We start from the raw sequence: 56,125 nt of genomic DNA on the forward strand, positions 1-56,125 counted from the left end.
TGCCGCATCACGGCAGCAGGACATCGTCTAGCCCTGTTTTCATCGCGGCAATCAAACCGCAACTGGCGATCGTTTCGGCCGGTTGGCGCAACCGCTTTGGCCATCCGCGAGCCGAAGTCCTGCAGCGTTACGCCCAAGCCGGTGTGCCGGTGCTGAATACCGCACTGGATGGTGCCATTCAGGTTGATTTTCCTGCTGGCGAGCCGTCGTTCGTGGCCGCCCGCTGGCGATTGCTGGAGCACCGTTACTGGCGGGAATGAGCGGAGCGCCACGCTGCCCCTTGCCACGCAACGAGCTCGGATCCGTTCGGACGTCTTGCCGGATGCGTGGAACAGGTCAGAGCATCCCCGGGCGACGCTGCTATCATGGCCGCTTCACGCAGACGGCAGGGCCGGGAGTTTGTTGTGGGTGATTTGGGTCAGATTCTGATGGCTGGCGGTTGGGCGATGGCGCCCATCCTGATCTGCTCGGCGATAGCGCTGGCGATTGTGCTGGAGCGATGCTGGACCTTGCGTCGCAGTTCGGTGCTGCCGCCCGGACTCTCGCAGGAAGTGCGCGAATGGGCACGCTCCGATCAGCTCGATCCGGAGCATCTGGAAAAACTTTCCACCGGCTCGCCGCTGGGCGAATTGCTGGCCGCCGCACTGGCCGTGCGCAATCGTCCGCGCGAGCTGATCAAGGAACGTATCGAAGATACCGGGCGCCACGTGGTGCATCGCATGGAGCGCTACTTGAATACGCTCGGCACAATCGCCTTGATCGGCCCGCTGCTCGGCCTGTTCGGCACGGTGATCGGCCTGATCCGCATGTTCATGCAGGTGATGGTTGGCGGCATGGCCGACCCGACCAAGATGGCCGGCGGCATCGGCGAAGCGCTGATCTGCACGGCGGCCGGCCTTACCGTGGCGATTCCGGCATATGTGCTGCATCGCTATTTCCGTTCCAAGGTGGCGGGCTACTGCGTGGACATGGAAAAGCAGGCGACCCTGCTGCTGGACGACCTTACCTTTTCGGCACCGGCGTCCGCTCCGCGTCCGCGCCGCGCTCCTGCCGCGCCCGGCGCTTCGGTCTGACCCATGCGTATCGGTAACGACCGCCGCGGCGACGATTTCGAGATCAACGTTGTCTCGTTGATCGACGTGCTGTTGACCTTGTTGATGTTTTTCGTGCTCACCACGACTTTCGTGCAGCATTCGCGCCTGAAAGTGAACCTGCCGCAGGCCAGCGCCGAAGACCGCGACATGCAGCCGCCGGCGATCACCGTGATGGTGGATCGCGAAGGCCATTTCTACGTGGGCAGCGACGAAGTGCTGGGGCAGGGCGTTGAGCCGCTCAAGCAGGCGATTGCCCGCGTGGCCGGCGACGATCGCAACCAGACCGTGACCATTCGCGCAGATGCCATGACGGCGCACCAGAACGTGGTCACGGCCATGGATGCGCTGGGTCAGCTTGGCTTCACCCATCTTTCCATCGCTACCACGCCGACGCAGTCGGAAGCGGGCCAATGAGCGAAGGCAAAAAGAAGGTTTCGCTGTGGGATGAGGAAAGCCGCCGCACCTACAAACGGCTGCTGGCCTATACCGCGCGCTATTGGCCGGTGGTGTTGGTTACCATCGTCGGCTTTGCGGTGGATGGCGGCTGCCTGGCCTTCTTCACCAACAAGCTGAAGCCGATCATCGACGATCTGTTTGCGAAGAAAGATCCCTATCTGATCTTCTGGATGCCGATCTGGATCATCGCCATCTTCACAGTGCGCGGCATCGCCACTTTCGTCAGCAACTACGGCATCGGATACGTCGGACGCAACGTGGTGCAGGCGATGCAACGAGACGTGTTCTCGGCCTATCTGCGGCTGCCGGCGACCTTCTTCGGCAGCGAGCACTCGGGGCATCAGATCTCGCGCATTACCTACACCAGCGAGCAGATTGCCGGTGCATCCACCGACGCGCTCAAGGTGGCCGTAACCGAAAGCGTCACCGTGGTCGGCATGTTCTACGTGATGCTGAGCAATAGCGCCTATCTCACCATCGCACTATTGTTGCTGATTCCGGCGATCGTGCTGATTGCCACCCTGGTCAGCAAGCGCTATCGCGTCATCAGCCGGCGTATCCAGAGCATGATGGGGTCGGTCACGGGAACGGTGGCCGAGGCCGTCGAGGCGCACCGCGAAGTGCGCATCTATGGTGGGCAGGAAGAGGCGGCAGAACGCTTCAAGCAGGTTTCCGATCACGCGCGTTATCTCAACCTGAAGATCATCGCGACTGCCGCGACTTCCAGCGCGTCCATCCAGACGGTAGCCGCTCTTGCGCTGGCGGGCTTGGTATTCCTGGGCTCGCGGCCGGGGGTGATCGATAGTATTTCCGCTGGCGTGTTCGTGACGGTGTTGACTGCGATGGGGGGCATGATGCCGTCGCTCAAGCGCCTGACCAATGTGCAGGCCACCATGCAGACCGGTATTTCCGCTGCGGAAAATCTGTTCGCGGTGATGGATCTGCCGCCCGAGGTGGATCACGGGACCAAGGTGCTGGAACGCACCAGGGGCGATCTGCGTTTCGAGGACGTGCGTCTGGTGTATCCGCGCAATGACTTCGAAGCGCTGGCCGGCGTCAATCTGCATTGCGCTCCCGGTACGGTCACCGCACTGGTCGGCCGTTCCGGCAGCGGCAAGAGCAGCCTGGTGAGCCTGCTGCCGCGCTTCAATGCGCCCACCGGCGGGCGCATTCTGCTGGACGGCGAGAACTACGAGTCCTACACGCTGCCGTCGCTGCGCAAGCAGATCGCGTGGGTGGGGCAGAGCGTGGTGCTGCTCGATGGCACGGTGGCCGAAAATATTGCCTACGGCGAGCTGGCCGGCGCTAGCGAGCAAGCCATCATTGCGGCGGCTGAGGCTGCCAATGCGATGGAGTTTATCCAGCGCCTGCCAAAAGGCATTCACAGCAATATCGGCGAAGGCGGCAATATGCTGTCCGGCGGGCAACGCCAGCGCATCGCCATCGCGCGCGCCATCCTCAAGAACGCGCCGATCCTGGTCTTGGACGAGGCGACCAGTGCGCTGGATACCGAATCGGAGCGCTTGATCCAACAAGCGCTGCAGCGTTTGATGCGCGATCGAACCACGCTGGTCATTGCGCATCGCCTGTCCACCATCGAGCACGCCGACCAGATCGCCGTGATGGAGCACGGGCGCATCATCGAGCGTGGCACGCACGTCGAACTGATCGCCATGGGCGGCCATTACGCGGCGCTGCATCGCATGCAGTTCAACGAACCTTCCGTTGCCGTGGTTGCCGATTGATTCGATGAGCCTGGACGAGACGCTCCAGAACGGCTGGTATGGCAAGGGGCGTCTACCCTGGTGGTGCCATCCGTTGGCCGGGCTTTACGGATGCGTGGTCGCCTTGCGGCGGACCTTGTACAGGTCGGGATGGTTGCAGACCGTGCGTCTACGTCGGCCGGTGATCGTGGTGGGCAACCTGACGGCCGGCGGCACGGGCAAGACGCCACTGACTTTGGCTTTGATCGACGCGTTGCGCGAGCGTGGCTATCGGCCTGGCGTCGTGAGCCGTGGCTATGGCGGCACGCTACGCGGCCCCGCATTGCTCGACGAACTGCCCAATCCCGCCGAAGTAGGGGACGAGCCGGCATTGATCCGAGCCGTTGGCGTGCCCGTGGCGATTGGCCGGGATCGGCCGGTTGCCGCCAAGCTGCTGGTGGATGCCGGCTGCAACGTGCTGATTGCCGACGACGGGTTGCAGCACTATCGGTTGGCGCGCGACATCGAGATTTGCGTGATCGATGGGGAGCGCCGCTTCGGTAACGGAAAATTGCTGCCGTTGGGGCCGCTGCGCGAGCCATTGAGTCGTTTGGGTCGCGTGGATTTTCGTGTTTGCAACGGCGGCGATGCGCAAGCCGGCGAAGTGCCGATGCGTTTGCGTGGCGACGTGGTGCGTGCTTTGCTCGATGGGCGCGAGCAGCCGCTAAGCGACTTTTCCAAAACGCGTGTCCACGCGGTTGCCGCCATCGGCCATCCGCAGCGGTTCTTTGCCAGCCTCGCGGCGCGAGGGGTGGAGGTCATCCCGCACGCGTTTCCCGATCATCATGCTTTTGTGCCTGCCGATATCGCTTTCGGTGACGGCCTGCCGGTACTGATGACAGACAAGGATGCGGTGAAATGCCGGGCTTTTGCCCAGGCGGACTGGTGGAGCGTTCCGGTCAAGGCTGAGCTCCCGGACGAATTTTTCGACGCGATCTGCCGGCGGTTGAGCGCCAAGGCATAAACCCCGCGCCGAGGCGGTATCATGGGCGCCGTTTCCGGCCGCAGGCCGGCCTTCTTCCGTTCGAGGTTTTCATGAGCCTGATCCAGGTACCGGTGTCCTTCGGCGAACTGATCGACAAAATCACCATCTTGGAGATCAAGTCGCGCCACATCGTCGATCCGGCCAAGCTGGCCAATGTGCACAACGAGCTCAACCTGCTCAATGCCACCTGGGCCAACCACCACGCCTCGCAGACCGACATCGGCAAAGAACGCGAGCGCCTGCTCGCCGTCAACGAAACCCTGTGGGATATCGAGGACCGCATCCGCCTGAAGGAAAAGGCCCAGGCGTTCGATGCCGAATTCATCGAGCTGGCGCGCTCGGTGTATTTCCAGAACGACGAGCGCGCAGCGGTGAAGCGCGAAATCAATCTGAAACTGGGTTCGCAACTGGTCGAAGAGAAGTCCTACCAGGACTACCGCCAAAAGAGCTAACCGATGCCCATGGCGCCGGCTGCGGCTTCGAAGCGTTCGACGACGTCGTCCACTTCGATCAGCTCCATCACGCCTGGGTGTTCGATCTTGCTGCCCCAGGGAATCTCGCTGGCCGGCTTGCCAAGATATTTGCGCGCAGCGTCGTCGTATTTGTCGACACACCAGCGCCGATCGGAATAAGGCCCCGAGCGCGCCGGATTGCTCGCCGCATGCAGGCCCAGCACTTTCGTGCCCGCGGCATTGGCCACGTGCATGGGGCCGGAGTCCGGGGTGAGCAACAACTGCGCGCGGCTGCACATTGCCAGCATCTTCTTGAGCGTGTCTTTGCCGGTCAGGTCGAGCGGATCTTCGCGGCAAGCGGCAAGCACGGCATCGGCCATGGCTCGCTCGCCGGATGAGGGGCCGCCAATCAGCACCACGCGCCAGCCGCGGGCTGCGGCATGATCCATCACCGCTGCATAGCGTCCAGGCAGCCAGTTGCGCAGGGCGTGGCTGGATGTCGGGCTGACCAGCAAGGTCGGCCGATCGTCCGGCCATTGCTCGGCCGCCCAGGCGCGATCTTCCTCGGAGACCGGAATGTCCCAGCGCACTTCGGTCTGTTTGAGTCCCAATGGCTCGCAAAAACTGCCGATGGCCTGCAGCACGTGCTCGCCGGTGCGGGCGGGGATGCGCTCGTTGATCACCAGGCCGTGCAAGTCTTTGGCGCGCGCGCGGTCGTAGCCGATTCGGCGCTTCGCTTTGATGCCCAGGCTCAGCAGATTCGAGCGTAGCGCCACCTGCATGTGGAGGAGGGCATCGAATTGCCGGCCTTGCAGGGCGGCCGCAACGTCGCGCATGCCGGCCCATCCTGCGCTCTTGTCGAAGGTGACGAATTCCACCCCGGGCAGGTCGCTTACCAGCTTGCGTTCCAGCTTGCCGACGATCCACGTCAGCGAGGTCTGTGGCCATGCGCGTTGCAAGGTACGCACGAGCGGCACGACGTGGGTGACGTCGCCGATCGCGGAGGTGCGCAACAGGCAGATGGACGAGGGAGCGGACATGTAGAATCGCCTGACATTGAGCCAATACGGAGCCGCGGCAGCACCGATGCACGAGCAACTGCGCCAAGACGCCGAAGGTGCGATTTTGTTCGACGCCAGCGTGTCGCCACAAGTCGGCCGCGATTGGTTCGATCCCGGCTACTGGCAGGCGCGCGGGGCATTGAGCCGCCAGGCCGGCGGCCGCGGCGGCGTGGCCATGATCGCCACCCCGGCCGGCGAGTGTGTGCTGCGCCATTACCGGCGCGGCGGCATGGTGGCGGCATGGATGGGGGATCGCTATCTGTGGACGGGGGCGGACCGCACCCGCAGCTTCGCCGAGTTTCGCCTGCTGCTGGACATGCAGCGACAGGGGCTGCCGGTACCCAAAGCCGTTGCGGCAGGGTATCGGAAGGTCGGTTTGCACTATCGCGCGGATCTGATCACCTTGCGCATTCCCGATACCCGGACCTTGGCCGAATGCCTGGCCGAAAATCGATTGGATACCGAACTGGCCCAGGAAGCGGGGGCACTGGTGGCGCGCTTTCACCGCGCGGGCGTCTGGCATGCCGATCTCAATGCGCACAACGTGCTGGTTGCGCCAACGGCGCTTTACCTGATCGACTTTGACCGCGGATGCAAGCGCGCGCCGGCTGAATCCTGGCGCATGGCCAATCTGCAGCGCTTGCGCCGTTCGTTGTTGAAACTGGGCGCGGGGCAAGCTGGCGAAGAAGCTTTCGACCGCGAAATCTGGACACCTTTGCTAAACGGTTACGAGCGTACCTTCAGCGCATGAATGACTGGCATTTGCACTTTCTGGGCACGGGCGCGGCGCATGCGGTCGAGTTGGGTTCGTCATCCGCGGTACTGGAGCGCGACGGCAGGCCCATGCTGCTGATCGATTGCGGCCCCGACACGCTGGATCGTTACCTGGCCGCCTACGGCGAACCGCCGCGCGACATCTTCGTCACCCATACGCACCTGGATCACGTTGGCGGGCTGGAGCGGCTGTTCACGCGCTTGTGGTTCGACGAAGCACTGCGTGGCCGCACGCGCGTTTTTACGCACGCTGCGCTGGTGCCGTGGTTGCAGACGCGCGTGGCCGACTACCCGGGCGCGCTGGCCGAAGGCGGCGTGAACTACTGGGAAGCATTCCGCTTGGTACCCTGTTCGCGCGGGTTCTGGCTGGACGGCTGGTGGTTCGATGTCTTTGCGACTAGGCATCACCGTCCCGGTACGTCATTCGGATTGTCCCTGCGCGGATGCTTTGCATTTACCGGCGATACCCGGCCCATTCCCGAGGTGCTGGCGCAGCATGCCGAACAGCCGACCTTGATTGCCCACGATTGCGGCCTGGTCGGCAATCCGTCGCATACCGGGATCGACGATATCGAGCGCGAATACGACGCGGCCTGGCGCCCTCGTCTCGTGCTGTACCACTACGGCAGCGTTGCCGACGGCGCGACGTTGGCCGCACGCGGTTATCGGGTGGCTGGTGCGGGGGAGCGCATCCCGCTGCCTGCGCCGGGCGCACCTGGAGCGGACGCTGGTTGAATCGCTCTCTTGTCTGAGATCCAACCAGACGCTATGCTTCCGCTTCTTTGCCAGCCCCGCGCCGGCAAACAGAGTTACCCAGTGCGGAGAGATGTCCGAGTGGTTGAAGGAGCACGCCTGGAAAGTGTGTATACGGCTTATCCCCGTATCGAGGGTTCGAATCCCTCTCTCTCCGCCAGTTATTGAAAGACGCGACGGCATGGCCGCCGGCGCGAAGTTAGGAAATTCACGGATAAGAGAGAGGGTGAGAACCCTCGCGGTTCGACAAATTCGTCTGGAACGAATTTGGACAGCCGAAGGCTGGTCCCTCGCGATAGCGAGGGATGAGGCTTATGGACGGGCCGAACAATCCCTCTCTCTCCGCCAAATTGCAGTGATTCCGGCAACGGATTTCGATCCATCGCCAGAATCGGGCTTCGATGCCCACCCTATGGTGGCCCCGTCGGTCCCCCCGCGACGATAGTTCGCAAACCCCGCCAGGTCCGGAAGGAAGCAACGGTAGCGGATGATTCGGGTGCCGGGGTGTGGCTGGCGGGGCCGCCGCCTTTTTGCGGCGGCAAGCGGCACCACGTGACTTGCCAAGAGCGACTTGGCACAATCGGGTTCTGGCCCAACTGCCTCTGAGCATCCCCAACGCATGTCCTATCAGGTACTCGCGCGTAAGTGGCGCCCCCGCAAGTTCGCCGAACTGGTCGGCCAGGAGCACGTCGTACGCGCCTTGACCAACGCGCTGGACAGCGGGCGCATGCATCACGCCTATCTGTTCACCGGTACGCGTGGCGTCGGCAAGACGACCATCGCGCGCATCTTCGCCAAGTCGCTCAACTGCGAGCGCGGCGAATCGGCCGATCCCTGCGGAGAATGCTCGGTCTGCATGGCGGTCGATGCCGGCCGCTTCGTGGACCTGCTGGAAATCGACGCGGCCAGCAACACGGGCGTGGACGATGTGCGCGAAGTGATCGAGAACGCGCAGTACGCACCCGCGCGCGGACGTTTCAAGGTGTACCTGGTGGACGAGGTGCACATGCTTTCCAAGCCGGCCTTCAACGCCTTGCTGAAGACGCTGGAAGAACCGCCTCCGCACGTGAAATTCCTGCTCGCGACCACCGATCCGCAAAAGCTGCCGGTGACCGTGTTGTCGCGTTGCCTGCGTTTCAATCTGAAGCGCTTGCTGCCCGATCAGATTGCCGGCCAGATGCGCCACATCCTGGGCGCCGAACACATCGAATACGACGATGGCGCCATTGCCGAACTGGCGCGCGGCGCTGATGGTTCGATGCGCGACGGCCTGTCTTTGCTGGACCAGGCCATTGCCTATGGCGGCGGCGCGCTGAAGGCCGACGAAGTAAGAGCCATGTTGGGCAGTGTCGAGCGCGGGCAGGTACTTGGCCTGCTCGACACGCTGGCTGCCGGCGATGGACAGGCGTTGCTGGCGGAGTGCTCGCGCATTGCGTCGTTCTCGCCGGACTTCGGCAGCGTGCTGGACGATCTCGCCGCCGCCCTGCATCGCATCCAGCTCATCCAGCTGGTGCCGGGTTATCGGTTGGACAGTGAGGGTGAAGCAAGCACGTTCGCCACGCTGGCCGAGCGGATGACGGCCGAAGACGTGCAGCTTTACTACCAGATTGCCACCACCGGCCGTCGCGACCTGGCCCTTGCGCCTGACGCCCGCACCGGATTCGAAATGGCCATGCTGCGCATGCTGGCGTTTCGTCCGACGGATGAGGCAGGCCCGGTTGCCGGATCGGGCGGGCAGCGCCATGCGCCCGCGCCCCCGCAGCGTCCGACGGGTGCTTCATCCGCACCTGCGTCTGCACCCGTGCAACAAAATGTTCGCCCGGCGACGGCTGTCGCCCCTCATCCCGAAACGTCGCGGGAGCCGGTTGCGCCCGCAGTGCCCGTGCAGCGCATCGCGGACACTGGAGGCCTTCCCGATTGGGAAACTCTGATCCAGCGTGCCGACCTGCGCGGCCCCTTGGGGCAGCTCGCTCAGAATTGCGCGCTGCGCAGCAGGGAGGGCAGCACCCTGGTGCTCGCACTGCAACCTACCTACGTGCATCTTGCGGTCGAGCCGATGGTCAGCCAGATCGCCGATCGCCTCAGCGAGGTGATGGGGGAGCCGATCAAATTGCGCTTCCTGAGCGACAGCCAAGGCGCCGCACATACGCCGGCTGCGCGTGCGGCAGTAGCTCGCAGCGAGGCGCAATCGGCCGCCGAAGCGTCGATCGACGGCGACCCGCTGGTGCAGGCGCTCAAACGCGAATTCGGCGCGCGGGTCGTGCCGCAATCCGTCAAACCATTCGAATCCTGATATTTCGGAGTACACGTTTATGAGAGGACAACTTGGCCAGCTGATGCAGCAGGCGCAGCGCATGCAGGAAGACATGAAGCGCGCCCAGGAAGAAATCGCCAAGCTCGAAGTGACCGGCAGTTCCGGTGGCGGCCTGGTCAGCGTCGTGATGAGCGGCTCGCACGAAGTGCGCCGCGTGCAGATCGACCGCAAGCTGTTTGCCGACGATCCGGAGATGGCCGAAGACCTGGTGGCTGCCGCGATCAACGACGCGGTGAACAAAGTTGCCGAGGCGAGCAAGGACAAACTCGGCGGCGTCACTTCGGGCATGAATCTGCCGCCCGGCTTCAAGATGCCGTTCTGATGAAGAGCGGGGAACAGGGAACAGGGAAAGGGAAACGTGAAGCGGCACGGCGATACCCGTACCTGAGCCAGGCATGCTGCTCGTTCGCAGCGAGCGAAGTGTGGCCGGTCCCCCTTGCGCGAACTGCACGTTCCCCGCTTTTATGAGCTCATCTCCTCTTCTCAGCGAACTCATCGAAGCCCTGCGCTGCCTGCCCGGCGTGGGCGGGAAAAGTGCGCAACGCATGGCGTTTCATTTGCTGGAGCGCGAACGCGAGCGCGGTTTGAAATTGGCCGCGGTGTTGCAACAGGCGATGCAGCAGATCGGGCACTGCTCGCGCTGCCGTAATTTCAGCGAAACGCCGACGTGTGCGATTTGTGCAAATCCCGGCCGCGATCGCCACGTGTTGTGCGTGGTCGAATCGCCGACTGATCTGGCTGCCATCGAGCAGGCGACCGGCTATCGCGGTCAATACTTCGTTCTGATGGGGCGGCTTTCTCCGCTGGACGGGCTCGGGCCGGAAGAGCTGGGGTTGGACCTGTTGAGCGAGCGGCTGGCGGAGGACGACGTGCAAGAGCTGATTCTTGCCACCAATCCCACCGTTGAAGGCGAAGCGACGGCGCACTATTTGGCGCAATTGGCGCGTGCTGCGGGGATCCGTCCGACTCGGCTGGCGCACGGCGTGCCGCTCGGCGGCGAACTGGAATACGTCGATCGCGGCACGCTGGCGCATGCGTTCGGCAGTCGGCAATCGGTGGACTAACCGGCTCAACACAAAGGAATACGCTCATGGGTGACACCATCTTCGGCAAGATCGTCCGGCGCGAAATCCCTGCCGACATCGTCTATGAGAACGACGACGTGCTGGCTTTTCGCGATCTCAATCCGCAGGCGCCGGTGCACGTGCTGTTCGTGCCCAAGCGCGCGATCGCGACCTTGAACGACGCCACGGCCGCCGACGCGGAGCTGCTTGGCAAATTGCTGCTCGCCGCGGCGAGCTACGCCAAACAGATCGGCGTGGACAAGGAGGGATACCGCACCGTCATCAACTGCAACGAGCAGGGTGGCCAGACGGTTTTCCATCTGCACGTACATTTGTTGGCCGGTCGCCGCATGACCTGGCCGCCGGGTTGATCGGCAGCGTGGGATGAAGCACAAAAAAACGCCGGCGGAAGCCGGCGTTTTTCGTTGCAGGTCGATGCGGATCAGCGATGGCGAACCACGATGACCGGCGGCGCATACCAACCGCCCCAGCCACCCCAGCCCCAACCGGGACCCCAGTACGGACCCGGGCCCCAGAAGGGGTCGTACCAGCCCGGCCCGTAATACGGATAGCCGACCATGACGGGGCGCTTCGGCCACAAATAGACCACGCTGGCTTCGAGACGCGGATAGGCGTAGTCGTAATCGCCAACCTTACGCGTCATCGTGCCCTGGACCGTGCCGGTGAAGGTTATTTCGCGGCCAGGCTTGAACACTTCAGGATCGTAGAAGCCCGAATGACAGGCGACGAAGCGGCCCTGGGTGTCGTTGTTGCCGCCGACGGGGCGAGCCTGGCTGTCGAGCGGATGCGCCAAGACATAGAAGCAGGTCGACTGCTGGCCAGGCTCGGTGCTGATGATGTTGCCGCCCCACCTGACCTGCGTGCCATTGGCACTGCTGCCTTGTTGGGCGTTCATGGAGGTGACGTTGGCAAAGTTGCCTTGCAGCGGCTGCGGCACGGTGGCGCAGGCGGCCATCAGGGCGCATACCGCACTGATGCTGAGAATTCGGTAGAGGGGAGACATGGTGTTTTTCTCCATCGTGGGCGGTTGCATGCTACATCGTTGCGCTCGGATTAGACCACGCGACGCGGTTGGAAATTCCGTACGGCGCGTTGAAAGGCGCGCAAGGACTCAGGGAGTGGTTCGGCGGTGGCGTAACGCAGGTCGATATAGCACCTCATCAAATGGTCCAGTTCGATGCGTTGCCCGGGCAACGCTCGGATAGCGCGGCGGAGGTAATGTCGCGGTCCCTCGCTGCGTCCGCGGGCAACCCCGGCTCGGGCAAGCTTGCGCTCCAGCGCACGCATGGCCGCGAGGGCAGGGTCGCCCTCCGGTCGACGCCACAGCGCCCACGTCAGTCCGGCAGCACCGAATAGCGCGATGCTCACGGCCAGCAGCTTTTCCAGCATGCCGGTGTCGACTTCGCGGATGCCGAAGGGAGTCAGCAGGCCGCGTTGGCGCAATGCGTCGAAACCGATAACGCCTTCGTTCCACCATCGGTTGACGATGTCCCAGTGATTTCGTGCAGATTCCATGAATCCGGATTCGTACCAGGGCAGCAGGGCGTTACCATCGGCTGCCGGGGCGCCCAGGTCGATGCGCTGCGGGCTTACCGCCGCGGTCGGATCGATGCGCACCCAGCCGCGGCCGTCCAGCCATACCTCGCTCCAGGCATGGGCATCGGAGTTGCGCACCAGCAGATAGTGCGCCATGGCATTCCAGAATCCACCCTGGTAACCGGTGACGACGCGGGCCGGAATGCCCGCCGCGCGCATCAGCACCGTAAAAGAGGATGCGTAGTGCTCGCAAAAACCTTCGCGCGTATGGAATAGAAAGTCGTCGACGGCGTCGTGTCCTAGCGGTGCGGGAGCGAGCGTGTAGCGGAAGCCGTCATCGTGAAACATCTGCAACGCGGCCTGGATGATGGCTCCGTCGTTGCGGCCGAAGCGTCTGCGCAGCTGGGTCGCCAGCGCGTGGGTGCGAGGATCGAAGTCGTTGGGCAGCAACAGCGCGCGCAAGCGCGTGGCGGGATCGAGCGTGGCCTGGAAGCGGTAACGCAAGGCGGAGCGGAGCGAATAATCCAGAACTTGGTCGACCGGCTTGTCCGCAAAGACCTCTCCGTCGGCACGCGTTTGCGCTTGCTCGGGGGCCTGCAAGGGCACGTCCAGAACAGGCAGTACGTGCTGATGGGTGGGTTCCAGGCTGATGCGGTAGTGAATGCTGCTGATGGCTTCGATCGGGATGGCGGCAGCGCCGGTATCGTCGAGTCGTCTCCAATCCTTGCCGTCGTAGTCCCACAACACATAGGCGCGGAAGTAGCGCTGGTTTTTGGAGGGCGGCGCTCCGTCGAAACTCACCCGCATGGCGGGGCTGTCGTCGTTGAGCAACTCGGTGAAGTCGCCGGGCGACATGTCGTCGCTGAGTCCGCTGCGGGCTGCCTGGGAGTTTCCGGTTCCCCAAAGCGGCGAGCTGAGTCGCGGTACCAGCACAAAGGCCGTGGCCGCCAGTGGAAACGATGCGGCCAGCAGTAGCGCAGCCGGCAGCATTTGGCGCGGCATGCTGACCGATGCCTGCGTGGGTTCGAGCGAGCGCCACGTACTCATGGCGGGCAGCAGGCCCAGCGCCACGACGACCGTTGCGATCAACCCCTGCCCAAACAACAACGCGGCCATCAGCAGAAAGCAGGCGAATGCCGCCGCGACCCGTGCATCGCGCGGAGCCTCGGTTTCGGCAAGTTTCAGCACCAACAGGCCGCAGGCCAGCGCAGATCCCGGGTCGCGACCGAACACGTTGCCGTAGACCAGAATCACCGCGCCAACCAGCAAAAGCAGCGCCGGAAGTTTCAGCCACGCCGGCACGCGCACCGGGCGATACCGGCGTTGCCACCAGCGCCAGGCGAGCGCGCCGGCCAACGTGACGCTTAGCCACGCGGGAAGGTGCGGGGCATGCATAGAAAGGACGAATGCCGTGGTGAGGCACAGCAGATCGAAGCTGCGATCGTTCAGGCGTTCCTGGATGCGGCGATGCGGATGGAGGCCGATCATGGCAGCAAGGCCAGCGCGGTCATGCAGCGTGCGTAGTGGCTTGGCCCGCTACCCAGTTCGATCGCTTCGCCCGGCAGCCACAAGCTCCAGTGGCGTCCCTGCGCCTGGGCTTCGCCCAGCCAGCGGGCGAGGCGGGCAATGCGTGCTTCGTCGCTCAGCCCTTTGAGCTGACGCCAATCCAGGCACCACTCCTGGCGGGCTTCGGGTTGCTCGTAGTCTTTGACCAGCAGGTTTTCGTGGCGCGCGCTCGCCTTCCATGCCACGTGCCGGATCGAATCGCCACTGCGGTAATCGCGTAATGCCGCGAGGTCTTCGCCGCGGTGCAGGCGTTGACGGTGGCTGTCTTCCACCGGTAATGCCGGTGCGGGTCCGGAATGCTCTGGTTGCGGCCACACCAGCACGGCTTGCTCCGGATGCATCCAGCTCCACGCACGGAACAATCCCATCGGCCAGGTCGTCCATATGCAAAACCGCGGCACGCTGAGCCAGCCGCGGCGTTCGGTGGGAATGCTCAACGTAACGTCGGTTCGCCCATGAACGTCAAATGCGCGCGAGCTCTGGGCGATATCCAGCCGAACGGCCTGGCGCAGACGGCGGGCCTCGAAATCAAAGGTGATGTCGACGGGTTGTCCCGCCGTCGCGTGTCCCGCACGCAGGCCGCGCAGGCGCAAACCGTTGAGGGTGCGAAAAGCGATCAGCATGCTGATGCAGGTGGCCGCGCCCAGCAGGCAGGTAAGCAGCAAGGCCGCATTGTTGGAATAGTTCAGGCTGCCGACCATCATCACCAGCAGCAGCAAGGTAAAGGCCACGCCAAAACCGGTGGGCAGGATGTAGACGCGCCGCCGGTGCAAGTCGATGGGCAATGTTTCCGGGCGGCGGTGCCGGGTGAGTGCAGGCAGCCGCCGTTCTGCCCATTGCTGCACACGCTGGTAGGAGGCGCGCATCGAGGTCAATCGACGGCGACTTCGCTCAGCAGAGTGCGCGCCAGCGTCTCGCCGCTGGCTCCGCGGGTTGCCGAGAGCCGGTGTGCGGCCAACGGGACAAACAAAGCCTGGATGTCCTCCGGCAAGACGTGGGAGCGGTCGCTGAGCATTGCCCATGCGCGTGACGCGGCGAGCAGCAGCAGGCCTGCACGTGGCGACAATCCGATGCGGATGTCCGGATGGCGCCGGCTGGCCGTCAGCAGTGCTTGCAGATAGTCCAGCAGGGCAGGGCTGGCCGTGATGGTTTGCGCTTGCTGGTGCAAGGTGTGCAGGCTTGCGGCATCCAGTTGCGGGGTCAGTCGCGTAAGCAGGTCGCGCCGGTCGGTGCCGGTGAGCAGTTCCCGTTCGGCACTGGCGTCGGGATAGTCGAGCGAGACGCGCAGCATAAAGCGATCGAGTTGCGAATCGGGCAGCGGAAAGGTGCCGGACAAATCGAGCGGGTTCTGCGTGGCGACCACGAAGAACGGGTCCGGCAGCGCATGTGTCTGGCCGTCCACGGTGACTTGCCCCTCGGCCATCGCCTCGAGCAAGGCGCTCTGGGTTTTGGGCGTGGCGCGATTGATTTCGTCAGCCAGCAGCAGGCCGGCGAACACCGGTCCGGGATGAAACCGGAACTGCGCGGTCTCGCGCTCGTACATGCTGACCCCGATAATGTCGGACGGCAGCAGGTCGCTGGTGAACTGCACGCGCTGGAAGTCGAGCGCGAAGCTTGCTGCGAGCGCATGCGCGAGCGTGGTCTTGCCGACGCCGGGCACGTCTTCCAGCAACAGGTGGCCGCCAGCGATCAGGCAGGTGAAGGCCAGTTTGACCTGGCGCGCCTTGCCAAGCAGAACGCGGTTGACTTGGGCAATGGCGGCGTGAAGTCGTCGTTGCAGGTTTTCATCACGAAGTGGGGTGATGGCTGACATGAGTTTGCGGAAGACGAGGACGGATGTGGGAGACGACGCCAGTTTAGTCGCCGGCCTTGCGCGCTGGCGAGCGGCATTCGTCACGTTCTTCCTGTGTCTGCTTGGGGTGAAGCTGCTGCTCGTTCTGGAGCTTCAGCCGTTTGGCGACGAAGCCTTCTATTGGCAAGAGAGCCGGCGCCTTGCCTGGGGATACAGCGACCTGCCGCCACTGACGGCATGGCTCATTCGCCTGGGCGAGGCGGTGGCCGGGCATGGGCTGATGGGCATGCGCTGGCCGTTTCTGCTGCTGGGCAGTTGCCTGCCTTGGTTGTTGGTGGCCTTTGGGCGTCGTGCGTTCGATGCGCGTACCGGCTGGCAGGCCGGTTTGCTGTGCCTGTGCTTGCCGTTGGCCGGCAGCTTGGGTGTCATGGCGATGCCGGACGTGCCGCTTACCGTGGCAGGTGCCGTTGCCATGCTGGCACTGTTGCGAGCGATGGACGAAAACCGCTGGCGCGATTGGCTGTTGCTGGGGGTGGCGCTTGCGGTTTGCTGGGCCAGCCACTACCGCGCGGCGATGTTCATTGTGGCGGGATTGGCGCTGTTGCTGTTGACGCCGCGTGGCCGTCAGCAGTGGACGCGCGGAGGTTTCTGGCTGGCAATGGGCGTTGCGGCCGTCGGCTTGCTGCCGATGGCGATTTCCAACTGGCAACAGCACGGCGCCGGCCTGGCCTTTCAGCTGGTCGAGCGCAACCCGTGGCGTTTCCATGCCGACACTCTGGTGCAGCCGCTGGAGCAGGCCGTCACCTGTACGCCGCTGCTGTATGCGTGCCTGCTTTGGGCCGCGTGGCATAGTTGGCGTCGGCGCCGCGACGGTGGTCCATGGGACGTGATCGCCGCGTTGTCGCTGACGTTCGTCGTGGTGTATTTCGTTGCCGGATTGTTCGCCGACGATCAACGTTTTCGCGTGCACTGGCCGTTGCCCGGTTATTTGCCCTTGCTGGCGGCGTTGCCGGCATTGCTGAGGGAAACGGGCGCGATTCGCGGTTGGCGGATCTTCGTTGCGGTCGGGGCAGGGTTGGCTGTGCTGGCGCAGTTGACCGGCCTGTTTTATCTGGGGCTGGCGGCCTATCCGCGTACCGCTGCTTGGTTGGGCACGGCGTCGGCGTTTCCCACGGCCTTCATGGGATGGCAGGAAAGTGCCGATATCGCGAAGGCACAACTTGCCGCGCGGCCTGCTGTGCTGGTCGCCGACAATTTCATGATGGCTGCCGAACTCGATTTTCAGTTTGACGGACGGCGTCCGGTCTATACGCTCGACAGCCCGCTCAATGTGAAATATGGGCGAGCGCCTCAGATAGCCTGGTGGGGCATGGGCGAAGCGGGCCTGCGTCGCTTGCACGCAGGCGAACCGGCCCTGCTGGTGGTTGACGAGCACGCTTTGCGGGAACGCGAGCGCGGATCGTGGCTGGGTTCGCTGTGTTCTCGCATCGAAAATCTGCGGCCCGTGCAAAGGCTCGACTTGTTCGATGGCCGCAAAACGGTGTCGTTCTATCGTGGCGTGATCGCACGTGCAGCATCGGAGCATCCGAACGACCCCGATGCATGCGTTACGTGGCGCAATGCCGCTATGGTGCAGCGGTGACTAGGGAACACTGAGCCCAGCATCGCGCAGCAATTGCGCCAATGCGATCAAGGGCAGGCCGATCAGGGCGGTGGGATCGCTGTTTTCAATGCGCTCGAACAAGCTGATGCCGAGACCTTCGCATTTGAAGCTGCCGGCGCAATCCAGCGGTTGTTCGCGTTCGATGTAGCGGGCGATTTCCGCAGGCTGAAGCTGGCGGAAATGGACGCGGGTGAGGTCGAGATGGGTGTGCTGCCGGGCATCCCGCGTATCGAGCACGCACAGTGCCGTGTGAAAGGACACTGTGCGGCCCGAACAGGCTGCGAGCTGTTGCTGTGCAACTGCTGCGGAACCTGGTTTTTCCAGCAAGGTGCCGTCCAGCTCGGCAACCTGGTCTGAGCCGATCACCAGGGTATCGGGCATCCCTGCGCCCGCGTCGGAGGCTTTGGCGATGGCCAATCGCATGGCCCGCATCGCTGGTGCTTCGCCGGCCAGCTCGCGCTCTTCGGTTCCGGGCGCCCGTTGTTCAAAGTCCAGGCCGAGCCGTTCCAGCAATTGGGCTCGGTAGCGGGAGGTGGAACCCAGGACCAGGCGCCGTGCCGTCACGAGGTCGGATCCTGCCGGATGTGCTCGCGCATGGCGGAGTCCAGCTCGTTCTGCGCCTGGCCGAGGGCCTGGAGCAGGGGGCGGAGCCGTGCGCGGGTCTGTTCCATATCGTGGGCAGCCGCATCCAGCTCGGCCAGGCTGGCAGAAGGTGCCTTGTCGCGAATCCATATCCGCTGCTGCAGCAACGCCCTCAACCCGGCGTCCACGGCGTGGTCGGCTTCTTGCTCGCTGGCCGCAGGCAGGTCCGGGTTCATCGACATGACAGCATGGGCCTGTTGCAGCCGGGCGCGGCAGGATTTCAGGTCCGCCTCCAGCCGGTCGGCCAGCTCCAGCAGGCGTCGCAGGCTTGCGGTGCGCAGGCTCATCCGGCGCAGCAAAAAGGCGCCGCTCAGGGCCGTGGCCACTAGAATCAAGAAGATGGCCACGCCGACCGTGAGATAGATATTCACTTAAAATGGGCCGTTCAGGCAGGAATAGGACCAGTCTGCCGTATGTGCCGAGTTCAGGCAAAGCAGGCGGATCGGTGTTGCGACGCGGTTTGCGATCGGCCGGTGCGGGGCGGTCGTGGTTGACTTCGACTGCCCGGTAAATTTACTATTTCATAGTTATGTCCGCCACACTGCCAGAGTCCGTGGACGCTTGGCGCATGGTTTCGGCGCGGCGTTCGTTCCAGGGGTCACTGCCCATCGCCGCAATGCCTCGCCTGTGCGAAGTGTTGGCGGATGATGCAGGTTCGGCCACGTATGAGCTCGACTTCGGTCGGGACGAGTACGGCACGGCATACGTCGACGTTCGTGTCCGGGCGCCGCTGTGGCTGGTCTGCCAGCGCTCTCTCGAGCCGTTCGTGATGCCGGTTACGGTTGAAAGCCGACTGGGTCTGATCCGTTCCGAGCGCGAGGAATCCGCGTTGCCGGGCGGGGTGGAACCCCTGCTGGTGGCCGAGGATGACAAGCTGAACCCGATCGATGTGATCGAGGACGAATTGTTGTTGGCACTGCCGCTGGTACCGGTCAATCCGGACAGCGAGCTGCCCGAAGAAGTCACACGCCCGCCGGCGGAAGCAACGCCTGCCGGAGAGCGTTCCGATAACCCGTTCGCGGTACTGCGCGAACTCAAGAAGAACTGATTAAGCTGGAGAACCACCATGGCCGTTCAAAAGAGCCGCAAGACCCCGTCCACCCGCGGCATGCGTCGCTCGCATGACAAGCTGAGCACCGTGCAGCTGGCCACCGATCCGACCAGCGGCGAAGTGCATCGTCGTCACCACGTGACGGCCGATGGCTACTATCGCGGCAAGAAGGTCATCGAAACCAACGTTGCGGTGGTCGAAGAAGACTGAGCTGTGCTTGGGAGCCTTGATGGCTCCTGAGGAACCGGTTCGGCAAGCGGCGCGGTGACGCGCCGCTTTGCGTTCCGGTGCCCAGCAACGTAACGTTGCTGTTCTGGTGTGCCCGACCGCCTTGCGGAGGGTGCCGAACACTCTTCGCCTGCTGATGGATTTTCAATGGCTCAGATCTACTCCCGCATCCTTGGTACCGGCAGCGCGCTGCCAGAGCGCGTGGTCACCAACGCCGACCTCGAGAAGTTTGTCGACACCAGCGACGAGTGGATCCGCGAGCGCACCGGCATTCGCCAGCGCCACTTCGCCGCCGATGGCGAAACCACCGGCGACTTGTCTACGTTGGCGGCGCAGCGCGCGCTCGATGCCGCGGGCGTCAAGGCTTCGGAGCTGGACCTGATCGTGCTGGGCACCACCACGCCCGACATCATTTTTCCCTCCACCGCGTGTCTGGTGCAGCATCGCCTGGGCGCGAACGGCTGCGCGGCGTTCGACGTCAACGCTGCATGCTCGGGCTTCGTGTATGCGCTGGGTGTGGCCGACAAGTTCATTCGCAGCGGCCACTCGAAGAAAGTGCTGGTGATCGGTGCCGAAACACTGACCCGCATGATCAATTGGGAGGAGCGCGAAACCGCCGTGCTGTTTGGCGATGGCGCCGGTGCCGTGGTGCTGGAGGCGTCCAGCGAACCGGGCATCTACGCCACTTGCCTGCATGCCGATGGCGGCCACAAGGAACTGTTGTACAACCCGGTCGGTGTTTCTGCAGGTTTCAAGGACGAGCCCAATCACGGTGTGCGCATTCGCATGTCCGGCCGCGAAGTGTTCAAGGTGGCGGTGAAGACGCTCGATTCGCTGGTCGAGGAGACGCTGGCGGCTGCGGGCATGGAAGCATCCCAGCTCGATTGGCTGATTCCGCATCAGGCCAATTTGCGCATCATCGAAGCGACCGCAAAGCGTTTGAACATGTCGATGGATCAGGTGATCGTCACCGTCGACAAGCATGCCAACACCTCGGCTGGATCCGTGCCGCTGGCGCTGGATTACGCCGTGCGTTCCGGCAAGGCGAAGCGTGGCCAGAATCTGCTGCTGGAAGCGTTCGGCGGCGGCTTTACCTGGGCTTCCGCGCTGTTGCGCTTCTGATTCGCCCTTCGGAAAATCGGATGGTGCGTCTCGAGCGCATTGCCGAATATTCGTTACAAGTTAAACGCGACGCCCTGTCCCGATTCGGGCAGGGCGTTTTCGTGATGGATTCGCGAATACGGCTGCGTATGCACGCCGATGCTGGCACCATTACGCCTTTCCAATCGAGAGACATGCATTCCCCATGACGGCCGCTTCGCTCGCTTTCGTTTTTCCAGGGCAGGGTTCGCAATCGGTAGGCATGCTTGCCGATCTCGCTGCAGCCCACCCCGATGTGAAAGCTACCTTTGACGAGGCTTCGCAGGGGGCGGGTGTCGACTTGTGGGCGCTGAGCCAGCAAGGTCCGGAAGACCAGCTCAACCGCACCGAAAACACGCAACCGGCTTTGTTGGCTGCCAGCGTGGCGGTGTGGCGCGCGTGGCAGAAACTGGGCGGCGCACAGCCTGCGCAGCTTTCCGGCCACAGCCTTGGGGAATACAGCGCCCTGGTGTGTGCTGGCGCGCTTTCCCTGCACGACGCGGCGGCCCTGGTGGCCGAGCGCGGTCGCCTGATGCAGGCCGCAGTGCCGGCCGGCGTCGGCGCGATGGCCGCGATTATCGGTGGCGACGACCAGCAGATCGCCGATGTCTGCGCAGAAGTGGCACAGGGTCAGATCGTGGCGCCGGCCAATTTCAATTCGCCGGGACAGCTGGTGATTGCCGGCCATGCCGAGGCGGTGGACAGGGCGCTGGCCCGGCTCGCCGAGCTGGGCGTGAAAAAAGCGGTGAAGCTTGCCGTTTCGGTTCCCTCGCACAGCGCCTTGATGCGCGAAGCCTCCGACAGATTGGGCGAGCGCATGGCTTCGATCGCGTGGCAATTGCCTGCCATTCCGGTCGTGCAGAACGCCGAGGCGCGCGCGTACACCTCGCTGGAAGACATTCGCGGTGCCTTGCAGCGGCAGTTGTACCTGCCGGTGCGCTGGACCGAGTGCGTGCAGGCGCTGGCTGCCGGTGGCACCACGCGCATCGCCGAATGCGGCCCCGGCAAGGTGCTCGCGGGATTGATCAAGCGCATCGATAAAAGCATTGAAGCACGCGCGATCGGCACGCCTGCCGAATTCGATGCTGCGCGCGGCGAATGGGCCTGAGCGCCCGACCCAACTGATCTGAAGGAAATCAAAGGATGAGCACTCTGCAAGGCGAAATTGCGCTGGTCACCGGCGCCAGCCGCGGCATCGGTGCGGCGATTGCCGACGAGCTGGCTGCCATGGGCGCCACGGTCATCGGCACCGCAACCAGCGAGGCGGGCGCTGCGGCCATCGGCGAGCGGCTGGCGGAGCGCGGCGGCCATGGGCGGGTGCTCAATGTGACCGACGCCTCGGCCGTGGATGCGTTGATCGACGATATCGCCAAGCAGTTCGGGCCGGTGTCGATCCTGGTCAACAACGCGGGCATCACCCGCGACCAGCTGTTGATGCGCATGCGCGACGAAGACTGGCAGGCCATCATCGACACCAATCTCACCTCGGTCTATCGCACTTCCAAGGCGGTGATGCGCGGCATGATGAAGGCGCGCAAGGGTCGCATCATCTCGATCGCCTCGGTGGTGGGGGTGACCGGCAATCCGGGGCAGGCCAACTACGCGGCAGCCAAGGCCGGCATCATCGCTTTCTCCAAGTCGCTGGCGCGCGAGATCGGTTCGCGCGGTATCACGGTCAACGTCGTGGCGCCCGGTTTTATCGATACGGATATGACCCGCGGCCTGCCCGAGGATGCCAAGCAGGCCATGCTGGGCCAGATTGCGCTGGGGCGGCTGGGCGAGTCGAGCGAGATCGCCAAGGCCGTGGGCTTTCTTGCGTCGCCGGCGGCCAGCTACATCACCGGCGAGACCCTGCACGTCAACGGCGGCATGTACATGCCCTGATACATCGCCGGCCCTTGAAAAGGGCCTGGCAGGTGCAAGCTTCGGTTCGAAGGCAGGGCGCAAGCCGCCTGCATTGTTTGAAACTTGCCGGCCCCGGAAGGGGCGGCAGGCGCCAGGAGTCGTCACGGGCCCCGTTTTAGGCGACAATCGGCGTTTTCGCGCCGACGCGGATACCGTGGCGGTTCGTTTTCACTGGCACTTGTGGCGGCTTAGCGACTTAGCCACTACAATGCCGCAGAATTTGCCGGCGGAAAAACCGGTGAGACAGACACACCCCTTGGGAGGTATAGGCAACATGAGCACCATCGAAGAGCGCGTCAAGAAAATCGTCATCGAGCAGCTGGGCGTGAAGGAAGATGAGGTCACGGCGAACGCTTCGTTCGTGGACGATCTGGGCGCTGATTCGCTGGACACGGTGGAGCTGGTGATGGCGCTCGAAGAGGAATTCGAAACCGAAATCCCCGACGAGGAAGCCGAGAAGATCACCACCGTGCAGCAGGCCGTGGATTACATCAAGGCTCACACCAAGGAGTGATCCGTCGTCTTGCGGCGGCGCTTCAAGCGTCCCATGCATTGCGTACTGATACCGGAATCTGCGCCGTCTCGGCGCAGTTTTCGTTTCTGCAAGATGTAACGTCCGATCACGTATGGTGTACACGATCGGCGCGCATCGCGATTCGCGGCAGGTGAAGCCTGGCGGCCGATCCTCCGAACCAGTAAGGAATTTTGATCCATGAGCAAGAGACGAGTGGTAGTAACCGGCATGGGCATCATCTCGCCGGTTGGCAACGACATCGCCACCGCCTGGGACAACATCCTCAAGGGCGTCAGCGGCATCGGTCCTGTGACGCATTTCGATGCCACCGCGTATGCCACGCGCATCGCCGGTCAGGTACGCGATTTCGATCCGGCGCAGTGGATTGCTCCGAAAGAAATCAAAAAGATGGACCCGTTCATCCACTATGGCATCGCCGCGGGCACCCAGGCCTTGCGCGACTCCGGCCTGGAAGTCACGGAGCACAATGCCCCGCGCATCGGCGTTGCCGTGGCCGCCGGCATCGGTGGGCTCAACACCATCGAAGACACGTCCATCGAGCTGCATGAAAAGGGACCGCGCCGCGTGTCGCCGTTCTTCGTGCCCAGCTCGATCATCAACATGGTCTCGGGCCATCTGTCGATCATGTACGGCCTGAAGGGGCCGAACATTGCCTGCGTCACGGCATGCACCACCGGCACGCACAACATCGGCCTGGCTGCCCGCATGATCCAGTACGGCGATGCCGACGTGATGATCGCCGGCGGTGCCGAATTCGCCACTACCGGTACGGCGATGGCAGGTTTCTGTTCGGCCAAGGCCATGTCCACGCGCAACGACGACCCGACCAAGGCCAGCCGTCCGTGGGACAAGGACCGCGACGGTTTCGTATTGTCCGATGGCTCCGGCGTGCTGGTGCTGGAGGAGTACGAACACGCCAAGGCCCGCGGCGCGAAGATCTATGCTGAGCTGGTCGGCTTCGGCATGAGCGGCGACGCTTACCACATCACCGCTCCCAGCGAGGGTGGCGAGGGCGCGGCACGCTGCATGGAAAGTGCACTCAAGGACGGCGGCATCAATCCGTCCGAGGTGCAGTACATCAATGCGCACGGTACGTCGACGCCGTTGGGCGACCTGGGCGAAGTGCTGGCCGCCAAGCGAGTGTTCGGCGATCACGCCTACAAGCTGGCGATGAGTTCGACCAAGTCCGTCACGGGCCATCTGCTTGGCGCGGCCGGCGGCGTGGAAGCGATCTTCAGCATCCTCGCCTTGCGCGACCAGGTGCTGCCGCCCACGATCAATCTCGACGAGCCGAGCGAGGGTTGCGATCTCGACTTCGTGCCGCATACGGCTCGCGAGGCCAAGCTGGATGTCGTGATCTCCAACTCGTTCGGTTTTGGTGGTACCAACGGTACGCTTGCTTTCCGTCGCATCTAGTGACTGCCATCCACCGTACGCTAGCCGGCCGGCGCGATCTGCTCGCGCCGGCCGCTGCATTTCCGGAGCGCTATCCCGCGTTGCTCGAGAGTGTGACGCGCGGTAGCGAGCACGCGCGTTACGACATTCTGTTCGCTTTTCCGAAGGCGACGATCACGCTGAGTTCCGATGGCGGCGTGCGCGATGCCAAGGGCGATGTGCAAACTGGCCGTTTCCTCGACGTGCTCGACGCGGCATGGCGTGCCGAGCGTTTGCTGCACGAGGCCGATGACGGCTTGCCCTTTCACGGCGGCTGGGTATTGCTGCTTGCTTATGAGCTGGCGGCGGAAATCGAACCGACGCTGCACCTGCGTCATTCGGACTATTTGCCGGTGGCGCAGGCCGTACGTTGCCCGGCTGCGATCATCGTGGATCACCTGCGCGAATGCACGGTGCTGGTTGCAGAGGCAGGGCAGGAGGCATTGCTCGATGCCATGGCGGCGGACCTCGAGGTTCAGCGGGCGATTCCTGCATTGGCCATGCCCGATGTCGTCGAAGAGGACGAGCCGTCTTCGTTCCTGGCCGGCGTGGCGAAGGTTCAGGAGCACCTGCATGCCGGCGACGTGTTTCAGGCCAACTTGTCGCGGGCATGGCGTGCGCATTTTGCCGAGGCGCCGTCGGCCATCAGCCTTTATGCGGCCTTGAGGCAGGCCAACCCCGCGCCGTTTGCAGGACTGTTGCAATGCCGCGATTGGGCGGTGGTCAGTTCTTCGCCCGAGCGCCTGGTCGAAGTCAGGCGTGGCGTGGCGCAGACCAGACCGATTGCGGGGACGCGGCCGCGTGTCGAGGGCGACGACGATCTCGCACGCATCCGCGAACTGACCGCGCATCCCAAGGAACGGGCCGAACACGTCATGCTGATCGACCTGGAGCGCAACGACCTCGGTCGCGTCTGCCGTCCGGGTACGGTCGAAGTGAACGAACTGATGGTGGTGGAGAGCTACGCGCACGTGCACCACATCGTGTCGAACGTTCGTGGCCGATTGCGCGACGGCGTCACACCGGGCCAGGTGATTGCCGCGACGTTTCCCGGCGGCACGATTACCGGGTGCCCCAAGGTGCGCTGCATGGAGATCATCGCCGCGCTGGAAGACGCGCCGCGTGGCGCCTACACCGGTGCCTTGGGGTACCTGGACCGCAACGGCGATCTCGACTTGAACATCCTGATCCGCACCTTGACCCTGCATGGGCAAGAGGTGAATTTGCGCGCGGGCGCAGGCATCGTGGCCGATTCCATCGCGGTGAAGGAGTTGGACGAGACGCGCGCCAAAGCCCGCGGCATGCTGCGGGCACTGGGAGCGAACGGTTGATGATGCTGGTCAATGGCCAGCCGCAAGACAGCATATCGGCGCTGGACCGCGGGCTGGCCTATGGCGACGGGTTGTTTGAAACCATTCGCCTGGTCGGCGCGCACGCACCGCTGTGGGGCCGGCACGTCCAACGTCTGCTGGCCGGTTGCAAACGCTTGCGCATCCCCGCGCCGGATATTCAGCAGCTCTGGCAGGAAGCCTTGCAGGTCAGCAAGGGTTTGCCGGACGCAGTATTGCGCATCACTGTAACGCGCGGAGCCGGCGAGCGCGGTTACGCGCCACCGGCCGACAGCGCCGCTACGCGTATCGTGGCTGCGTTCCCGCTGCCCGACACCGCGGTCGATATCTATCGGGAAGGCATTCGCGTGCGTTTGTGCGCGACCCTGCTCGCGGACCAGCCGGCGCTGGCAGGAATCAAACACCTGAATCGGCTGGAGCAGGTGTTGGCGCGCGCGGAGTGGAATGATCCGCGGATTGCCGAGGGCTTGGTTTGCGATCAGCGCGGCCACGTCATTTCGGCAACGGCTGCGAACCTGTTTGCCGTGATCGACGGCACGGCCGTGACGCCTTCGGTGGACCGTTGCGGTGTTGCCGGCGTTGCGCGCGCCACGGTGCTCGAGGCAATGCCGGCGTGCCAGGTGCGCGAGTTGCCCCTGGCCGAATGCCTGGGTGCCTCCGAGATATTCCTCAGTTCCAGTGTCCGCGGCATCCTACCGGTTCAGGCGGTGGGCGATACCGTGTACGCTCCCGGCCCGGTGACCCGCGCCATGCAAGCACTCTGGCGCGATTTAGGCTTTCCGATGGAGCTGGCATGAATCGAAGTGGCGCAAACCAGGGGCGTATCTCGTGGCGCTTCCTGTTGCTGATCCTGGTGCTGGCGTTTGCCGGTACCTGTACCTGGTTCTGGCGCGATTTCACGCGCTTCGGCGCGACACCCCTGCACGTCGCGGCGCAGGGCGAAAGCATCGACATTGGACGCGGCACCAGTTTCAAGGACATCGTGCACCAGCTTCGCGCCGAGGGCTTGAGCACCTCCACGCCGTTTTATTGGCGGCTGCTGGCCGAGCGCATGGGCGTTGCCGGGCGCTTGCATGCCGGTGAATACGCGGTCGTCCCCGGCATCACGCCGTCGCAATTGCTGGCCAACATGGCGCAAGGCAAGGTGATGCAGCGGAACGTCACGATCGTCGACGGCTGGACTTTCCGCGACGTGTTGCAGGCCTTGTCCAAGGCGGACAAATTGAAGCATGACGCCGAGGGGCTCGACGACGCCGCGATCATGCGCAAGATAGGTGCGCCGGATGAAAAGCCGGAAGGGCAGTTCCTGCCGGAAACCTACGCCTACGTAAAAGGCGACAGCGATCTCGACGTCCTGCGCCGTGCACACGAAGCCATGACCAGGACGCTGGCGACACTGTGGGCACAACGCGCTTCCGACCTGCCGCTGGCCAAGCCCTACGATGCGCTGATTCTCGCCTCGATCGTCGAGAAGGAAACTGGCCGCGCCGACGAGCGCGCACGTGTGGCTGGTGTCTTTATCAGGCGTCTGCAGAAGAACATGTTGCTGCAGACCGACCCCAGTGTGATCTACGGCATGGGGACCAGCTATACCGGCAGCATTCACAAGAGCGACCTGACTAACGACACCCCGTATAACACCTATACCCGGCTTGGCTTGCCGCCAACGCCGATCGCGATGCCCGGCAAGCCGGCGATCGAGGCGGCCTTGCATCCGGCCGCGGGCGATGCGCTCTATTTCGTGGCTCGCGGCGACGGTACGCACGTTTTTGCAGCGACTCTGCAAGAACAGAACAAGAACGTAGCCTGTTACCAACTGAAGCATTGCCCATGAATCGGCGCGGATATTTCATTACGCTGGAAGGCGGGGAGGGGGCCGGCAAAAGCACGCTGCTGGCCGGCCTGCGGGATCATTTTTCGCAGCGAGGTGTCAACTTGTTGCAGGTGCGTGAACCTGGCGGTACGGCGCTGGGCGAAGCGGTCCGCTCGATCGTGCTTGATCCGGCGCTTGCCGGCATCAGCCCGGAAAGCGAGTTGCTGTTGATGTTCGCCGCACGTGGGCAGCTCGTGCGCGAGCGCATCCTGCCCGCGTTGGATGCGGGCCAATGGGTGTTGTGCGATCGCTACGTCGACGCCAGCTATGCATACCAGGGCGCCGGCCGCGGACAACCTGCCGATCGCATCGCCGAACTTGAGCGCTGGGCATGTGCCGGCCTGAAAGCCGATCTGACCTTGCTGCTGGATCTGCCCGTCTCCATCGGTCGGGCCCGCGCCGCCGGCCGTGGCGCGGCCGACCGCATTGAAGCGGAAGCGGACGCATTTTTCGAGCGGGTGCGCAATGCTTACCGGGATCGTGCCCAGGCAGAACCGCAGCGCTTTCGCGTGATTGACGCCAGCTTGCCGCCGGAGCAGGTTTTAAATGCGGCCGTCGAGGCTGTGGCACATTTGTTCGAGGCGAATACGTGAGCGCCCCCTGGCATGCCGAGCATTGGGCGCGCTTGCAGGCGCGCCGGCAGCGCGAGGCCCTGGCGCATGCGCTGTTGCTATGCGGTCCGAGGGGATTGGGTAAGCGTGAATTCTTGCGTCGCTTCGTGCGCGGCCTGCTGTGCCAGCGATCGAGCGAGGGCGAGGCGTGCGGTGCTTGCCGCAGTTGCGCCTTGTTTGATGCGGGTACCCATCCGGACTACGTATCGCTGAGCTTTGGGTTGCGCAAGGATGGTGTGCAGCGTTCGGAAATCGTGGTCGACCAGATTCGCGAACTGTCGGCGCGGCTGGCTACCGCCAGTCAATTCGGCGGTTGGCAGATTGCAAGTATCGACCCGGCGGACGCCATGAACGCCGCGGCAGCCAATGCCTTGCTGAAAACGCTGGAAGAGCCTGCTTCGCAAACCATGCTGATTCTGGTGGCGGACGAGCCCTGGCGCATGCCGGCCACCATTCGCAGTCGCTGCCAGCGGATCGATTTTCAGTTGCCTGCGGCGGAAGCGGCGCTGGACTGGCTGCAGCAAGCCGGTGTACGGGATGCCGAGGCGATCTTGGTGGCGGCCGGCGGCAATCCCGGTTTGGCCCGAGCGTGGTCGGAAGAGGGGGCGCTGGCCTGGCGCCAGGAAGTCCGCAAGGACCTTGCGGCATTGGCAGCGGGCCGTGGCGATGCCATGGAGATCGGCAAGCGATGGCTCGACGGCGCCACCGAACAGCGCCTGTGGTTTGCCGTTCAAGCGGTGGCCGACGAAATGCGCGCGCGCGCCACGCTGCAGGCAAGTCCGCTGGCCAGTGCATTGGATATCGAGGGCCTCGGTACCTGGTGCGATGCGGCCAACCGCGCGCGCGAGGCCCTGCGAGGCCCTCTGCGAGGCGATTTGCTGTTGCTGGAGCTGCTGGGGCGCTGGCGCTGATGCAGCCATGGTCCGTTTCTGCGCAGGCCCGCTTGCTGGTCGTGGCGCCGCATCCGGACGATGAAACCCTGGGCTGCGGCCTGTTGATACAGCAAGTATTGGCCAGCGGCGGAGCTGTCCAACTGGTGTTGTTGACCGATGGCGACAACAATCCCTGGCCGCAGCGCTACCTTGAGCGCCGCGTACGCATCGACGCCGCCTCGCGTCAGCGCTGGGGGCGACGGCGGCGGAACGAAGTGCTGCAGGCGATGGCCAGGCTTGGCGTGCCGGCGCCCGCGCTCTGCCCGTTGGGGTGGCAGGATATGGAAGTCACTTCGCGCTTGCGCGCAGACGTGCCGGGTACCGTCGCCGCGCTGCGCGACGTCATCCTGGCGTTTCGTCCCAGTCTGGTTTGTTGCCCGGTGCTGGGAGACAGCCACCCGGACCACGGGGCTGCGCACGTGCTGTGCAGGTTGGCCGTCGCTGGCGCGAGTCCTGCCCCGGAGTTGTTTGCTTATCCCGTTCACGGCGAAGCCGACGAACTTGCCTATCCCATCAGGATGGATGCCACCGGGGATCAGCAGCGTCGCAAACTGCTCGCACTCGCCGAACATCAGACGCAGATGAAGCTGAGCGGTGCGCGTATGCGGCGCCTGGCGCTTAGTCCGGAGCGCTATGTGCGGGTTGATGCGGCGGCCGGCAGTCCGCGATTGCCCTGGCGGCCGCCGATGGCCTTGAGGCCATGGTTGCGCCTGCTGGTGGTTACGGGCGAGGGCGCGCGGGACTGGCGCTGGACGGAAGCCCCCGTGGCGCGCGACCCGGACGGGGGGTATCGGCTGGATCTGCCCGCAGCGGCGTCGGGTCTGCGTTTCGTGAAATTGCATCTGGACTGGCCTTCTCCCTGGATCTTCGATCACTGGGGTTGGCACATTTTGTGATCGAGCCCGGCCGCTTGGGCAAAAACGCCTTTGCGCAGTGGGGGTGGGCTGGTTAGGATGTGTTTCCGCCAACTGCCGACAGCGTCATACGACAGGAGCAGGCATGAACCCGGTCGCCGCCCGCCAGGGCATCATTTCCCTGAAATTCAAGGACACGGCTGCGCTCTATAACGCGTATATGCCGTTCCTCAAGCATGGCGGCCTGTTCGCGCCCACCGCGCAGCGCTACTCGCTGGGCGACGAAGTCGTGTTGCTGATCAGCCTTATCGACGAAAGCGAGCGTTTGTCGGTCGCCGGCAAGGTGGTGTGGATTACGCCGATCGGTGCTCAGGGCAATCGCACTGCCGGTATCGGCGTGCAATTCAACGAGTCGACCGACGGTGAAGCGGCGCGCGGGCGCATAGAGTCTTTGCTGGCGGGTGCTCTGGGTTCGGAGCGGGCCACTCAGACGATGTAAGCGCTGATTGAGGCTATCCGGGCTCGCGTGCAGGGGCGCCAGCGTCCTTCGGCCCGGCCCTGCAGCCTTCGACGATCACCTTCTTGCAAGAAATATCCCATGGTGCGCCACGCAAGGCTTGTCGGCCTACCCATGCGCGCTGATACAATATCTCGATCCCTGGGCCCGCCCCGAGGATCGTCGAGCACCTGCATTCTGCACGTCAGCGTACAGGGCTGGACAGCCCGCTGAATCGAACTCCGGACCGTTATACCCCAACGGTCACTGATGCACCTTTGTGGTGCGGAGGTAAGTTAAATCGTGCTTGCCGAATATTGGCCCGTTCTCCTGTTCATCGCGGTTGCCGCTGGAATGGGTATCCTCCTCATCACGCTCGGCCTGCTGGTCGGTCCGCGGCGCCCCGAGTCAGACAAGCTCTCGCCCTACGAGTGCGGCTTCGAGGCCTTCGAGGATGCGCGCATGCAATTTGACGTGCGCTATTACCTGCTTGCCATCCTCTTCATCATTTTCGACTTGGAAATCGCCTTCCTGTTTCCGTGGGCGGTGGTGTTCAAGCAGATCGGCATCGTTGCGCTGATCGAGATGGGGCTGTTCCTGCTGTTGCTGGTGATCGGTTTTGCCTACGTGTGGAAGAAGGGAGCGCTGGAATGGGAGTGATCTCCGCCATTGATCGGGTGATGCACAACCCGCAGCCGTTGAACGTGGTGGACGATATCCTGCGTCCGGCCGGCGACAACCCCGTCATCCAACGTGGCGCCGTCACCACGACCGTCGATGCGCTGATGAACTGGGCGCGTACCGGCTCCATGTGGCCGATGACTTTCGGTCTGGCTTGCTGTGCAGTGGAAATGATGCACGCCGGCGCTGCGCGCCTGGACTTGGATCGCTACGGCGTGGTGTTCCGTCCCAGCCCGCGCCAGTCCGACGTGATGATCGTCGCCGGTACGCTGGTCAACAAGATGGCCCCCGCGCTGCGCAAGGTTTACGACCAGATGCCCGACCCGAAATGGGTGATTTCGATGGGCAGCTGCGCCAATGGTGGTGGTTATTACCACTACTCCTATTCTGTGGTGCGCGGTTGCGATCGCATCGTTCCGGTGGACATCTACGTACCGGGCTGCCCGCCCACCGCCGAGGCGTTGATTCACGGCATTTTGCAGTTGCAAAAGAAGATCCGTCGTACCAGCACCATCGCGCGTTCCTGAAAGGCGTCGTCATGAGCGATACACAAACGAACTCGCTGGCCGAGCGCCTCAACGCGCGATTTGGCGATCAACTGAAAATTACCGTCTCGCACGGTCAAGTTACCGCAGTAGTGGCTGCCGCCAATTTGCTGTCGGTAGCCACCGCGCTGCGTGACGAGCCGGGCTTTCGCTTCACCGAAGCGGTCGACCTGTGCGGCGTCGATTATCTGAGCCACGGCCAGACCGAGTGGGATACCACCGACGTCACGAGCACCGGTTTCTCGCGCGGCGTGGAAGGCGAGGCGGTCGGCCGTTTCACCTGGGCAGATCGCCCGCGTGACGTGGCAATACCGAACCGTTTCGGCTCGGTGGTTCACCTGCTATCGATCGAGCTCAACCAGCGCCTGCGCGTACGCGTGTTCTGCGAAGACGATTCGCTGCCGGTAGTGCCGTCGCTGGTGCACACCTGGCCGGGCCTGAACTGGTTCGAGCGCGAGTCGTTCGATCTGTTCGGCATCATCTACGACGGCCACCCGGACCTGCGCCGCATCCTTACCGACTATGGTTTCGTCGGCCATCCGTTCCGCAAGGACTTCCCGCTGATCGGCAACGTCGAAGTGCGTTACGACACTGAGCAGAAGCGTGTGGTCTACGAACCGGTTTCCATCGAACCGCGCGTGCTGGTCCCGCGCGTGATCCGCGACGACGCCGACCTGATCCAGGCCAAGGCGGAAGCCGCCGACCACTGGCGGGAGAACTGAGCATGAGCGCCCAAGAAATCCGCAATTACACGATGAACTTCGGCCCGCAGCATCCCGCTGCGCACGGCGTGTTGCGCCTGGTGCTGGAGATGGACGGCGAAACCGTCGTCCGTGCCGATCCGCACATCGGTCTGCTGCATCGTGGTACCGAAAAGCTGGCCGAATCCAAGCCGTTCAACCAGTCGATCGGCTACATGGACCGTCTCGACTACGTGTCGATGATGTGCAACGAGCACGCCTACGTGCGCGCGATCGAAGCCCTGCTGGGGATCGAGGCGCCGGTGCGTGCGCAGTACATCCGCACCATGTTCGACGAGATCACCCGCATCCTCAATCACCTGATGTGGGTGGGTTCCAACGCACTCGACCTGGGTGCGATGGCGGTGTTTCTGTATGCGTTCCGCGAGCGCGAAGAGCTGATGGACTGCTACGAGGCAGTCTCCGGCGCGCGCATGCATGCCACGTATTACCGTCCCGGCGGCGTCTATCGCGATCTGCCGGGCAAGATGCCACAATACCGTGAGTCGCCCTGGCACAAGGGTGCGGACCTCAAGCGCCTGAACAGCTGGCGTGAAGGCTCCATGCTCGACTACCTCGATCAATTCACCGCCGACTTCTTCAAGAAGGTGGATGAATACGAGGAACTGCTCACCAATAACCGTATCTGGAAGCAGCGTACCGTCGGCATCGGCGTGGTGTCGCCGGAAATGGCCCAGCAATGGGGCATGACGGGTGCGCTGCTGCGCGGTTCGGGCATTGCCTGGGATCTGCGCAAGAAGCAGCCCTATGCCATGTATGCCGATGTGGATTTCGACATCCCGGTCGGCGTGAACGGCGATTGCTACGACCGTTACCTCGTCCGTGTCGAGGAAATGCGCCAGTCCAACCGCATCATCCAGCAGTGCGTGAAATGGCTGCGCGCCAATCCCGGCCCGGTGATGGTGGACAACTTCAAGGTCGCGCCGCCCAAGCGCGAGGCCATGAAGGAAGACATGGAAGCGCTGATCCATCACTTCAAGCTGTTTACCGAAGGCTACGGCGTGCCGGCCGGTGAAACCTATGCGGCGGTCGAAGCCCCCAAGGGCGAGTTCGGCTGCTACCTGGTTTCCGACGGTGCGAACAAGCCGTTCCGCGTGCACCTGCGCGCACCGGGCTTTGCCCACCTGTCGTCGATGGACGCTGTCGTACGTGGCCACATGCTGGCTGACGCGGTGGCGGTGATCGGTACCTATGACCTCGTGTTCGGCGAAGTCGATCGCTGAGCCCGGAGGATAAGCACACATGAAAGCCACCGGAAATTACGAGCAGGTCAAGAACGTCGATCCGCTCGCCGTGCTCAACGAGCATACCCGTCATCACATCGATCACTGGCTGGGCAAGTTCCCGCCGGATCGCAAGCGTTCGGCGCTGATCCAGGCGCTGTTCGCCGCGCAGGAACAGAACAACGGTTATCTCACCGATGAGCTGATTACCGCGGTCGCCAAGTACATCGACGTGCCTGCGGTGTGGGCCTATGAGGTGTCCAGCTTCTATTCGATGCTGGAAACCAAGCCGGTCGGGCGCAACAACGTGGCCGTCTGCACCAACATCTCGTGCTGGCTCAACGGCGGCGAAGACCTGCTGCGCCACTGTGAGAAGAAGCTCGGCATCAAGGCAGGCGAAAGCACGCCCGATGGCCGCGTGTATCTGAAGAAAGAAGAAGAGTGCATCGCTGCCTGCGTGTATGCGCCGGCGATGACGGTCAATGGTCATTACCACGAGCGTCTCACGACCGAAAAGGTCGACGAGATCATCGACGGTTTGAAATAAGGGCAGGGCAATGGCAGTCGGACCCGCACCCCAGGAACATCAGGTCGTCTACACCACGCTGCATTTCGACAAGCCGTGGGCGATGGACAGTTACCTACAGACTGACGGCTACAAGGCGTGGAAGAAAATCCTCGCCGAGAAGCCCGATCCCGCTTCGATCGTCGAGATCGTCAAGAACAGCAACCTGCGCGGCCGTGGCGGCGCGGGCTTCCCGACCGGCTTGAAGTGGTCCTTCATGCCCAAGGGCAACATGCAGAAGTACATTCTCTGCAATTCCGACGAGTCGGAGCCGGGCACCGCGAAAGACCGCGACATCCTGCGCTACAACCCGCACTCGGTGGTCGAAGGCCTGGCGATCGCGTGCTACGCGACCGGTTCCACGGTGGCCTACAACTACCTGCGTGGCGAATTCCATCACGAGCCCTTTGAGCATTTCGAAGAGGCGCTGAAGGAAGCTTATGCGGCCGGCCTGCTGGGCAAGAACATTCAGGGCACCGGCATCGACGTGGACATCTATGGCGCACTCGGCGCCGGTGCCTACATCTGCGGCGAAGAAACCGCGCTGATGGAATCGCTGGAGGGCAAGAAGGGCCAGCCGCGCTTCAAGCCGCCGTTCCCGGCCAACTTCGGCCTGTACGGCAAGCCGACCACCATCAACAACACCGAAACCTATGCTTCGGTGCCGGCCATCCTGCGCAATGGCGCGGAGTGGTTCCTCAATCTCGGAAAGCCAAACAACGGCGGTCCGAAGATTTTCTCGGTGTCGGGTCACGTCAACAATCCGGGCAACTTCGAAGTCCGCCTGGGTACCTCGTTCAAGGATCTGCTTGAACTGGCTGGTGGCGTGCGCAACGGCAACAAGCTGAAAGCGGTGATTCCCGGCGGCTCCTCGATGAAGGTGCTCAACGCCGAGGAAATGATGTCCGCCACCATGGATTACGATTGCCTGCAGAAGCTCGGCTCGGGCCTGGGTTCCGGTGCGGTGATCGTGATGGATGAGACCACCTGCATGGTCAAGGCCTGCCACCGCATTTCGCAGTTCTATCACGCCGAATCCTGTGGCCAGTGCACGCCTTGTCGCGAAGGCACGGGTTGGATGTTCCGCGTGCTCACGCGCATCGTGGAAGGCAAGGGCACGCAGGACGACCTGCATCGCCTCAAAGCCATCGCCGGCCAGATCGAAGGCCACACCATCTGCGCGTTCGGCGAAGCCGCCGCGTGGCCGGTGCAGGGGTTCCTCGCCAAGTTCTGGAACGAATTCGAATACTACGTGCAGCATGGTCGCTCGATGACCGAAGACCAGCTTGCCGGTAACCTCCGTGGAGTTGCTGCATGAGTGCGCAGCCAGCCAATACCGCGCCTGATCTCCTGAACATCGAGATCGATGGCAAGCCCACGCAGATCCGCAAGGGCGCGATGATCATCGAGGCAGCTGATGCCGTCGGCATCGCGATTCCGCGCTTCTGCTATCACCGCAAGCTGCCGATCGCCGCCAACTGTCGCATGTGCCTGGTGGACGTCGAAATGGGCGGCCGTCCGATGCCCAAGCCGCAGCCGGCTTGCGCCACTCCGGTGGCCGAGGGCATGAAGGTCACCACCCGCACGGAAAAGGCGCTGAAGTTTCAGCGCGACGTGATGGAATTCCTGCTGATCAATCATCCGCTCGATTGCCCGATCTGCGATCAGGGCGGCGAGTGCGAACTGCAGGACGTGGCGCTCGGCTATGGCCGCAGCGTGTCGCGTTACACCGAGCGCAAGCGCACCATCGCCGACGAAAATCTCGGCTCGCTGGTTGCCACCGAAATGACCCGCTGCATCCAGTGCACCCGCTGCGTGCGCTTCACCAGCGAAATCGCCGGCACCTATGAACTGGGTGGCATGAGCCGCGGTGAAAACCTGCAGATCGGCACCTACATCGGCAAGACGCTGGAAACCGAACTGTCGGGCAACATCATCGACGTCTGCCCGGTCGGCGCGCTGACCAACAAGCCGTTCCAGTTCAAGGCGCGCGCCTGGGAACTGATCGCCAAGCCGTCGATCGCTTATCACGACGCGCTCGGTTCCAACCTGTGGCTGCACACGCGCCGCGGGGAAGTGCTGCGCACCGTGCCGCGCGACAACGAAGCCATCAACGAATGCTGGCTGTCGGACCGCGATCGTTACAGCTACCAGGGCCTGTATGCAGCCGACCGCGTGCATGCACCGCAAGTGAAGCGCAACGGTCAGTGGCAGGCCACTACCTGGGAAGATGCCCTCGCCACGGCGGCCGAAGCACTGAAGGGTGTATCGGGCAACGACCTGGGCGTGCTGGTGCATCCGGCCACCACCAACGAAGAAGGCAGCCTGCTGGTGCGCCTGGCGCAAGGCCTCGGCAGCGCCCACGTCGACCACCGCCTGCGTCAGCTGGATTTCGCCGACGACGCCAGTGCGCGTAAGTTCGGCATGCCGGTGGCGGACGTGGACAAGGCCAAGGCCGTGTTGCTGGTCGGCTCCGATCTGCGTTACGAATTGCCGCTGCTCAACCACCGCGTACACCAGGCGGTGAAGAAGGGCGCGAAGGTTTACGCCGTCAATCCGGCCGAGTTCCATTTCAACTACAAGCTGGAAGGCGAGGCCGTCGTGCCGCCGCAGTTCCTGGTCGAGTCGTTGCTGGTGCTCGCCAAGGCGCTGATCGAAGCCGGCGCCACTGCGCCGTCCTTCATCCAGAACGATGCCATGGCCCATCTGCAGGTCACCGAAAAGGCGCGCGAAGCGGTCAATTCGCTGAAATCAGGCCACTCCGTGGTAATTCTGGGCGAACTGGCCGTTACCCATCCGCAGGCTTCCTGGCTGCGCGCCATCGCCCGCTTCATCGCCGAAGCGACGGGTGCTGCGTACAACGAACTGCCGGTCGGCGCCAACGCCATCGGGCTGGCCAAGGTCGGCGTGCTGCCGGGGCAGGGCGGTCTGCATGCGCAGGCCATGCTGGCCCAGCCGCGCAAGGCTTACGTGCTGTACGGCTTGGAGCTGCCGCATGATTTCGCCGATGGCGTAGCCGTTACCAACGCCTTGCATGGCACCCAGCACATCGTCGCCTTCGCCGCCTTCGCCAGTCCGGCGCTGCGCGACGTGGCCGATGTGATCCTGCCGATCGGCCTGCTGCCGGAAATCCAGGGCACGCTGGTCAACGTTGACGGTGTTGCACAGAGCGTGGAAGCAGGTGCCAAGGCGCCGGCCGACGCACGCCCAGGCTGGAAGGTCTTGCGTGCGTTGGGTGGGCTGATGAAGCTGCCTGGTTTCGAGTTCGACGATATGGCCGGTCTCCGCAGCGGCATCGTGGAGAATGCTCCCGCGACATCGTCGAATCTGGCCGAGCGCAAGCCGGTGCAGGGTTTGAGCCGGCTGGCCAGCTGGCCGATCTACCGTAGCGATGCGGTGCTGCGCCGTGCTACTGCGCTGCAAGCGCATCCGCTCAATCGCGCCGCGGCGGTCCGCGTGAATGCTGCCGAAGCACAGCGCATCGGGCTGGCCGAGGGCGACCAGGTCAAGCTCGCCAACACCGTCCTGCCGTTGGCCATCGATGCAACGGTGCCCGATGGTGCCGCATGGATTGAGGCTGCCCACGACCAGACCGCGACGCTGCCGCCTTACGGCGCGGCCATCACCTTGAGCAAGGCGTAAATCATGGTCGATCAGATTTTTCATCAGCTAATCATTCCCATACTGCTGATTCTTGCGGTCGTCATTCCGCTCACTCTGACGGTGGCGCTGTATGTGTACTGGGAACGCAAGGTGCTGGGCTGGATGCACGTGCGCATGGGGCCCAACCAGGTAGGCCCGTTGGGCTTGCTGCAGGCCTTTGCCGACGTGGTGAAGCTGATCTGCAAGGAAGTGATCCTTCCGACCAGCGCCAACAAGTTCCTGTATTACACGGCGCCGCTGCTGGCCTTGATTCCTGCATTGGCGGCATGGGCCGTGGTGCCCTTCGGCGCGCGCTTTGCCATATCCAATGCCAATGCGGGGTTGCTCTACCTGCTGGCGATGACCTCGCTGGGCGTGTACGGCATCATCCTGGCCGGCTGGGCGTCCAACTCGCGTTACGCACTGTTGGGCGCGATGCGTTCGGCAGCGCAGGTGATCTCCTACGAACTGGCGATGGGCTTGTGCCTGGTCTGCGTGCTGGTGTTGGCGGGCAGCCTCAATCTCACCGACATCGTCATGGCGCAGGGCGGCCACAAAGGCATCGCCGACTGGTTCATGTGGCCGTTGCTGCCGGTGTTCGTGGTGTATTTCATTTCGGGCGTAGCCGAAACCAACCGCGCGCCGTTCGACGTGGCCGAAGGCGAGTCGGAAATCGTTGCCGGTTTCCACGTGGAATATTCGGGTTCGGCCTTCGCGCTGTTCTTCCTGGCCGAATACGCCAACATGATCCTGGTCGCCTTCCTGGCCTCGATCCTGTTCATGGGCGGCTGGCTGAGTCCGTTCCCGGAAAGCGTGCCGTTCCTCGGCCACGCCAGTTTCATCTGGCTGTTGGCGAAGGCTTTCTTCTTCGCATTCCTGTTCCTGTGGTTCCGTGCCACTTTCCCGCGCTATCGCTATGACCAGATCATGCGGCTGGGTTGGAAGGTGTTCATTCCCATCGCCATCGTGTGGGTGTTTGTCGCCGGCTGCATGAAGTACTACGGCTGGGTTCACATCGGCACGGGGGGCTAAAGAAAGCCATGTCTAGCATTACCAACTATTTCAAAAGCCTGTTGCTCATTGAGTTGCTCAAGGGCATGGTGCTGACCGGCCGCTACCTGGTCAGCCCCAAGTACACGATGCGCTACCCGATGGAGCACATCCCCAAGTCCAACCGTTTCCGCGGTCTGCATGCCTTGCGCCGTTACGCCAACGGCGAAGAGCGCTGCATTGCGTGCAAGTTGTGCGAAGCGGTGTGCCCGGCGCTGGCGATCACCATCGACTCCGCTCCGCGCGAGAGCGACGGCCAGCGTCGTACCACGCGTTATGACATCGACTTGTTCAAGTGCATCTACTGCGGCTTCTGCGAAGAGAGCTGCCCGGTGGACTCGATCGTCGAGACGCACATCCACGAATACCATTTCGAACATCGCGGCGAAAACGTGGTGACCAAGCCCCAGCTGCTCGCCATTGGCGATCGCTTTGAGGCCGAAATCGCGGCGGCACGCGCACAAGATGCGGCCTATCGCTGAGGACACTATCGATGATTGATCCGTCCGTGTTCCAACTCGTTTGTTTCTACGCCTTCGCTGCCGTCACGGTGATTGCGGCGCTGTCGGTGGTGACGCTGCGCAACTCGGTGCATGCCGTGCTCGCGCTCGTGCTCACCTTCTTCAGCACCGCCTGCATCTGGATGCTGGCCGAAGCCGAATTCCTCGCCATCGCCCTGATCGTGGTCTACGTCGGCGCCGTGATGGTGTTGTTCCTGTTCGTGGTGATGATGCTCGACATCGACCAGGAGAAGCTGCGCGAGGGCTTCGTAAAGTACCTGCCGGTCGGCCTGATCGTGGCTGTCGCGATGCTGGTGGAAATGCTGGGTCTGATCGGCGTGCGCGTGATGCACGCGCAGACGATGGGCGAGAACCCGGCCACCGCCGCAGGCATGTCCAATACGGCGTGGCTGGGCCAGGCGCTCTACACCCAGTACCTGCTTCCGTTCGAAATTGCCGCGCTGATTCTTACCGTCGGCGTGATCGCCGCCGTGGCGCTTACCTTGCGCCAGCGCACCGGCGTGCGTCACCAGCAGGCCAGCGAACAGGTGGCGGTGAAGGCCAGCGATCGCGTGCGCATCGTGAAGATGGCGGCGGAACGCCCGGCCGATAGCCAGCCTGCACCGGCTCAGGAGCCCAAGCCATGATTACGCTTTCACACTACATCGTGCTTGGCGCGATCCTGTTCTGTATTTCGGTGGCGGGCCTGTTCATCAACCGCAAGAACGTGATCGTGCTGCTGATGGCGATCGAGCTGATGCTGCTCGCCGTCAACATCAACTTCGTGGCCTTCTCGCGCTTCAACCACGACGTGGCGGGGCAGGTCTTCGTTTTCTTCATTCTCACCGTGGCTGCCGCAGAGTCTGCGATCGGCCTGGCGATCCTGGTCCTGCTGTTCCGTAATCGCAGCACGGTCAACGTCGCCGAAATCGACAGCATGAAGGGCTGAGCACCATGGAACTTTCCTCCTCCATACTGTTGACCATCGCACTGGCGCCGCTGGTGGGATGCTTGCTGGCGGGTTTCCTCGGCAAGCAGATCGGCCGCGCCGGCGCGCATAGCGTCACCATTCTCGGCCTGCTGATTTCCTGCGGCCTGTCGTTCTACGTGCTCTATCAGATCACGGCAGGCGGCGCGCCGGTCTACAACCACAATGTCTACACATGGTTCGAGATCGGCAAGTACACGGCCAGCGTTGGCTTCCTGATCGATCGCCTCACCGCCATGATGATGGTGGTGGTGACCTTCGTGTCGCTGTTGGTGCACGTGTACACCATCGGCTACATGGCGGATGACGACGGTTACCAGCGTTTCTTCAGCTACATCTCGCTGTTCACCTTCTCGATGTTGATGCTCGTGATGAGCAACAACTTCCTGCAGCTGTTCTTCGGCTGGGAAGCGGTGGGCCTGGTGTCGTATCTGCTGATCGGCTTCTGGTACAAGCGCCCCACGGCGATCTTCGCCAACCTCAAGGCGTTCCTGGTCAACCGCGTCGGCGACTTTGGCTTCCTGCTCGGTATTGCTGCCATCCTGTATTTCCTTGGCACGCTGGATTACGCCACCGCGTTCGCTTCGGCACCGACGCTGGTGGGCAAGACCCTGGCGATCACCCAGCACGTGCAGTGGGACGCGGCGACCGTGATCTGCATCCTGCTGTTCATCGGCGCGATGGGTAAGTCTGCCCAGGTGCCGTTGCACGTGTGGCTGCCCGATTCGATGGAAGGCCCGACCCCGATCTCGGCACTGATCCACGCCGCAACGATGGTGACCGCCGGCATCTTCATGGTGGCGCGCATGTCGCCGCTGTATGAGCTGTCGGATACCGCGCTGAGCTTCGTGCTGGTGATCGGCGCAACGGGTGCCTTGTTCACTGGCTTGATCGGTATCGTGCAGAACGACATCAAGCGCGTGGTTGCTTACTCCACGTTGTCACAGCTGGGCTACATGACCGTCGCACTTGGCGTGTCGGCTTACGCCGGCGCCGTGTTCCACCTGATGACGCACGCCTTCTTCAAGGCATTGCTGTTCCTGGGTGCGGGTTCGGTGATCATCGCCATGCATCACGAGCAGGACATGCGCTACATGGGCGGCCTGCGCAAGTACATGCCGATCACCTGGATCACCATGTGGGTGGGTTCGCTCGCTCTGGTGGCAGTACCTTTTACCTCGGGCTTCTACTCTAAGGATGCGATTATCGAGGCGGTTGGCGAGTCGCATCGCTGGGGCTCCGGTTATGCGTATTTCTGCGTAATGGCCGGCGCCTTCGTCACGGCGTTGTACACCTTCCGCCAGATGTACCTGACCTTCCACGGCAAGGAACGCTTCACCGTAGTGGAGCATCACGGGCACGGTCATCACGACGACCATGATGATCACGGCCACCACAAGCCGGGCGAGCTGGCCCACGCGCCGCACGAGTCGCCATGGGTGGTGACCCTTCCGCTGGTGCTGCTGGCGATCCCGTCGCTTCTGGTCGGCTTCTTCACTGTTGGGCCGATGCTGTTCGGTGGCTGGTTCGGTGGCGCGGTCCACGTGAATGAGGTCAACAACGTGCTGGGCGAGATGGGCGCGCACTTCGAGGGTGCGGCAGGCATGGCGCTGCATGGCTTCTCGCTGTTTGGTCCGTTCGGACTGGTGTTGCTGGCCTTCGCGATCCAGACCTACATCTATCTGTTCAACCCCTCGGTGGCGGACAAGATCAAGAGCGCGCTGAAGCCGATCTGGGTGCTGCTCGACCGCAAATATTTCGTTGACGACATCTACTTCGCCATCTTCGCGCGCGGCGGTGTCGCTCTCGGCCGCATGTTCTGGAAGGGTGGTGACGCCGCCGTGATCGACGGCGTGCTGATTGACGGTTCGGCCAGCATGATCCAGCGCATTGCCTCCGGTGTGCGCCGTCTGCAGTCCGGTTATCTGTATCACTACGCCTTTGCGATGATCCTCGGCCTGATCCTGCTCTTGGGCGGGTATTGGCTGATCGGGCAATAAGGGAAGCGAGCTCCATGTTCAATCATCTGCTCAGCCTGCTGATCTGGCTGCCCATCGCAGGCGCTGTGCCTGTCCTGCTGGCCGGCTCCGGTCGTCCTAACCTGGCGCGTTGGCTATCGTTGCTGATGGCCATCCTCACCTTCGCCGTGAGCCTGTTCCTCATTCCGCAATACAACGCGGATGTGGGCGGCATGCAGCTTGCCGAAAGCCACGTGTGGATCTCGGCGCTCAATGTCCATTACTCGCTGGCGGTGGACGGCATCTCGGTCGCTCTGATCCTGCTGACCACCTTCGTGGGCATCCTGGTCATCATCGGCGCCTGGGACGTGATCCAGGACAATCCGCACCAGTACATGGCTGCCATGCTGGTGCTCGAAGGCCTGATGATCGGCGTGTTCTGCGCCACCGACGCCTTGCTGTTCTATGTGTTCTTCGAGGCGATGCTGATCCCGATGTTCATTCTCATCGGTATCTGGGGTGGTCCGCGCCGCGTCTATGCAACCCTGAAGTTCTTCATCTACACGTTCCTGGGCTCGATCTTCATGCTGATCGGCCTGATCTACCTGTATCTGAAGGCTGGTACGTTCGATCTGCACACGCTGGCCACGCTGCCGCTCACCCTGACCGAGCAGAGCTGGCTGTTCTTCGCCTTCCTGATCGCCTTCGCGGTGAAGGTGCCGATGGTGCCGGTGCATACCTGGTTGCCGGATGCCCACGTGGAAGCGCCAACCGGCGGTTCGGTGGTGCTGGCGGCGGTCATGCTGAAGATCGGCGGATACGGGTTCCTGCGTTTCAGTTTGCCGATCGTGCCGGATGCCTCCGCGCAGTTCGCCTGGTTGGTGATCCTGCTGAGCCTGATCGCCGTGGTCTACATCGGCTACGTGGCGCTGGTACAGGAAGACATGAAGAAGCTGGTGGCCTATTCGTCGGTTGCCCACATGGGCTTCGTGACGCTGGGTATCTTCATCGGCTTCATGCTGGTACGCCAATTCGGCAATACCGATGCCGCCCGCCTGGGCATGCAGGGTGCGATGGTGCAGATGATCTCGCACGGTTTCATTTCCGGCGCGATGTTCTCCTGCATCGGCGTGCTGTACGACCGCATGCATACCCGCATGATCAAGGACTACGGCGGCGTGATTAACGTGATGCCGTGGTTCGGTTTCTTCTACGTACTGTTTGCCATGGCCAACTGCGGTCTGCCGGGCACCAGCGGTTTCGTGGGCGAATTCATGGTGATCCTGGCCAGTTTCAGTGCCAATCCGTGGATTGCGTTCTTCGCCGCGTTCACCCTGATCATCGGTGCGGCTTACACCCTCTGGCTGGTCAAGCGCGTGTTGTGGGGCGATGTCACCAATTCCCACGTGGCCGAAATGAAAGACATCAACGGGCGCGAAACCCTCGTGCTGGGCGCGTTCGCCGCACTGGTGCTGATCGTCGGCATCTGGCCCGAACCGCTGACGCACCTGATGAACAGCTCGGTCACGCAGCTTGTCCAGTTGTTGGCCGTCCACAAGGTTTGATCGAGAGCCACCATGCCGACTTTTAACGACATTCTCATCATGGTGCCGGAGTTCTATCTGGTTGCCGCGGCGTGCGTACTCCTTCTTGCGGATGCCTTCCTACCGGCCAGCCAGCGCGGCCCCACCCTCCATTGGGCTTCCATCTTCGTGTTGGTAGCCGGTATCTACCTGGTGGTAGCGCATCAGCCGAGCGGTACCGTCACGGCGTTCAACGGCATGTTCATTCGCGATGGCGTGGCGGAGATCCTCAAGGTCTTTGCCTTGTTGTGCACCATCCTGGTGTTCATCTACGCCAAGCCGTATCTGAGCGACCGCAAACTGTTCGTCGGCGAGTTCTACACGCTGATGATCTTTGCGGTGATCGGTGTGATGCTGCTGGTCTCGGCCGGCAACCTGATCATGGTGTACCTGGGGCTTGAGCTGCTCACGCTGTCGTCGTATGCGCTGGTTGCGTTGAACCGCGACTCGAAGCTTTCCTCCGAGGCGGCAATCAAGTATTTCGTGCTGGGTGCGTTGGCCTCGGGCATGCTGCTGTACGGCATGTCGATGGTTTACGGTGCCACCGGTACGTTGGACCTGACGCAACTGCGCAGTGCGATTCCGCACAGCGGGATGCCGCATCTGCTGGTGTTCGGCCTGATCTTCATGCTCATCGGTATCGCGTTCAAGCTGGGCGCAGCACCGTTCCACATGTGGATTCCGGATGTTTACCAGGGTTCGCCGACCGCGGTGACCGTGTTCATCGGTTCGGCTCCCAAGCTGGCTGCCTTCGGCATGGCGTTCCGCCTGTTGGCGGTCGGCATGGGCGATCTGTCGCAGCATTGGCAGTTGATGCTGGCGGCGCTGGCCGTGCTTTCGCTGGCGGTGGGCAACCTGGTTGCCATCGTGCAGACCAATCTCAAGCGCCTGCTGGCTTACTCGACCATCTCACACATGGGTTACCTGTTGCTGGGCCTGGTCAATGCCGGGCCGGAAGGGTATGCCTCGGCGATGTTCTATGCGATCAGCTATGCGCTGATGTCGACCGCAGCCTTCGGCGTGATTCTTGCGCTCAGCCGTGCCGGTTTCGAGTGCGAGGAAATCTCCGATTTCAAAGGCCTGAACCGGCGCTCGCCCTGGATGGCCTTCATGATGCTGTTGTGCATGTTCTCGCTCGCTGGCGTGCCGCCGCTATTTGGCTTCTTTGCCAAACTGCTCGTGCTGCAGGCGGCGATCCATGCCGGCATGATGTGGTTGGCGATCGTGGGTGCGGTGTTTGCCATCATCGGCCTGTACTACTACCTGCACGTCGTGAAGGTGATGTATTTCGACAAGCCCGACGAGGGAACTGAAGTGCGTCTTCAGCCCGATTTCACGCTGCGCCTGGCGTTGTCGTTGAATGCGCTGGCATTGCTGGTTCTTGGTTTCTATTGGGGACCGCTGCTGAGCTGGTGTCAGCAGGCATTTGTGAGCTGAAATAGTCGTTTTATTTCAGTGAAGTGAAAAATAAAGAGTTTCAAGGCTTGCAAGAATTCGGCCACGTCGCTAGAATTCTCGGACTCTGATGCGGGGTGGAGCAGTCTGGCAGCTCGTCGGGCTCATAACCCGAAGGTCGCAGGTTCGAATCCTGCCCCCGCTACCAGGTCTTTCTTGGACAAGAAAGCCTCCTCAGGGAGGCTTTTTTGTTGGGCGCAAGGATGCGGCGCGCGTTATCGGGCCATAATGGGCAGCGGTGGGCGCGGGGAAAGAGCCTGGAGGAGTCGGGACATCGGCGAGATAAGGGAATGGGCCGCTTGAGCCCATTTTTTGTTTCTGGCGACAGCTGACGGACGACATGGACACGCAAGCTCTGGCACGACGATTTACCGAGGTTTTGGCTGATCTTCAGCTCGAATGCATCGGCGTGGAATTCAGCCCTTCGCAGGGGCAGAGCACGCTGCGCGTCTACCTTGATACCGAGGGACGCGAAGTAACGCTCGACGATTGCGAAGCAGCCAGCCGCGAGCTGTCGGCGCTGCTCGACGTTGAAGATCCGATCCCTGGGCATTATTTGTTGGAAGTGTCTTCGCCGGGAATCGACCGGCCGCTGTTCACCGCTGCCCAGTTCGGCAAAGTGGTGGGACAGGAAGTGAAGATATTGTTGAAGGCGCCGATCGAAGGCCGCCGTCGATTGCGGGGAAAGATTGCTTCGGTGGAAGGCGAGCAGATCTCGCTGGAGGCCGAGGGCAAGATGTTTCAATTCGAGCACGATGCGGTGGAAAGCGCGCGCATCGTGCCCGACTGGGCTGCGCTCGGTTACGTGCCGCAACCCAAGCTCGGCGGTCGCAAGCCGGGCGCCAAAAAGAAATGAGTGTTGAATTGGTCAATCTGTCGATGGAGCGCCGGACGGCGTTCACGGAGTGGTTGCAATGAGCAAAGAACTTTTGCTGGTGGTAGACGCGGTTGCCAACGAAAAGGGCGTGCCGCGCGACGTGATCTTCCTGGCCATGGAAGCCGCCTTGGCGTCTGCTGCCAAAAAGCGCTACCCCGAGGAGGATCCGGATATTCGCGTAGCCATCGACCGCAACTCGGGCGACTATGAAACGTTTCGCCGGTGGGAAGTCATTGCCGACGATGGCGAGATGGAGTCGCCGTTCCACCAGTTGCGCCTGATGGATGCCGTCGACGAGCGTGCCGATGCAGTCATAGGCGATTACATCGAGCAGCAGATCGAGAACGCCGAATTCGGCCGCATCGCCGCGCAGGCCGCCAAGCAGGTGATCGTGCAGCGCGTGCGCGAAGCTGAGCGCCAGCAGGTGGTGGACGCGTTCAAGGATCGCGTGGGCGAACTGGTCACCGGCATCGTCAAGCGCGTCGAGCGCGGCAACATCTACCTGGACCTCGGCGGCAATGCCGAAGCCTTCATCCCTCGCGACAAGACCATTCCGCGCGAATCGCACCGCGTCGGCGACCGCGTGCGCGGTTATCTGCAGGAAGTACGCTCCGAAGTGCGCGGCCCGCAGTTGTTCGTCTCCCGCGCAGCACCGGAGTTCATGATCGAGCTGTTCAAGCTCGAGGTGCCGGAAGTCGGCCAGGGGCTGGTGGAAATCAAGGGTTGCGCGCGCGATCCGGGCGACCGCGCCAAGATCGCCGTGGTGGCCCACGATACGCGCACCGATCCCATCGGTGCCTGCATCGGCATGCGCGGCTCGCGCGTGCAGGCCGTGTCCAACGAGCTCAACGGCGAGCGCGTGGATATCATCCTGTGGCACGAAAATCAGGCTCAGTACGTCATTAACGCCATGGCGCCGGCCGAAGTGCAATCCATCATCATGGATGAAGACAAGCACTCGATGGACATCGCGGTGGCTGAGGACAAGCTCTCGCAGGCCATCGGCCGCGGCGGCCAGAACGTGCGCCTGGCCAGCAAACTCACCGGCTGGCAGCTCAACGTGATGACCCAGGACCAGGTGGCAGCCAAGAGCGAAGCCGAGCAGGAATCCGCTCGTCAGCTGTTCATGGACAAGCTGGAAGTGGACCAGGAAATCGCCAACATCCTCGTGCAGGAAGGCTTCTCCAGCGTCGAGGAAATCGCCTACGTGCCGAGCGCCGAACTGCTGGCGATCGAGGGTTTCGACGAAGACATCGTGGAAGAGCTCCGAGCCCGCGCCCGCGACTCGCTGCTCACCGAAGCGCTTGCCGTCGAAGAAAACATCGACGAGCACCAGCCCTCGCAGGAATTGCTCGAACTCCACGGCATGGATGAAGCCACGGCTTATGCGCTCGCCGAGCGCGGCGTGGTGACGATCGACGATCTGGCCGATCTCGCGGTCGACGACTTGATCGATATCGAAGGCATGGACGAAGACCGTGCAGCCGCACTCATCATGGCCGCACGCGCGCCGATGATTGCGAAGCTGGAGAAGGGCGGCTAACCGCGGGCGGCCACGTCCTGGATGGGCGTGCCGAGGAGCCCTTTGGGTTTCCACCAAGGATGGCGATGACCGTGCAAAGCACTTTGTACGGACGATAAGCGCGGGAACGGCGGAGAAAGAACACGATGTCGGATGTCACGATCAAACAACTAGCCCAGGTCCTGGGTATGCCGGTCGACAGGCTGCTCACGCAGCTTGGCGAAGCAGGCATGAAATTCTCCGATCCGGAGCAAGTCATCAGCAGCACCGAAAAGGTGAAGTTGCTCGGCTTCCTGCGTCGCACGCATGGCAAGTCTGACGTTGCTGTCGAAGCGGAAGATTCCTCGCCCCGGCAAATCACCCTGAAGCGGCGCAAGATCAGCGAGCTCAAGGTGGCCACGCCGGGCGGTCGCGGTGCACCCAGCGGCGCGAAGACGGTGAACGTGGAAGTGCGCGCCAAGCGCACCTACGTCAAGCGCAGCGTGATTGCCGAAGAAGCAAGCTCGGATGTTGAGCGCGAAGACGCGCTGCGCAAGCTGCAGGAATCCCAGCAGCAGCGCGAGCACGAAGAAACCGAACGCGTCGAGGCAGATCGCCGTAAGCAGGAGGAAGTGCTCCTGCGTGCGGAGGAAGAAGCTCGTCTCGAAGCCGAGGCCGAGCGCGCACGCCAGGAAGCCACCGCTGCTGCCGAGGCGGCAGCGCAGGCAGCTGCTGCTGCGGCAGAGGCGCACGAGCGCCGGCTTGCCGAAGAAGCTTCCGCCGGCGAAGCCGAAACTGCACACGCTGTACCTGCGCCGACGCCCGCACCCGCCCCTGTGGAGGCCGAGCCGAAGGTGGCGGAAGCCGAGCAGCAGGCACCGGCCGTGCAGCGCATCGACCAGCATTCGCTGGGCATGATCCTTCCGCGTATTCACGAACCGCGCAAGCGCGAAAAGAAGCCGGTAGCGGCTCCCGCGCCTGCGCCCGCGCCGGCTCCTGCACCCGCGGCCGCGGGTGCAGCGAACGCCAGCGGCGGTGCGGATAATCGCGCTAAGCCCCGTCACGGCGTACGCGAACGTGATGACGTGCCAGGCGGCAAGCGATTTGCCGCGGGTGAATTGCACCTATCCGAGGCGGATCGCGCGCGTCGTTCCAACAAGCGCGGCAAGCCCGGCAAGGGTTCTGGGCGTGAAACGCCGCGTGGCGGCAGCCCTGCGGCCGCCACGGCTCACGGCTTCTCGCGCCCGACGGCTCCCGTCGTGCGCGAAGTGGTCATCGGCGATGCCAACGTCGTCGCCGAGCTGGCACAGAAGATGGCAGTAAAAGGCTCCGAGGTGGTCAAGGCGCTGTTCAAGATGGGTGTCATGGCAACCATCAACCAGACCATCGACCACGACACCGCCGTGCTGGTGGTGGAAGAACTCGGCCACAAGCCGGTGGAAGCCAGCGACCAGGGCGCGGAAGCGGCACTGGCCGCGCACACGCAGAATGCCGAGCTGGAAGGCGAGCGCTCGCTGCGTCCGCCGGTGGTCACCATCATGGGTCACGTCGACCACGGCAAGACCTCTCTGCTCGACTACATCCGCCGCACCAAGGTGGCAGCGGGCGAAGCGGGCGGCATTACCCAGCACATCGGCGCGTATCACGTGGAAACGCCCAAGGGCGTGATCACCTTCCTCGATACGCCAGGCCACGCGGCATTCACTTCCATGCGTGCACGCGGCGCGCAATCCACCGACATCGTGGTGCTGGTGGTGGCCGCTGACGACGGCGTCATGCCGCAGACCAAGGAAGCCGTGCAGCACGCACGCGCTGCCAAGGTGCCGCTGATCGTTGCCGTCAACAAGATGGATAAGTCGGATGCCAATCCCGACAACGTGAAGCAGGGCCTCGGCAACCTCGAGGTGATCCCGGAAGAGTGGGGTGGCGACACGCCGTTCGTGCCGGTATCGGCCAAGACGGGCATGGGTATCGACAGCCTGCTCGATGCGATTTCGGTGCAGGCCGAAGTGATGGAGCTGACGGCGGTCAAGGACGGCCCCGCCTCGGGCGTGGTGATCGAATCCAGCCTCGACCGCGGTCGCGGCCCGGTGGCTACGGTGCTGGTGCAGCAGGGTACGTTGAAGCGCGGCGACTTCGTCGTGTGCGGTATCGAATACGGCCGCATGCGCGCACTGGTCGACGAAACCGGCAAAACGGTCCAGGAAGCCGGTCCGTCCATTCCCGTGCAGGTGCTCGGCTTGTCCGGCGTGCCCGAATCCGGCGATGACTTCGTGGTGGTGGCCGATGAGCGCCTGGCCCGTGAAGTGGCGGCCGAACGTCAGCTCAAGCGTCGCGAAACGCGCATGGTCAGCAAGGCCAACCGTCTGGAAGACATCATGGCGCAGATGGGCCAGGGTGCGGAGCAGCAGACGCTCAACATCCTGGTCAAGGCGGATGTGCAGGGTTCGGTACAGGCTTTGCGCGAATCGCTCAGCACGATCGGCAACGAGAACGTGAAGGTGAACGTGATCGCGTCCGGTGTCGGTGGCATCACCGAATCCGATGCCACGCTGGCCGCTGCATCCAAGGCGTTGATCATCGGCTTCAACGTTCGCGCAGATGCTTCGGCGCGCAAGGTGATCGACACGGCGGGTCTGGACGTGCGTTACTTTTCGATCATCTATGACGTGATCGATCAGGTGAAGCAGGCCGCTTCCGGTCTGCTTGGCGTAGAGGTGCGCGAAGAGATCATCGGTGTCGCACAGGTGCGCGACGTGTTCCGCAGCTCCAAGTTTGGCGCCGTGGCCGGTTGCATGGTGGTGGAAGGCGTGGTCAAGCGCAGCAAGCCGATCCGCGTGCTGCGTGACAACACGGTGATCTTCCAGGGCGAACTGGAGTCGCTGCGCCGCTTCAAGGACCTGGTCGACGAAGTGCGCAACGGCATGGAATGCGGTATCGCCGTGAAGCAATACAACGACGTAAAGGTCGGCGACCAGATCGAATGCTTCGAACGCATCGAAGTCGCCCGTACGCTGTAATCGAAGGAACGGCGGCGAGAGCTCCCGTTCCGTTGATCCGAAGCCCGGGCACGCGCCCGGGCTTTTTCACTTGTCGTAACCTAGCGGAGCGGCACACGTGCCGTCCGCTGCCAGCTCCCCGTTTTCAGGGGTAAGGAGTCATCCATGCCATCACGCGACTTCAAACGCACAGACCGCGTTGGCGCCGAGTTGCGCCGCGAGATCGGTACCCTGGTGCATGCCGCCGTGCGCGACCACGGCCTGCCATCTTGCAGCGTGTCGGATGTGGAGGTGACGCGCGACCTGGACTGGGCCACCGTCTGGGTGACGGCGTTGTTGCCTGAGCAATCGAAGGAGGCTGTCAAGGCGCTCAATGAGCTGGCGGGCGAATTTCGCCGCGCCCTGTCTCGCCAGATGCGTCTGCGCCGCGTGCCTGAGTTGCGCTTCAAATACGACGACTCGGTCGACAAGGGCGAGCGAATCGAACACCTGCTGCGCCAGGATGCGGCTCATCCGGAGACGGACGAGGGCGAAGGCTGAGTTCTCGCTGCTGCGCTTGCCATCACCATGAGTCGTCGTCGAAAACGTCCGGGCGCGCGGAACCTGCACGGTATCCTGTTGCTCGATAAACCTTTGGGAATGAGTTCGAACAAGGCCCTGCAAATGGCCTTGGCGATCCTGCGCGCCGCCAAGGGAGGCCATACCGGTGCCCTGGATCCGCTGGCCACCGGCTTGTTGCCCCTGTGCTTTGGCGAGGCCACCAAGATCGCTGGCGGCTTGCTCGGCTCACGCAAGGCGTATGTCGCGGAATGCCGGTTGGGTATCACGACGACGACGGCCGATCGCGAGGGCGAAATCGTGGACGAGCGTCCGGTTCCGGTCTTGAGCGAGGCGGCTATCGAGGCTGCGCTGGCCCCGCTGCGCGGACGAATCGTGCAGGTGCCGCCGGTGTACTCGGCGCTCAAACAGGACGGCGAGCCGCTTTACCTGAAGGCACGGCGAGGGGAGTCCGTTCAGGCTCCCCCGCGCGAAGTAGAGATCGACCGGCTGGAACTGGTCTCCCGCACCGCAGATACGCTGACCCTGCACGTCGAGTGCGGTTCCGGCACCTATATCCGCAGCCTGGCCGTCGACCTGGGGCAGAGCCTAGGCTGCGGCGCGCACCTGACCGCCTTGCGCCGCCTGTGGGTGGATCCTTTCCGGGAGCCGACCATGGTGAGCCTGGATCAGCTTCGCGAGGCCGCGGAGCAGGGGGAATCGGTGCTGGACCGTCTCGTACTGCCCGTTTCGGCCGGCCTGGCCGATCTGCCCTCGTTGCGGCTGGACGCGGCGGCGAGTCATGCCGTCTCACAGGGCCGTCAGATCGAGTGGCCCGGGGCAGCCCCTGGCGAGCGATCAACCGCCTTTGCCAGCGACGGACGCCTGCTGGCCCTGGTCGATTGCGACGAGCAGGGGCGCGTGCGGATTCTGCGGGGGTTTAACATCCCGGCCCATGCCGCGGAAAGCCATTCCTAGCATGGTCTTGTTGCCGCCTGCCCAGGCTAGCTACAATATCCCTCTTGATTCAGTACCTTCGTTCAACCTGTCGGAGCTTGCGCAACGTCATCGGGAGGTGACGTTGCGCAAGTTCCGCACCCGTTTTTATAGGAAGAGATAAACATGTCCCTCACCGCAGAACAGTCCGGCAAGATCATTGCTGACTTCGGCCGCAAGCCGAACGATACCGGTTCGCCGGAAGTGCAGGTCGCCCTGCTTTCCGCCCGCATCGAACATCTCACCGGTCACTTCAAGACCCACAAGCAGGATCACCACTCGCGTCGCGGCCTGCTCAAGCTGGTCAACCAGCGCAAGAGCCTGCTCGGCTACCTGAAGAAAAACGACCTGGCTCGCTATCAGAGCCTGATCGAGCGCCTCGGCCTGCGTCGTTGATTTTTTGCGCTCATCCGTGATCGCGAAAGTCAACAAGCGGCCATCCACGGCAGCACTTTTAAATTCAGGACAATCCAAGTGGCGAAAGTAACCAAGTCATTCCAGTACGGTAACCACGAAGTCACTCTGGAGACGGGCGAAATCGCCCGCCAGGCTTCGGGCGCCGTCATGGTCAGCATGGGCGGCACCGTTGTGCTCGTTTCCGTGGTGGCCGCGGCCAAGGCGAAGGAAGGGCAGGACTTCTTCCCGCTCACCGTCGATTATGTCGAGAAGTTCTACTCCGCCGGTCGCATCCCGGGCGGCTTCTTCAAGCGCGAAGGCCGGCCGACCGAGAAGGAGACGCTCACCTCGCGTCTGATCGATCGTCCGGTGCGCCCGCTGTTCCCGGAAGAGTTCAAGAACGAAGTGCAGGTCATCGCACAGGTCGTTTCGCTGAATCCGGAAATCGACGGCGACATCGTCTCGATGATCGGCGCTTCCGCAGCGCTGACGCTCGCCGGCATCCCGTTCAAGGGTCCGATCGGTGCTGCACGCGTGGGTTACGCCAAGGGCCAGTACCTGCTCAATCCGACTGCCACGGAGCTCAAGACCTCCGATCTGGACCTGGTTGTCGCCGGTACCGCCAATGCGGTGCTGATGGTGGAATCCGAAGCCAAGCTGCTCAGCGAAGAAGTGATGCTGGGTGCCGTGGTGTTCGGCCACCAGCAGATGCAGGTGGCGATCAAGGCCATCAACGAGTTCGTGGCCGAAGCCGGCCGCAAGACGTTCACGTGGTCTGCTCCGGTCCGCAACGATGCGTTGTTCAACGACATCCAGAGCATTCTGGGCGATCGTCTGGAGAAGGCTTTCCAGATCCGCGACAAGCTGGAGCGCCGCGACGCCATCTCCGCGCTCAAGGCCGACATCAAGACCGGCATCGCCGAAACGGCTGCTTCGCATGGCTGGAGCGACCTCGATATCAGCAACGCGTTTGCCGAGATCGAATACCGCACCATGCGCGACGGCGTGCTGAAGACCAAGGTCCGCATCGACGGTCGCCAGCTCGACGACATCCGTCCGATCAGCGTGCGCGTCGGCGTGCTGCCGCGTACCCATGGTTCGGCGCTGTTCACCCGCGGCGAGACCCAGGCACTGGTGGTGGCTACCCTCGGCACCACGCGCGATGCGCAGATCATCGATGCGCCGGAAGGCGAGTCGAAGGACAGCTTCCTGTTCCATTACAACTTCCCGCCCTTCTCGGTCGGTGAGACCGGTCGCTTCGGCGCGCCGAAGCGTCGCGAAATCGGCCACGGCCGTCTCGCCAAGCGCGGCGTGCAGGCGGTCAAGCCGACCATCGAAGAATTCCCGTACGTGCTGCGCGTGGTGTCTGAAATCACCGAGTCGAACGGTTCCTCCTCGATGGCCTCGGTGTGCGGCTCCTCGCTCGCGATGATGGACGCCGGCGTGCCGCTCAAGTCTCCGGTGGCGGGTATCGCCATGGGTCTGGTCAAGGAAGGCGGCGACTTCGTGGTGCTGTCCGACATCCTGGGCGACGAAGATCACCTCGGCGACATGGACTTCAAGGTGGCCGGTAGCGCCGATGGCGTGTCCGCACTGCAGATGGACATCAAGATCGAAGGCATCACCGAAGAGATCATGAAGTTGGCGCTGGAGCAGGCCAAGCGTGGCCGTCTGCACATCCTGGGCGAAATGGCCAAGGTGATCAGCACGCCGCGTTCGGAGATGAGCGAGTACGCCCCGCGCCTGCTCACCATCAAGATCCATCCGGACAAGATCCGCGAAGTCATCGGCAAGGGCGGCGCCACCATCCGTTCGATCACCGAAGAAACCGGTACCACCATCGACATCAGCGACGACGGCACGGTCGTGATCGCCTCGGTCAACCGCCTGGCGGCCGACGAGGCGAAGAAGCGCATCGAGCAGATCGTCTCCGACGTCGAGCCGGGTCGCATCTACGAAGGCAAGGTTGCCAAGCTGATGGATTTCGGTGCGTTCGTAACGATCCTGCCGGGCAAGGACGGTCTGGTGCACGTGTCGCAGATTTCCAACGAGCGCGTCGAGAAGGTTTCCGACAAGCTCAAGGAAGGCGATATCGTGAAGGTGAAGGTGCTCGAAGTGGACAAGCAGGGCCGTATCCGCCTGTCCATGAAGGCCGTTACCGAAGACGAAGGCGCCAGCGCCTAAGTCTTTCGCTGACAAGCCGATCATCGAAAACGCTCGACTCTTGTAGTCGGGCGTTTTCATTTTCGCAATCTTGTATTTGGTAGGATGCTGGCTTCGTTCGAGGATGCCGGCATGTCGGATCAGGGTCATGATTTTCTGAAGGACTACCAGGCCTTTGCGCGCCAATCCTGGGATTCCTGGATGCGTTATCTGCAGCAATCGGGTGCTCCCGCTCCCTTCGGGATACCTCCTTCCGCCCCCAATGACGACCTGCTCACCCGCAGCCTCGCCAGCCTCAAGGCTTACGGGAGCTGGCTGCAGCAGGCCGCGGGAGCTGGGCCGGCCGGATTCGGGCCCATGATGGGAATGGGGAACTGGCAGCAGCCCGCGGCGATGCAGTCGTTCCTGGCCGCCTTTACGCCACCTTTCGCTCAAACGGTCGCAGGCATCGACAGTGCGTCCGCTTTCGGCCTGGACCATCAGTGGCAATCCTGGCTGCAGGCCATGCAGCGAGCCGGCATGAGCGGCGTCAATGGCATGAACGCAGCCGGGGCCATGCAAGGGCTGCCGGCGTTCGGCCTCACGCGCGAAATGCAGTTGGACCAGCAGGCGCTTGCCGCGGCAATCAACGACTACGTGCAAATCAACGCGCGCTATCACGCCTTGTTGCAGCAAGTGAGCACGCGCGGCATTGCGCGCCTGCAGGAAATGCTCGGCCAGCGCACGGAGCCGGGAAAACAACTCGACTCCATGAAGGCGCTGTACGACCTGTGGGTCGATGCCATGGAAGAGGCGTACTCGGAACTGGCCTTGTCCGACGAGTATCGCGACGTCTTCGGTGCCATGGTCAATGCACAGATGCAGGTGCGCAAGCTGCAGCAGCAACAGACCGAAAAAATGTGCCGCGAGCTAGGCATTCCCACTCGCAGCGAAGTGCATAGCCTCGGCCAGCGCGTGCAGCAACTGCGTCGCGATCTGCAGGCAAGCAAGCAGCGGGAATTCCACGCGGGTTCGAACGAAGTCGGCGCACTGCAGGCGGAAATCGCCGAGCTCAAGCGTGAGCTGGCGGCCAGCAAAGCCGCCGCCAAAGTCAGGCCGATTGCCGGCAAGCCGGAAGAAGGCAATGGCAAGTCCGCAGCGGTATCACGCACCAAAACAGCACGTTCCGCCTCGAGCAAGCGCAAGTAAGGATCGCCCATGCAAACTCCGTTGCACATCGACCCGCAGCAGGCTTTCAACGAAATGGCCGCGCTCCAGCGCAAGCTGGCTGCCGGCATGCAGAACCTGCGCGGCCTGGGCGAACAGGAATACGCCAATACGCCGCGCGAAGAAGTCTATCGCGAAGACAAGCTCACTCTGTG

Annotated in this window: 57 protein-coding genes, 2 tRNA genes and 1 other RNA gene (2 of these 60 only partly in view); 53 read left to right on the plus strand and 7 right to left on the minus strand. The window is 63.1% G+C overall.

The window, feature by feature from the left end:
• From ISS99_RS14910 to ISS99_RS14935, 6 genes are all read left to right on the plus strand, one after another.
• Positions 1–260, plus strand: partial view of a DNA internalization-related competence protein ComEC/Rec2 gene (locus ISS99_RS14910; RefSeq protein WP_204632378.1) — the 3' end only. Its footprint begins 2,074 nt before the window's first position; the window shows 260 of its 2,334 coding nt (coding positions 2,075–2,334); its start codon lies beyond the left edge, outside the window; the stop codon is at positions 258–260.
• Positions 261–428: 168 nt separating this feature from the next.
• Positions 429–1,073, plus strand: a complete 645-nt coding sequence (locus tag ISS99_RS14915; RefSeq protein WP_204632691.1) for a MotA/TolQ/ExbB proton channel family protein — start codon at positions 429–431, stop codon at positions 1,071–1,073.
• Between the two features lie 3 nt (positions 1,074–1,076).
• The gene (locus ISS99_RS14920; RefSeq protein WP_204632379.1) at positions 1,077–1,508 is read left to right on the plus strand and encodes an ExbD/TolR family protein; all 432 of its coding nucleotides are present in this window, start codon (positions 1,077–1,079) and stop codon (positions 1,506–1,508) included.
• The gene (gene msbA / locus ISS99_RS14925; protein ID WP_204632380.1) at positions 1,505–3,295 is read left to right on the plus strand and encodes a lipid A export permease/ATP-binding protein MsbA; all 1,791 of its coding nucleotides are present in this window, start codon (positions 1,505–1,507) and stop codon (positions 3,293–3,295) included. The genes ISS99_RS14920 and msbA overlap by 4 nt, the downstream gene beginning before the upstream one ends.
• A gap of 4 nt (positions 3,296–3,299) precedes the next feature.
• Positions 3,300–4,277, plus strand: coding sequence for a tetraacyldisaccharide 4'-kinase (gene lpxK, locus ISS99_RS14930; RefSeq protein ID WP_204632381.1), 978 nt, complete (start codon positions 3,300–3,302; stop codon positions 4,275–4,277).
• A 71-nt stretch (positions 4,278–4,348) separates the two neighbouring features.
• Positions 4,349–4,750 (plus strand): DUF6165 family protein, encoded by a 402-nt coding sequence (locus ISS99_RS14935; RefSeq protein WP_204632382.1) that lies wholly within the window; start codon positions 4,349–4,351, stop codon positions 4,748–4,750.
• On the opposite strand, the gene ISS99_RS14940 is transcribed toward ISS99_RS14935, so the two are convergent.
• Positions 4,747–5,790: a glycosyltransferase family 9 protein gene (locus tag ISS99_RS14940; protein WP_204632383.1), complete on the minus strand. Its 1,044-nt coding sequence runs from the start codon at positions 5,788–5,790 to the stop codon at positions 4,747–4,749. The genes ISS99_RS14935 and ISS99_RS14940 overlap by 4 nt on opposite strands.
• 46 nt (positions 5,791–5,836) lie before the next feature.
• On the opposite strand from ISS99_RS14940, the gene ISS99_RS14945 reads away from it, so the two are divergent.
• From ISS99_RS14945 to ISS99_RS14980, 8 genes are all read left to right on the plus strand, one after another.
• Positions 5,837–6,562 carry a 3-deoxy-D-manno-octulosonic acid kinase gene (locus ISS99_RS14945; protein ID WP_204632384.1) on the plus strand — a complete coding sequence of 242 codons (726 nt, stop codon included), beginning with the start codon at positions 5,837–5,839 and terminating at the stop codon, positions 6,560–6,562.
• Complete coding sequence (locus ISS99_RS14950; protein ID WP_204632385.1) at positions 6,559–7,320, plus strand: MBL fold metallo-hydrolase; 762 nt, start codon at positions 6,559–6,561, stop codon at positions 7,318–7,320. The genes ISS99_RS14945 and ISS99_RS14950 overlap by 4 nt, the downstream gene beginning before the upstream one ends.
• Positions 7,321–7,405: 85 nt before the next feature.
• Positions 7,406–7,498: transfer RNA gene (locus tag ISS99_RS14955), tRNA-Ser, on the plus strand.
• Positions 7,499–7,760: 262 nt separating this feature from the next.
• Positions 7,761–7,857: signal recognition particle sRNA small type (gene ffs, locus ISS99_RS14960), an RNA gene on the plus strand.
• Positions 7,858–7,957: 100 nt separating this feature from the next.
• A complete protein-coding gene (gene dnaX, locus ISS99_RS14965; RefSeq protein ID WP_204632386.1) occupies positions 7,958–9,631 on the plus strand; it encodes a DNA polymerase III subunit gamma/tau in 1,674 nt (557 codons plus the stop codon).
• A gap of 19 nt (positions 9,632–9,650) precedes the next feature.
• On the plus strand, positions 9,651–9,974 hold the full coding sequence (locus tag ISS99_RS14970; protein ID WP_204632387.1) for a YbaB/EbfC family nucleoid-associated protein: 324 nt from the start codon (positions 9,651–9,653) through the stop codon (positions 9,972–9,974).
• A gap of 142 nt (positions 9,975–10,116) precedes the next feature.
• The gene (gene recR, locus ISS99_RS14975) at positions 10,117–10,716 is read left to right on the plus strand and encodes a recombination mediator RecR (protein WP_204632388.1); all 600 of its coding nucleotides are present in this window, start codon (positions 10,117–10,119) and stop codon (positions 10,714–10,716) included.
• Positions 10,717–10,742: 26 nt separating this feature from the next.
• Positions 10,743–11,087 (plus strand): histidine triad nucleotide-binding protein, encoded by a 345-nt coding sequence (locus tag ISS99_RS14980; RefSeq protein ID WP_204632389.1) that lies wholly within the window; start codon positions 10,743–10,745, stop codon positions 11,085–11,087.
• Between the two features lie 71 nt (positions 11,088–11,158).
• Here ISS99_RS14980 and ISS99_RS14985 read toward each other — a convergent pair whose 3' ends face one another.
• Genes ISS99_RS14985 through ISS99_RS15000 form a run of 4 tightly spaced genes read right to left on the minus strand, consistent with a single transcriptional unit; the run spans position 11,159 to position 15,652 of the window.
• The gene (locus ISS99_RS14985) at positions 11,159–11,740 is read right to left on the minus strand and encodes a Slp family lipoprotein (protein WP_204632390.1); all 582 of its coding nucleotides are present in this window, start codon (positions 11,738–11,740) and stop codon (positions 11,159–11,161) included.
• A gap of 50 nt (positions 11,741–11,790) precedes the next feature.
• Positions 11,791–13,761 carry a transglutaminase TgpA family protein gene (locus ISS99_RS14990; protein ID WP_204632391.1) on the minus strand — a complete coding sequence of 657 codons (1,971 nt, stop codon included), beginning with the start codon at positions 13,759–13,761 and terminating at the stop codon, positions 11,791–11,793.
• Positions 13,758–14,705 (minus strand): DUF58 domain-containing protein, encoded by a 948-nt coding sequence (locus tag ISS99_RS14995; protein WP_204632392.1) that lies wholly within the window; start codon positions 14,703–14,705, stop codon positions 13,758–13,760. The genes ISS99_RS14990 and ISS99_RS14995 overlap by 4 nt, the downstream gene beginning before the upstream one ends.
• 5 nt (positions 14,706–14,710) lie before the next feature.
• The gene (locus ISS99_RS15000) at positions 14,711–15,652 is read right to left on the minus strand and encodes an AAA family ATPase (RefSeq protein WP_204632393.1); all 942 of its coding nucleotides are present in this window, start codon (positions 15,650–15,652) and stop codon (positions 14,711–14,713) included.
• On the opposite strand from ISS99_RS15000, the gene ISS99_RS15005 reads away from it, so the two are divergent.
• Positions 15,651–17,273 (plus strand): ArnT family glycosyltransferase, encoded by a 1,623-nt coding sequence (locus ISS99_RS15005; protein WP_239537943.1) that lies wholly within the window; start codon positions 15,651–15,653, stop codon positions 17,271–17,273. The genes ISS99_RS15000 and ISS99_RS15005 overlap by 2 nt on opposite strands.
• Here the strand turns inward: ISS99_RS15005 and ISS99_RS15010 are convergent, their stop codons facing one another.
• Positions 17,274–17,858, minus strand: coding sequence for a Maf family protein (locus tag ISS99_RS15010; RefSeq protein ID WP_204632394.1), 585 nt, complete (start codon positions 17,856–17,858; stop codon positions 17,274–17,276).
• Entirely contained in the window at positions 17,855–18,307 is a 453-nt protein-coding gene (locus tag ISS99_RS15015; RefSeq protein WP_204632395.1) for a hypothetical protein, read from the minus strand. Before ISS99_RS15015 ends, ISS99_RS15010 begins: the two co-directional genes overlap by 4 nt.
• 197 nt (positions 18,308–18,504) lie before the next feature.
• On the opposite strand from ISS99_RS15015, the gene ISS99_RS15020 reads away from it, so the two are divergent.
• The 38 genes from ISS99_RS15020 to phaC form a co-directional block, all read left to right on the plus strand.
• A complete protein-coding gene (locus ISS99_RS15020; protein WP_204632396.1) occupies positions 18,505–18,984 on the plus strand; it encodes a YceD family protein in 480 nt (159 codons plus the stop codon).
• An 18-nt stretch (positions 18,985–19,002) separates the two neighbouring features.
• Complete coding sequence (gene rpmF, locus ISS99_RS15025; RefSeq protein ID WP_204632397.1) at positions 19,003–19,197, plus strand: 50S ribosomal protein L32; 195 nt, start codon at positions 19,003–19,005, stop codon at positions 19,195–19,197.
• Between the two features lie 165 nt (positions 19,198–19,362).
• Positions 19,363–20,337 carry a beta-ketoacyl-ACP synthase III gene (locus ISS99_RS15030; protein WP_204632398.1) on the plus strand — a complete coding sequence of 325 codons (975 nt, stop codon included), beginning with the start codon at positions 19,363–19,365 and terminating at the stop codon, positions 20,335–20,337.
• Positions 20,338–20,521: 184 nt separating this feature from the next.
• Positions 20,522–21,463 (plus strand): ACP S-malonyltransferase, encoded by a 942-nt coding sequence (fabD, locus tag ISS99_RS15035; protein WP_204632399.1) that lies wholly within the window; start codon positions 20,522–20,524, stop codon positions 21,461–21,463.
• Positions 21,464–21,498: 35 nt separating this feature from the next.
• Positions 21,499–22,239, plus strand: a complete 741-nt coding sequence (gene fabG, locus ISS99_RS15040; protein ID WP_204632400.1) for a 3-oxoacyl-ACP reductase FabG — start codon at positions 21,499–21,501, stop codon at positions 22,237–22,239.
• Between the two features lie 295 nt (positions 22,240–22,534).
• Positions 22,535–22,774, plus strand: a complete 240-nt coding sequence (gene acpP / locus ISS99_RS15045; protein WP_114823364.1) for an acyl carrier protein — start codon at positions 22,535–22,537, stop codon at positions 22,772–22,774.
• Positions 22,775–22,972: 198 nt separating this feature from the next.
• Positions 22,973–24,211: a beta-ketoacyl-ACP synthase II gene (gene fabF, locus ISS99_RS15050; protein ID WP_204632401.1), complete on the plus strand. Its 1,239-nt coding sequence runs from the start codon at positions 22,973–22,975 to the stop codon at positions 24,209–24,211.
• Positions 24,211–25,560, plus strand: coding sequence for an aminodeoxychorismate synthase component I (locus tag ISS99_RS15055; RefSeq protein ID WP_204632402.1), 1,350 nt, complete (start codon positions 24,211–24,213; stop codon positions 25,558–25,560). Before fabF ends, ISS99_RS15055 begins: the two co-directional genes overlap by 1 nt.
• Entirely contained in the window at positions 25,560–26,375 is an 816-nt protein-coding gene (pabC, locus tag ISS99_RS15060) for an aminodeoxychorismate lyase (RefSeq protein WP_204632403.1), read from the plus strand. The genes ISS99_RS15055 and pabC overlap by 1 nt, the downstream gene beginning before the upstream one ends.
• Positions 26,372–27,412, plus strand: coding sequence for an endolytic transglycosylase MltG (gene mltG, locus ISS99_RS15065; RefSeq protein ID WP_204632404.1), 1,041 nt, complete (start codon positions 26,372–26,374; stop codon positions 27,410–27,412). Before pabC ends, mltG begins: the two co-directional genes overlap by 4 nt.
• Entirely contained in the window at positions 27,409–28,044 is a 636-nt protein-coding gene (gene tmk, locus ISS99_RS15070) for a dTMP kinase (RefSeq protein WP_204632405.1), read from the plus strand. The genes mltG and tmk overlap by 4 nt, the downstream gene beginning before the upstream one ends.
• Entirely contained in the window at positions 28,041–28,973 is a 933-nt protein-coding gene (gene holB / locus ISS99_RS15075; protein ID WP_204632406.1) for a DNA polymerase III subunit delta', read from the plus strand. Before tmk ends, holB begins: the two co-directional genes overlap by 4 nt.
• Complete coding sequence (locus ISS99_RS15080) at positions 28,973–29,890, plus strand: PIG-L deacetylase family protein (protein ID WP_204632407.1); 918 nt, start codon at positions 28,973–28,975, stop codon at positions 29,888–29,890. Before holB ends, ISS99_RS15080 begins: the two co-directional genes overlap by 1 nt.
• A 103-nt stretch (positions 29,891–29,993) precedes the next feature.
• Entirely contained in the window at positions 29,994–30,347 is a 354-nt protein-coding gene (locus ISS99_RS15085) for a PilZ domain-containing protein (RefSeq protein ID WP_204632408.1), read from the plus strand.
• 300 nt (positions 30,348–30,647) lie between these two features.
• Positions 30,648–31,004, plus strand: coding sequence for an NADH-quinone oxidoreductase subunit A (locus ISS99_RS15090; protein WP_204632409.1), 357 nt, complete (start codon positions 30,648–30,650; stop codon positions 31,002–31,004).
• On the plus strand, positions 30,995–31,552 hold the full coding sequence (locus ISS99_RS15095; RefSeq protein WP_115476777.1) for a NuoB/complex I 20 kDa subunit family protein: 558 nt from the start codon (positions 30,995–30,997) through the stop codon (positions 31,550–31,552). Before ISS99_RS15090 ends, ISS99_RS15095 begins: the two co-directional genes overlap by 10 nt.
• Before the next feature lie 11 nt (positions 31,553–31,563).
• Positions 31,564–32,292 carry an NADH-quinone oxidoreductase subunit C gene (locus ISS99_RS15100; RefSeq protein ID WP_204632410.1) on the plus strand — a complete coding sequence of 243 codons (729 nt, stop codon included), beginning with the start codon at positions 31,564–31,566 and terminating at the stop codon, positions 32,290–32,292.
• A 2-nt stretch (positions 32,293–32,294) separates the two neighbouring features.
• Positions 32,295–33,554: an NADH-quinone oxidoreductase subunit D gene (locus ISS99_RS15105; protein WP_204632411.1), complete on the plus strand. Its 1,260-nt coding sequence runs from the start codon at positions 32,295–32,297 to the stop codon at positions 33,552–33,554.
• Positions 33,555–33,573: 19 nt separating this feature from the next.
• Positions 33,574–34,101, plus strand: a complete 528-nt coding sequence (gene nuoE, locus ISS99_RS15110) for an NADH-quinone oxidoreductase subunit NuoE (protein ID WP_204632412.1) — start codon at positions 33,574–33,576, stop codon at positions 34,099–34,101.
• Between the two features lie 10 nt (positions 34,102–34,111).
• Entirely contained in the window at positions 34,112–35,437 is a 1,326-nt protein-coding gene (gene nuoF, locus ISS99_RS15115) for an NADH-quinone oxidoreductase subunit NuoF (RefSeq protein WP_204632413.1), read from the plus strand.
• Positions 35,434–37,761 (plus strand): NADH-quinone oxidoreductase subunit NuoG, encoded by a 2,328-nt coding sequence (nuoG, locus tag ISS99_RS15120; RefSeq protein ID WP_204632414.1) that lies wholly within the window; start codon positions 35,434–35,436, stop codon positions 37,759–37,761. Before nuoF ends, nuoG begins: the two co-directional genes overlap by 4 nt.
• A gap of 3 nt (positions 37,762–37,764) precedes the next feature.
• Positions 37,765–38,793 carry an NADH-quinone oxidoreductase subunit NuoH gene (gene nuoH / locus ISS99_RS15125; RefSeq protein ID WP_204632415.1) on the plus strand — a complete coding sequence of 343 codons (1,029 nt, stop codon included), beginning with the start codon at positions 37,765–37,767 and terminating at the stop codon, positions 38,791–38,793.
• Between the two features lie 8 nt (positions 38,794–38,801).
• Positions 38,802–39,293 carry an NADH-quinone oxidoreductase subunit NuoI gene (gene nuoI, locus ISS99_RS15130; protein WP_204632416.1) on the plus strand — a complete coding sequence of 164 codons (492 nt, stop codon included), beginning with the start codon at positions 38,802–38,804 and terminating at the stop codon, positions 39,291–39,293.
• 11 nt (positions 39,294–39,304) lie between these two features.
• Positions 39,305–39,958 carry an NADH-quinone oxidoreductase subunit J gene (locus tag ISS99_RS15135; protein WP_204632417.1) on the plus strand — a complete coding sequence of 218 codons (654 nt, stop codon included), beginning with the start codon at positions 39,305–39,307 and terminating at the stop codon, positions 39,956–39,958.
• Positions 39,955–40,260 (plus strand): NADH-quinone oxidoreductase subunit NuoK, encoded by a 306-nt coding sequence (gene nuoK, locus ISS99_RS15140; protein ID WP_115476769.1) that lies wholly within the window; start codon positions 39,955–39,957, stop codon positions 40,258–40,260. The genes ISS99_RS15135 and nuoK overlap by 4 nt, the downstream gene beginning before the upstream one ends.
• Positions 40,261–40,265: 5 nt before the next feature.
• Positions 40,266–42,299: an NADH-quinone oxidoreductase subunit L gene (gene nuoL, locus ISS99_RS15145; RefSeq protein WP_204632418.1), complete on the plus strand. Its 2,034-nt coding sequence runs from the start codon at positions 40,266–40,268 to the stop codon at positions 42,297–42,299.
• 14 nt (positions 42,300–42,313) lie between these two features.
• Entirely contained in the window at positions 42,314–43,822 is a 1,509-nt protein-coding gene (locus ISS99_RS15150; protein WP_204632419.1) for an NADH-quinone oxidoreductase subunit M, read from the plus strand.
• Positions 43,823–43,834: 12 nt separating this feature from the next.
• Entirely contained in the window at positions 43,835–45,277 is a 1,443-nt protein-coding gene (gene nuoN / locus ISS99_RS15155; protein WP_204632420.1) for an NADH-quinone oxidoreductase subunit NuoN, read from the plus strand.
• Between the two features lie 89 nt (positions 45,278–45,366).
• A tRNA-Met gene (locus ISS99_RS15160) sits at positions 45,367–45,443 on the plus strand.
• Positions 45,444–45,635: 192 nt separating this feature from the next.
• Positions 45,636–46,151, plus strand: coding sequence for a ribosome maturation factor RimP (locus ISS99_RS15165; RefSeq protein WP_204632421.1), 516 nt, complete (start codon positions 45,636–45,638; stop codon positions 46,149–46,151).
• 58 nt (positions 46,152–46,209) lie between these two features.
• Entirely contained in the window at positions 46,210–47,715 is a 1,506-nt protein-coding gene (gene nusA / locus ISS99_RS15170) for a transcription termination factor NusA (RefSeq protein ID WP_204632422.1), read from the plus strand.
• Between the two features lie 125 nt (positions 47,716–47,840).
• Complete coding sequence (gene infB / locus ISS99_RS15175) at positions 47,841–50,693, plus strand: translation initiation factor IF-2 (protein ID WP_204632423.1); 2,853 nt, start codon at positions 47,841–47,843, stop codon at positions 50,691–50,693.
• A gap of 144 nt (positions 50,694–50,837) precedes the next feature.
• On the plus strand, positions 50,838–51,212 hold the full coding sequence (gene rbfA / locus ISS99_RS15180) for a 30S ribosome-binding factor RbfA (protein WP_204632424.1): 375 nt from the start codon (positions 50,838–50,840) through the stop codon (positions 51,210–51,212).
• A gap of 27 nt (positions 51,213–51,239) precedes the next feature.
• Positions 51,240–52,187, plus strand: coding sequence for a tRNA pseudouridine(55) synthase TruB (gene truB / locus ISS99_RS15185; protein WP_204632425.1), 948 nt, complete (start codon positions 51,240–51,242; stop codon positions 52,185–52,187).
• 144 nt (positions 52,188–52,331) lie between these two features.
• Positions 52,332–52,601 (plus strand): 30S ribosomal protein S15, encoded by a 270-nt coding sequence (gene rpsO, locus ISS99_RS15190; RefSeq protein ID WP_204632426.1) that lies wholly within the window; start codon positions 52,332–52,334, stop codon positions 52,599–52,601.
• A 78-nt stretch (positions 52,602–52,679) separates the two neighbouring features.
• Positions 52,680–54,785, plus strand: coding sequence for a polyribonucleotide nucleotidyltransferase (gene pnp, locus ISS99_RS15195; protein ID WP_204632427.1), 2,106 nt, complete (start codon positions 52,680–52,682; stop codon positions 54,783–54,785).
• 111 nt (positions 54,786–54,896) lie between these two features.
• The gene (locus ISS99_RS15200; protein WP_204632428.1) at positions 54,897–55,952 is read left to right on the plus strand and encodes a poly(R)-hydroxyalkanoic acid synthase subunit PhaE; all 1,056 of its coding nucleotides are present in this window, start codon (positions 54,897–54,899) and stop codon (positions 55,950–55,952) included.
• 9 nt (positions 55,953–55,961) lie between these two features.
• Positions 55,962–56,125: the beginning of a class III poly(R)-hydroxyalkanoic acid synthase subunit PhaC gene (phaC, locus tag ISS99_RS15205; RefSeq protein ID WP_204632429.1), read on the plus strand. 904 nt of this gene lie beyond the right edge of the window; the window shows 164 of its 1,068 coding nt (coding positions 1–164); it begins with the start codon at positions 55,962–55,964; its stop codon lies off the right edge, out of view.

Source organism: Dyella mobilis (assembly GCF_016904945.1).
GTDB lineage: Bacteria > Pseudomonadota > Gammaproteobacteria > Xanthomonadales > Rhodanobacteraceae > Dyella_B > Dyella_B mobilis.

Excerpts from the sequence above, each read along its gene's own strand:
- ISS99_RS14915 (WP_204632691.1), top strand. The coding sequence starts at position 429 with ATGGCTGGCGGTTGGGCGATGGCGCCCATCCTGATCTGCTCGGCGATA.
- ISS99_RS14920 (WP_204632379.1), top strand. The coding sequence starts at position 1,077 with ATGCGTATCGGTAACGACCGCCGCGGCGACGATTTCGAGATCAACGTT.
- msbA (WP_204632380.1), top strand. The coding sequence starts at position 1,505 with ATGAGCGAAGGCAAAAAGAAGGTTTCGCTGTGGGATGAGGAAAGCCGC.
- lpxK (WP_204632381.1), top strand. The coding sequence starts at position 3,300 with ATGAGCCTGGACGAGACGCTCCAGAACGGCTGGTATGGCAAGGGGCGT.
- ISS99_RS14935 (WP_204632382.1), top strand. The coding sequence starts at position 4,349 with ATGAGCCTGATCCAGGTACCGGTGTCCTTCGGCGAACTGATCGACAAA.
- ISS99_RS14940 (WP_204632383.1), bottom strand. The coding sequence starts at position 5,790 with ATGTCCGCTCCCTCGTCCATCTGCCTGTTGCGCACCTCCGCGATCGGC.
- ISS99_RS14945 (WP_204632384.1), top strand. The coding sequence starts at position 5,837 with ATGCACGAGCAACTGCGCCAAGACGCCGAAGGTGCGATTTTGTTCGAC.
- ISS99_RS14950 (WP_204632385.1), top strand. The coding sequence starts at position 6,559 with ATGAATGACTGGCATTTGCACTTTCTGGGCACGGGCGCGGCGCATGCG.
- dnaX (WP_204632386.1), top strand. The coding sequence starts at position 7,958 with ATGTCCTATCAGGTACTCGCGCGTAAGTGGCGCCCCCGCAAGTTCGCC.
- ISS99_RS14970 (WP_204632387.1), top strand. The coding sequence starts at position 9,651 with ATGAGAGGACAACTTGGCCAGCTGATGCAGCAGGCGCAGCGCATGCAG.
- recR (WP_204632388.1), top strand. The coding sequence starts at position 10,117 with ATGAGCTCATCTCCTCTTCTCAGCGAACTCATCGAAGCCCTGCGCTGC.
- ISS99_RS14980 (WP_204632389.1), top strand. The coding sequence starts at position 10,743 with ATGGGTGACACCATCTTCGGCAAGATCGTCCGGCGCGAAATCCCTGCC.
- ISS99_RS14985 (WP_204632390.1), bottom strand. The coding sequence starts at position 11,740 with ATGTCTCCCCTCTACCGAATTCTCAGCATCAGTGCGGTATGCGCCCTG.
- ISS99_RS14990 (WP_204632391.1), bottom strand. The coding sequence starts at position 13,761 with ATGATCGGCCTCCATCCGCATCGCCGCATCCAGGAACGCCTGAACGAT.
- ISS99_RS14995 (WP_204632392.1), bottom strand. The coding sequence starts at position 14,705 with ATGCGCGCCTCCTACCAGCGTGTGCAGCAATGGGCAGAACGGCGGCTG.
- ISS99_RS15005 (WP_239537943.1), top strand. The coding sequence starts at position 15,651 with ATGAGTTTGCGGAAGACGAGGACGGATGTGGGAGACGACGCCAGTTTA.
- ISS99_RS15000 (WP_204632393.1), bottom strand. The coding sequence starts at position 15,652 with ATGTCAGCCATCACCCCACTTCGTGATGAAAACCTGCAACGACGACTT.
- ISS99_RS15020 (WP_204632396.1), top strand. The coding sequence starts at position 18,505 with ATGGTTTCGGCGCGGCGTTCGTTCCAGGGGTCACTGCCCATCGCCGCA.
- rpmF (WP_204632397.1), top strand. The coding sequence starts at position 19,003 with ATGGCCGTTCAAAAGAGCCGCAAGACCCCGTCCACCCGCGGCATGCGT.
- ISS99_RS15030 (WP_204632398.1), top strand. The coding sequence starts at position 19,363 with ATGGCTCAGATCTACTCCCGCATCCTTGGTACCGGCAGCGCGCTGCCA.
- fabD (WP_204632399.1), top strand. The coding sequence starts at position 20,522 with ATGACGGCCGCTTCGCTCGCTTTCGTTTTTCCAGGGCAGGGTTCGCAA.
- fabG (WP_204632400.1), top strand. The coding sequence starts at position 21,499 with ATGAGCACTCTGCAAGGCGAAATTGCGCTGGTCACCGGCGCCAGCCGC.
- acpP (WP_114823364.1), top strand. The coding sequence starts at position 22,535 with ATGAGCACCATCGAAGAGCGCGTCAAGAAAATCGTCATCGAGCAGCTG.
- fabF (WP_204632401.1), top strand. The coding sequence starts at position 22,973 with ATGAGCAAGAGACGAGTGGTAGTAACCGGCATGGGCATCATCTCGCCG.
- pabC (WP_204632403.1), top strand. The coding sequence starts at position 25,560 with ATGATGCTGGTCAATGGCCAGCCGCAAGACAGCATATCGGCGCTGGAC.
- mltG (WP_204632404.1), top strand. The coding sequence starts at position 26,372 with ATGAATCGAAGTGGCGCAAACCAGGGGCGTATCTCGTGGCGCTTCCTG.
- tmk (WP_204632405.1), top strand. The coding sequence starts at position 27,409 with ATGAATCGGCGCGGATATTTCATTACGCTGGAAGGCGGGGAGGGGGCC.
- ISS99_RS15080 (WP_204632407.1), top strand. The coding sequence starts at position 28,973 with ATGCAGCCATGGTCCGTTTCTGCGCAGGCCCGCTTGCTGGTCGTGGCG.
- ISS99_RS15085 (WP_204632408.1), top strand. The coding sequence starts at position 29,994 with ATGAACCCGGTCGCCGCCCGCCAGGGCATCATTTCCCTGAAATTCAAG.
- ISS99_RS15095 (WP_115476777.1), top strand. The coding sequence starts at position 30,995 with ATGGGAGTGATCTCCGCCATTGATCGGGTGATGCACAACCCGCAGCCG.
- ISS99_RS15100 (WP_204632410.1), top strand. The coding sequence starts at position 31,564 with ATGAGCGATACACAAACGAACTCGCTGGCCGAGCGCCTCAACGCGCGA.
- ISS99_RS15105 (WP_204632411.1), top strand. The coding sequence starts at position 32,295 with ATGAGCGCCCAAGAAATCCGCAATTACACGATGAACTTCGGCCCGCAG.
- nuoE (WP_204632412.1), top strand. The coding sequence starts at position 33,574 with ATGAAAGCCACCGGAAATTACGAGCAGGTCAAGAACGTCGATCCGCTC.
- nuoF (WP_204632413.1), top strand. The coding sequence starts at position 34,112 with ATGGCAGTCGGACCCGCACCCCAGGAACATCAGGTCGTCTACACCACG.
- nuoG (WP_204632414.1), top strand. The coding sequence starts at position 35,434 with ATGAGTGCGCAGCCAGCCAATACCGCGCCTGATCTCCTGAACATCGAG.
- nuoH (WP_204632415.1), top strand. The coding sequence starts at position 37,765 with ATGGTCGATCAGATTTTTCATCAGCTAATCATTCCCATACTGCTGATT.
- nuoI (WP_204632416.1), top strand. The coding sequence starts at position 38,802 with ATGTCTAGCATTACCAACTATTTCAAAAGCCTGTTGCTCATTGAGTTG.
- ISS99_RS15135 (WP_204632417.1), top strand. The coding sequence starts at position 39,305 with ATGATTGATCCGTCCGTGTTCCAACTCGTTTGTTTCTACGCCTTCGCT.
- nuoK (WP_115476769.1), top strand. The coding sequence starts at position 39,955 with ATGATTACGCTTTCACACTACATCGTGCTTGGCGCGATCCTGTTCTGT.
- nuoL (WP_204632418.1), top strand. The coding sequence starts at position 40,266 with ATGGAACTTTCCTCCTCCATACTGTTGACCATCGCACTGGCGCCGCTG.
- ISS99_RS15150 (WP_204632419.1), top strand. The coding sequence starts at position 42,314 with ATGTTCAATCATCTGCTCAGCCTGCTGATCTGGCTGCCCATCGCAGGC.
- nuoN (WP_204632420.1), top strand. The coding sequence starts at position 43,835 with ATGCCGACTTTTAACGACATTCTCATCATGGTGCCGGAGTTCTATCTG.
- ISS99_RS15165 (WP_204632421.1), top strand. The coding sequence starts at position 45,636 with ATGGACACGCAAGCTCTGGCACGACGATTTACCGAGGTTTTGGCTGAT.
- nusA (WP_204632422.1), top strand. The coding sequence starts at position 46,210 with ATGAGCAAAGAACTTTTGCTGGTGGTAGACGCGGTTGCCAACGAAAAG.
- infB (WP_204632423.1), top strand. The coding sequence starts at position 47,841 with ATGTCGGATGTCACGATCAAACAACTAGCCCAGGTCCTGGGTATGCCG.
- rbfA (WP_204632424.1), top strand. The coding sequence starts at position 50,838 with ATGCCATCACGCGACTTCAAACGCACAGACCGCGTTGGCGCCGAGTTG.
- truB (WP_204632425.1), top strand. The coding sequence starts at position 51,240 with ATGAGTCGTCGTCGAAAACGTCCGGGCGCGCGGAACCTGCACGGTATC.
- rpsO (WP_204632426.1), top strand. The coding sequence starts at position 52,332 with ATGTCCCTCACCGCAGAACAGTCCGGCAAGATCATTGCTGACTTCGGC.
- ISS99_RS15200 (WP_204632428.1), top strand. The coding sequence starts at position 54,897 with ATGTCGGATCAGGGTCATGATTTTCTGAAGGACTACCAGGCCTTTGCG.